The organism is Microbacterium sp. Nx66 (assembly GCF_904066215.1).
GTDB classification, from domain to species: Bacteria; Actinomycetota; Actinomycetes; order Actinomycetales; family Microbacteriaceae; genus Microbacterium; species Microbacterium meiriae.
The window spans coordinates 736,607-792,156 of record NZ_LR880474.1 but is presented as its reverse complement, the minus strand read 5'-3'; the positions used below and the strand labels follow the sequence as shown (position 1 = coordinate 792,156).

56 protein-coding genes (2 of these 56 running past the window's edge) are annotated in these 55,550 nt (G+C 70.8%); 20 read left to right on the top strand and 36 right to left on the bottom strand.

Features of this window, described 5'->3' with window-relative positions:
• From MICNX66_RS03715 to MICNX66_RS03680, 8 genes are all read right to left on the bottom strand, one after another.
• Positions 1-337, bottom strand: partial view of a response regulator gene (locus tag MICNX66_RS03715; RefSeq protein WP_060922342.1) — the 5' portion only. It extends 299 nt beyond the left edge of the window; only the first 337 of its 636 coding nucleotides appear in the window; its start codon is at positions 335-337; its stop codon lies off the left edge, out of view.
• Positions 334-1,515 (bottom strand): sensor histidine kinase, encoded by a 1,182-nt coding sequence (locus MICNX66_RS03710; protein ID WP_187663344.1) that lies wholly within the window; start codon positions 1,513-1,515, stop codon positions 334-336. Before MICNX66_RS03710 ends, MICNX66_RS03715 begins: the two co-directional genes overlap by 4 nt.
• 54 nt (positions 1,516-1,569) lie before the next feature.
• On the bottom strand, positions 1,570-2,361 hold the full coding sequence (locus MICNX66_RS03705) for a class I SAM-dependent methyltransferase (RefSeq protein WP_187663343.1): 792 nt from the start codon (positions 2,359-2,361) through the stop codon (positions 1,570-1,572).
• A 105-nt stretch (positions 2,362-2,466) separates the two neighbouring features.
• A complete protein-coding gene (locus tag MICNX66_RS03700; RefSeq protein WP_187663342.1) occupies positions 2,467-3,618 on the bottom strand; it encodes an AMP-binding protein in 1,152 nt (383 codons plus the stop codon).
• A gap of 25 nt (positions 3,619-3,643) precedes the next feature.
• Positions 3,644-4,585 (bottom strand): 1,4-dihydroxy-2-naphthoyl-CoA synthase, encoded by a 942-nt coding sequence (locus MICNX66_RS03695; protein WP_187663341.1) that lies wholly within the window; start codon positions 4,583-4,585, stop codon positions 3,644-3,646.
• A 5-nt stretch (positions 4,586-4,590) separates the two neighbouring features.
• Entirely contained in the window at positions 4,591-5,550 is a 960-nt protein-coding gene (locus MICNX66_RS03690; RefSeq protein ID WP_187663340.1) for a permease prefix domain 1-containing protein, read from the bottom strand.
• Position 5,551: 1 nt separating this feature from the next.
• A complete protein-coding gene (locus MICNX66_RS03685; protein ID WP_187663339.1) occupies positions 5,552-5,884 on the bottom strand; it encodes a PadR family transcriptional regulator in 333 nt (110 codons plus the stop codon).
• Positions 5,885-6,022: 138 nt separating this feature from the next.
• The gene (locus MICNX66_RS03680) at positions 6,023-7,261 is read right to left on the bottom strand and encodes a Fic family protein (protein ID WP_187663338.1); all 1,239 of its coding nucleotides are present in this window, start codon (positions 7,259-7,261) and stop codon (positions 6,023-6,025) included.
• A 274-nt stretch (positions 7,262-7,535) separates the two neighbouring features.
• Here MICNX66_RS03680 and MICNX66_RS03675 point away from each other — a divergent pair, with 274 nt between their 5' ends.
• A complete protein-coding gene (locus MICNX66_RS03675; protein ID WP_187663337.1) occupies positions 7,536-8,522 on the top strand; it encodes an o-succinylbenzoate synthase in 987 nt (328 codons plus the stop codon).
• Here the strand turns inward: MICNX66_RS03675 and MICNX66_RS03670 are convergent.
• Positions 8,519-9,145 carry a TetR/AcrR family transcriptional regulator gene (locus MICNX66_RS03670; protein WP_187663336.1) on the bottom strand — a complete coding sequence of 209 codons (627 nt, stop codon included), beginning with the start codon at positions 9,143-9,145 and terminating at the stop codon, positions 8,519-8,521. The genes MICNX66_RS03675 and MICNX66_RS03670 overlap by 4 nt on opposite strands.
• A 129-nt stretch (positions 9,146-9,274) precedes the next feature.
• Here MICNX66_RS03670 and MICNX66_RS03665 point away from each other — a divergent pair, with 129 nt between their 5' ends.
• From MICNX66_RS03665 to MICNX66_RS03655, 3 genes are all read left to right on the top strand, one after another.
• Positions 9,275-12,061, top strand: a complete 2,787-nt coding sequence (locus MICNX66_RS03665) for an MMPL family transporter (protein ID WP_187663335.1) — start codon at positions 9,275-9,277, stop codon at positions 12,059-12,061.
• On the top strand, positions 12,058-14,025 hold the full coding sequence (locus MICNX66_RS03660; protein ID WP_187663334.1) for a YhgE/Pip family protein: 1,968 nt from the start codon (positions 12,058-12,060) through the stop codon (positions 14,023-14,025). The genes MICNX66_RS03665 and MICNX66_RS03660 overlap by 4 nt, the downstream gene beginning before the upstream one ends.
• Before the next feature lie 124 nt (positions 14,026-14,149).
• Entirely contained in the window at positions 14,150-14,740 is a 591-nt protein-coding gene (locus MICNX66_RS03655) for a 2'-5' RNA ligase family protein (protein ID WP_232089181.1), read from the top strand.
• A 106-nt stretch (positions 14,741-14,846) separates the two neighbouring features.
• Here the strand turns inward: MICNX66_RS03655 and ccsB are convergent, their stop codons facing one another.
• Genes ccsB through MICNX66_RS03630 form a run of 5 tightly spaced genes read right to left on the bottom strand, consistent with a single transcriptional unit; the run spans position 14,847 to position 19,526 of the window.
• On the bottom strand, positions 14,847-15,827 hold the full coding sequence (gene ccsB, locus MICNX66_RS03650) for a c-type cytochrome biogenesis protein CcsB (protein WP_187663333.1): 981 nt from the start codon (positions 15,825-15,827) through the stop codon (positions 14,847-14,849).
• 9 nt (positions 15,828-15,836) lie between these two features.
• Positions 15,837-17,618, bottom strand: a complete 1,782-nt coding sequence (gene resB / locus MICNX66_RS03645) for a cytochrome c biogenesis protein ResB (RefSeq protein WP_187663332.1) — start codon at positions 17,616-17,618, stop codon at positions 15,837-15,839.
• A 16-nt stretch (positions 17,619-17,634) separates the two neighbouring features.
• Entirely contained in the window at positions 17,635-18,399 is a 765-nt protein-coding gene (locus tag MICNX66_RS03640) for a cytochrome c biogenesis CcdA family protein (RefSeq protein ID WP_187663331.1), read from the bottom strand.
• A gap of 16 nt (positions 18,400-18,415) precedes the next feature.
• Positions 18,416-19,066, bottom strand: coding sequence for a TlpA family protein disulfide reductase (locus MICNX66_RS03635; RefSeq protein ID WP_187663330.1), 651 nt, complete (start codon positions 19,064-19,066; stop codon positions 18,416-18,418).
• Between the two features lie 55 nt (positions 19,067-19,121).
• Positions 19,122-19,526, bottom strand: a complete 405-nt coding sequence (locus tag MICNX66_RS03630) for a MerR family transcriptional regulator (protein WP_187663329.1) — start codon at positions 19,524-19,526, stop codon at positions 19,122-19,124.
• A 55-nt stretch (positions 19,527-19,581) separates the two neighbouring features.
• Here MICNX66_RS03630 and MICNX66_RS03625 point away from each other — a divergent pair, with 55 nt between their 5' ends.
• Positions 19,582-20,475 (top strand): NAD(P)/FAD-dependent oxidoreductase, encoded by an 894-nt coding sequence (locus tag MICNX66_RS03625; protein ID WP_187663328.1) that lies wholly within the window; start codon positions 19,582-19,584, stop codon positions 20,473-20,475.
• A 66-nt stretch (positions 20,476-20,541) separates the two neighbouring features.
• Here MICNX66_RS03625 and MICNX66_RS03620 read toward each other — a convergent pair whose 3' ends face one another.
• Both MICNX66_RS03620 and MICNX66_RS03615 read right to left on the bottom strand, forming a co-directional pair.
• Positions 20,542-21,183, bottom strand: a complete 642-nt coding sequence (locus MICNX66_RS03620) for a histidine phosphatase family protein (protein ID WP_187663327.1) — start codon at positions 21,181-21,183, stop codon at positions 20,542-20,544.
• A gap of 1 nt (position 21,184) precedes the next feature.
• Complete coding sequence (locus MICNX66_RS03615) at positions 21,185-21,574, bottom strand: DUF5684 domain-containing protein (RefSeq protein WP_187663326.1); 390 nt, start codon at positions 21,572-21,574, stop codon at positions 21,185-21,187.
• Between the two features lie 131 nt (positions 21,575-21,705).
• Here MICNX66_RS03615 and aspS point away from each other — a divergent pair, with 131 nt between their 5' ends.
• Positions 21,706-23,484: an aspartate--tRNA ligase gene (gene aspS, locus MICNX66_RS03610; RefSeq protein ID WP_187663325.1), complete on the top strand. Its 1,779-nt coding sequence runs from the start codon at positions 21,706-21,708 to the stop codon at positions 23,482-23,484.
• 107 nt (positions 23,485-23,591) lie between these two features.
• Here aspS and MICNX66_RS03605 read toward each other — a convergent pair whose 3' ends face one another.
• Complete coding sequence (locus MICNX66_RS03605) at positions 23,592-24,365, bottom strand: sulfite exporter TauE/SafE family protein (protein ID WP_187664096.1); 774 nt, start codon at positions 24,363-24,365, stop codon at positions 23,592-23,594.
• Between the two features lie 107 nt (positions 24,366-24,472).
• Here MICNX66_RS03605 and MICNX66_RS03600 point away from each other — a divergent pair, with 107 nt between their 5' ends.
• The 5 genes from MICNX66_RS03600 to MICNX66_RS03580 all read left to right on the top strand — a co-directional run bounded on the left by MICNX66_RS03600 (position 24,473) and on the right by MICNX66_RS03580 (position 29,074).
• A complete protein-coding gene (locus tag MICNX66_RS03600; RefSeq protein ID WP_187663324.1) occupies positions 24,473-24,988 on the top strand; it encodes a GNAT family N-acetyltransferase in 516 nt (171 codons plus the stop codon).
• A 135-nt stretch (positions 24,989-25,123) separates the two neighbouring features.
• On the top strand, positions 25,124-26,263 hold the full coding sequence (locus MICNX66_RS03595; RefSeq protein ID WP_187663323.1) for an ABC transporter substrate-binding protein: 1,140 nt from the start codon (positions 25,124-25,126) through the stop codon (positions 26,261-26,263).
• Complete coding sequence (locus MICNX66_RS03590; RefSeq protein ID WP_232089180.1) at positions 26,260-27,198, top strand: ABC transporter permease; 939 nt, start codon at positions 26,260-26,262, stop codon at positions 27,196-27,198. Before MICNX66_RS03595 ends, MICNX66_RS03590 begins: the two co-directional genes overlap by 4 nt.
• Positions 27,195-27,986 carry an ABC transporter permease gene (locus MICNX66_RS03585; protein WP_187663321.1) on the top strand — a complete coding sequence of 264 codons (792 nt, stop codon included), beginning with the start codon at positions 27,195-27,197 and terminating at the stop codon, positions 27,984-27,986. The genes MICNX66_RS03590 and MICNX66_RS03585 overlap by 4 nt, the downstream gene beginning before the upstream one ends.
• Positions 27,983-29,074, top strand: coding sequence for an ABC transporter ATP-binding protein (locus MICNX66_RS03580; RefSeq protein WP_187663320.1), 1,092 nt, complete (start codon positions 27,983-27,985; stop codon positions 29,072-29,074). Before MICNX66_RS03585 ends, MICNX66_RS03580 begins: the two co-directional genes overlap by 4 nt.
• A gap of 23 nt (positions 29,075-29,097) precedes the next feature.
• Here the strand turns inward: MICNX66_RS03580 and MICNX66_RS03575 are convergent, their stop codons facing one another.
• From MICNX66_RS03575 to MICNX66_RS03530, 10 genes are all read right to left on the bottom strand, one after another.
• Positions 29,098-29,853, bottom strand: a complete 756-nt coding sequence (locus tag MICNX66_RS03575) for an amino acid ABC transporter ATP-binding protein (RefSeq protein WP_187663319.1) — start codon at positions 29,851-29,853, stop codon at positions 29,098-29,100.
• Complete coding sequence (locus MICNX66_RS03570; RefSeq protein ID WP_187663318.1) at positions 29,850-30,647, bottom strand: amino acid ABC transporter permease; 798 nt, start codon at positions 30,645-30,647, stop codon at positions 29,850-29,852. Before MICNX66_RS03570 ends, MICNX66_RS03575 begins: the two co-directional genes overlap by 4 nt.
• Positions 30,648-30,681: 34 nt before the next feature.
• Positions 30,682-31,494, bottom strand: a complete 813-nt coding sequence (locus tag MICNX66_RS03565; protein ID WP_187663317.1) for a basic amino acid ABC transporter substrate-binding protein — start codon at positions 31,492-31,494, stop codon at positions 30,682-30,684.
• A gap of 143 nt (positions 31,495-31,637) precedes the next feature.
• Complete coding sequence (locus MICNX66_RS03560) at positions 31,638-31,940, bottom strand: Dabb family protein (protein ID WP_187663316.1); 303 nt, start codon at positions 31,938-31,940, stop codon at positions 31,638-31,640.
• A complete protein-coding gene (locus tag MICNX66_RS03555) occupies positions 31,937-32,233 on the bottom strand; it encodes a glutaredoxin family protein (RefSeq protein WP_025104461.1) in 297 nt (98 codons plus the stop codon). Before MICNX66_RS03555 ends, MICNX66_RS03560 begins: the two co-directional genes overlap by 4 nt.
• Positions 32,230-32,532 carry a rhodanese-like domain-containing protein gene (locus MICNX66_RS03550; protein WP_187663315.1) on the bottom strand — a complete coding sequence of 101 codons (303 nt, stop codon included), beginning with the start codon at positions 32,530-32,532 and terminating at the stop codon, positions 32,230-32,232. Before MICNX66_RS03550 ends, MICNX66_RS03555 begins: the two co-directional genes overlap by 4 nt.
• A gap of 79 nt (positions 32,533-32,611) precedes the next feature.
• Complete coding sequence (locus MICNX66_RS03545) at positions 32,612-32,710, bottom strand: 30S ribosomal protein bS22 (protein ID WP_003792170.1); 99 nt, start codon at positions 32,708-32,710, stop codon at positions 32,612-32,614.
• A gap of 114 nt (positions 32,711-32,824) precedes the next feature.
• The gene (locus tag MICNX66_RS03540; RefSeq protein ID WP_025104463.1) at positions 32,825-33,016 is read right to left on the bottom strand and encodes a helix-turn-helix domain-containing protein; all 192 of its coding nucleotides are present in this window, start codon (positions 33,014-33,016) and stop codon (positions 32,825-32,827) included.
• Positions 33,017-33,091: 75 nt separating this feature from the next.
• Positions 33,092-34,018, bottom strand: a complete 927-nt coding sequence (locus MICNX66_RS03535; protein ID WP_187663314.1) for a cyclase family protein — start codon at positions 34,016-34,018, stop codon at positions 33,092-33,094.
• A gap of 244 nt (positions 34,019-34,262) precedes the next feature.
• Positions 34,263-34,679 carry an ArsR/SmtB family transcription factor gene (locus tag MICNX66_RS03530; protein WP_187663313.1) on the bottom strand — a complete coding sequence of 139 codons (417 nt, stop codon included), beginning with the start codon at positions 34,677-34,679 and terminating at the stop codon, positions 34,263-34,265.
• A gap of 104 nt (positions 34,680-34,783) precedes the next feature.
• Here MICNX66_RS03530 and MICNX66_RS03525 point away from each other — a divergent pair, with 104 nt between their 5' ends.
• From MICNX66_RS03525 to MICNX66_RS03510, 4 genes are read left to right on the top strand one after another with little or no spacing between them, the layout of a single operon-like run.
• Positions 34,784-36,214, top strand: coding sequence for a TrkH family potassium uptake protein (locus tag MICNX66_RS03525; RefSeq protein WP_187663312.1), 1,431 nt, complete (start codon positions 34,784-34,786; stop codon positions 36,212-36,214).
• Positions 36,207-36,878 carry a potassium channel family protein gene (locus MICNX66_RS03520; protein WP_025104470.1) on the top strand — a complete coding sequence of 224 codons (672 nt, stop codon included), beginning with the start codon at positions 36,207-36,209 and terminating at the stop codon, positions 36,876-36,878. Before MICNX66_RS03525 ends, MICNX66_RS03520 begins: the two co-directional genes overlap by 8 nt.
• A gap of 57 nt (positions 36,879-36,935) precedes the next feature.
• A complete protein-coding gene (locus MICNX66_RS03515) occupies positions 36,936-37,712 on the top strand; it encodes an ABC transporter ATP-binding protein (RefSeq protein ID WP_187663311.1) in 777 nt (258 codons plus the stop codon).
• Positions 37,694-39,286 (top strand): hypothetical protein, encoded by a 1,593-nt coding sequence (locus MICNX66_RS03510; RefSeq protein WP_187663310.1) that lies wholly within the window; start codon positions 37,694-37,696, stop codon positions 39,284-39,286. Before MICNX66_RS03515 ends, MICNX66_RS03510 begins: the two co-directional genes overlap by 19 nt.
• A gap of 205 nt (positions 39,287-39,491) precedes the next feature.
• Here MICNX66_RS03510 and proC read toward each other — a convergent pair whose 3' ends face one another.
• On the bottom strand, positions 39,492-40,331 hold the full coding sequence (gene proC, locus MICNX66_RS03505; protein WP_187663309.1) for a pyrroline-5-carboxylate reductase: 840 nt from the start codon (positions 40,329-40,331) through the stop codon (positions 39,492-39,494).
• A gap of 59 nt (positions 40,332-40,390) precedes the next feature.
• Here proC and MICNX66_RS03500 point away from each other — a divergent pair, with 59 nt between their 5' ends.
• Positions 40,391-41,362, top strand: coding sequence for a cation diffusion facilitator family transporter (locus MICNX66_RS03500; RefSeq protein ID WP_187663308.1), 972 nt, complete (start codon positions 40,391-40,393; stop codon positions 41,360-41,362).
• A 4-nt stretch (positions 41,363-41,366) separates the two neighbouring features.
• On the opposite strand, the gene MICNX66_RS03495 is transcribed toward MICNX66_RS03500, so the two are convergent.
• Entirely contained in the window at positions 41,367-41,822 is a 456-nt protein-coding gene (locus tag MICNX66_RS03495) for a nucleoside deaminase (RefSeq protein ID WP_187663307.1), read from the bottom strand.
• 81 nt (positions 41,823-41,903) lie between these two features.
• Between MICNX66_RS03495 and upp the strand changes: the two genes are divergently transcribed.
• Entirely contained in the window at positions 41,904-42,536 is a 633-nt protein-coding gene (gene upp / locus MICNX66_RS03490) for a uracil phosphoribosyltransferase (protein WP_025104476.1), read from the top strand.
• Between the two features lie 22 nt (positions 42,537-42,558).
• Here the strand turns inward: upp and MICNX66_RS03485 are convergent, their stop codons facing one another.
• The 3 genes from MICNX66_RS03485 to nadE all read right to left on the bottom strand — a co-directional run bounded on the left by MICNX66_RS03485 (position 42,559) and on the right by nadE (position 47,747).
• The gene (locus tag MICNX66_RS03485; RefSeq protein WP_187663306.1) at positions 42,559-43,362 is read right to left on the bottom strand and encodes a GNAT family N-acetyltransferase; all 804 of its coding nucleotides are present in this window, start codon (positions 43,360-43,362) and stop codon (positions 42,559-42,561) included.
• Positions 43,359-46,841: a TM0106 family RecB-like putative nuclease gene (locus tag MICNX66_RS03480; protein WP_187663305.1), complete on the bottom strand. Its 3,483-nt coding sequence runs from the start codon at positions 46,839-46,841 to the stop codon at positions 43,359-43,361. Before MICNX66_RS03480 ends, MICNX66_RS03485 begins: the two co-directional genes overlap by 4 nt.
• 87 nt (positions 46,842-46,928) lie before the next feature.
• Complete coding sequence (nadE, locus tag MICNX66_RS03475; RefSeq protein WP_187663304.1) at positions 46,929-47,747, bottom strand: ammonia-dependent NAD(+) synthetase; 819 nt, start codon at positions 47,745-47,747, stop codon at positions 46,929-46,931.
• A gap of 109 nt (positions 47,748-47,856) precedes the next feature.
• Between nadE and MICNX66_RS03470 the strand changes: the two genes are divergently transcribed.
• Entirely contained in the window at positions 47,857-48,414 is a 558-nt protein-coding gene (locus MICNX66_RS03470) for a phosphorylase family protein (protein ID WP_187663303.1), read from the top strand.
• Between the two features lie 2 nt (positions 48,415-48,416).
• Here MICNX66_RS03470 and MICNX66_RS03465 read toward each other — a convergent pair whose 3' ends face one another.
• The 4 genes from MICNX66_RS03465 to MICNX66_RS03450 all read right to left on the bottom strand — a co-directional run bounded on the left by MICNX66_RS03465 (position 48,417) and on the right by MICNX66_RS03450 (position 53,677).
• Positions 48,417-51,410: an AAA family ATPase gene (locus MICNX66_RS03465; RefSeq protein WP_187663302.1), complete on the bottom strand. Its 2,994-nt coding sequence runs from the start codon at positions 51,408-51,410 to the stop codon at positions 48,417-48,419.
• The gene (locus MICNX66_RS03460; RefSeq protein ID WP_187663301.1) at positions 51,410-52,579 is read right to left on the bottom strand and encodes an exonuclease SbcCD subunit D; all 1,170 of its coding nucleotides are present in this window, start codon (positions 52,577-52,579) and stop codon (positions 51,410-51,412) included. Before MICNX66_RS03460 ends, MICNX66_RS03465 begins: the two co-directional genes overlap by 1 nt.
• Before the next feature lie 254 nt (positions 52,580-52,833).
• Positions 52,834-53,316 (bottom strand): DIP1984 family protein, encoded by a 483-nt coding sequence (locus MICNX66_RS03455; RefSeq protein WP_187663300.1) that lies wholly within the window; start codon positions 53,314-53,316, stop codon positions 52,834-52,836.
• 52 nt (positions 53,317-53,368) lie between these two features.
• Positions 53,369-53,677 carry a GNAT family N-acetyltransferase gene (locus tag MICNX66_RS03450; RefSeq protein WP_187663299.1) on the bottom strand — a complete coding sequence of 103 codons (309 nt, stop codon included), beginning with the start codon at positions 53,675-53,677 and terminating at the stop codon, positions 53,369-53,371.
• Between the two features lie 330 nt (positions 53,678-54,007).
• Between MICNX66_RS03450 and MICNX66_RS03445 the strand changes: the two genes are divergently transcribed.
• Positions 54,008-54,721: a winged helix-turn-helix domain-containing protein gene (locus tag MICNX66_RS03445; protein ID WP_187663298.1), complete on the top strand. Its 714-nt coding sequence runs from the start codon at positions 54,008-54,010 to the stop codon at positions 54,719-54,721.
• A gap of 55 nt (positions 54,722-54,776) precedes the next feature.
• Positions 54,777-55,550, top strand: partial view of a DNA-3-methyladenine glycosylase family protein gene (locus tag MICNX66_RS03440; protein ID WP_187663297.1) — the 5' portion only. Its footprint extends 186 nt past the window's final position; the window shows 774 of its 960 coding nt (coding positions 1-774); its start codon is at positions 54,777-54,779; the stop codon falls past the right edge of the window.

The following is a 55,550-nucleotide window of genomic DNA, read 5'->3' as shown; positions in this document are numbered from 1 at the left end:
CGAGCAGGAATTCCGGATCGGCGTCTTTGAGGAGGAAGCCGCTCGCCCCCTGCCGGATCGCCCGCGCCGCCGCCTCGTCGAGGTCGAACGTGGTGAGCATGACGATGCGCGGGGGCTCCGGACGGGACAGGATCTCGGCGGTCGCGGTCAGCCCGTCCATCACCGGCATCCGGATGTCCATGAGGACCACGTCGGGCCGGGTCGCGGCGACCACGGCGAGCGCCTCCTGCCCGTTCCCCGCCTCCCCCACGACCTCGAGGTCCGGCTGGGAGGCCACGAGCATGCGGATACCTGCACGGAACAGCGCCTGGTCGTCGACGAGCACGACTCTGATCACTGCGGGGCTCCGATCGGAAGGCTGCTCTGGACGACGAACTGCGCACCACGGCGCTCGGCTTGCAGACTACCGCCCACGAGCTGCGCCCGCTCGCGCATGCCGATCAGACCGTGTCCCCCGGGCGCGCCCGGCGTCGACTCCGGCGAGATGGCGTTGCGCACCTCGATGTCCACGCGATCGGGGAGCCACGCGAGATGCACGTCCACCGCGCCGTCGCCGTGGCGGATCGCGTTCGTCAACGCCTCCTGGAGGATCCGGTAGACGGCGAGTTGGATCGCCCCCGGTGGCTCCCCCGGAGGCATCGGGTCGACCGTGACCCGCGGCTCGATGCCGGCTTGGCGTACCTGGGCGAACAGCGTCTCGAGGTCGGCGAGGGTCGGCTGCGGACCGTCCCCCTGCCGATGGCGGAGCTGGGTGAGGAGCATCCGCACGTCGCTCAGGGCTCCGCGGGCGGTCTGCGCGATCGTGCCGAGGGCCTCCGTCGCGATCTCCGGCTTCACCGCCGCGGCGTAGCGCGCGCCGTCGGCCTGAGCGATGACGACCGCGAGCGAGTGGGCGACCACATCATGCATGTCCCGCGCGATGCGCACCCGCTCCTGCTCCTCGGCGGCCAGGGCCTCGGCCTGCAGCTGCGCCGAGCGCGTGCGCCGGTTGCGCAGCACGACCCGCCAGAGGAGGCCGCACACCCACGCGAACCCGAGCGCCATGATCGAGGCCGCCACGAGCAGAGTGCCGCCGGTCACGAGCTCCCACCCGCTGCCGGAGCCGAACGCGACGCCCCCGACGAAGACCAGGTACAGCGAAGCGACGATGCCGCCCACGATGACGGAGCCGAACCCCCACCAGAGCACGCGGCGCGACCCCCACGCGGACGTCGCGTACAGCACGAGGAGGATCGCGAAGTCGGTCGGCAGCGGTCCGAAGCCGGCGAGCATCTGCACGATGGCTCCGGCCCAGGCGGCGGCGAGCGCGAGACCGGGAGCGAGGCGTCCGATCGCCACCCCGCCGAACAGGAACACCGACGACGAGATCAGCCCGATGACGTTCACCGCGGACGAGCCGGCCAGCTCGGGCTGCGGGGCGTAGAACACGACCCCGAGCGGCGTCAGGAGCGCGAACAGCAGCACCGCCCCGACGATGTCGAGGACGAGGCCGGTACGGGACAGCGGACGGATCACTCCCCCACGCTACGCGAGCGCCCGGGTACTGGCATCCGTCGCGGGATGTATCCGTCAGGCGCGGGCGAGGATCTCCCCGTGCGGCACCAGGAACCAGCCGTCGCCGTCGTCGGCCCAGCGCTTCCAGGCGTCGCTGATCTCTTGCAGATCGGCGCGCGTGGCCATGCCCTGGTCCACGAGCTGCCGCGCGAGCGCCGACTCCAGGATGCGGTCGGCCCACATCCCGCCCCACCAGGCGCGCTCGGACGAGGTCGCGTAGCACCAGGTCGACGCGGTTGCCGAGACGTCCTCGAAGCCCGCCGCCCGCGCCCAGGACAGCAGGCGGCGCCCGGCGTCCGGCTCTCCGCCGTTCGCCCGGGCGGCGGCGCGGTACAGCGCGAGCCAGCGGTCGAGCTCCGGCAGGACAGGGAACCACAGGAAGCCCGCGTAGTCGGCGTCGCGAGCGGCGACCAGTCCCCCGGGCTTCGCGACCCGACGCATCTCCCGCAGCGCCTGCACCGGATCGGCGACGTGCTGCAACACCTGGTGCGCGTGCACGACGTCGAAGGAGTCGTCGGCGAAGCTCAGCGCGTGCACGTCCTCGATGGAGAAGGCGATGTTCGCAACTCCCTGCGCCGCGGCGAGGTCACGCGAGAGGGACAGTGCGGCGTCGTCGATCTCGGTCGCGGTGACGTGCGCGACCACTCCCGCGAAGTCCACCGTGATGGATCCGGGCCCCGCCCCCACGTCGAGGAGCCGGGTCTCGGCCGTGAGGTGCGGTCGCAGATACGCCGCCGAGTTCGCGATGTCCCGCACACTGTGCGAGCGGAGGACGGATTCGTGGTGTCCATGCGTGTACGAGGCCATGCGCTCAGTCTGGCACTCCTGTCGACCCACCCCTCTGCGTGTGTCCCGGCCCCTTCCGGACGCCCGTATGGGGCCGGGGCGGCGCGAAAGGGGTAGGTCGACGGGTCAGAGGGAGGCGACCATGCGGCGGATCGCCTCGCGGTCGGGCTTGCCTGAGGAGAGGACGTCGAGCTCGTCCACGAGGATCAAACGGGACGGACGCGCGTGGGCGCCGATCTCGCGGGCCACCGCCTCCCTGGCCTGGGCGAGCTGCTCGGACTCGCTGCGCCGCAGGGCCTCCCCGCGCGCCGCGACGATGACCGAGGCCTCCCCCCAGCGCTCGTCGTCGACGCCCACGACCACGGCCTGATGCAGCCCGGGCACCGAGCGCACGATCCGCTCCACCCGGTCCAGCGAGATGTTGATGCCGCCGGACACGATCACGTTGTCGGCGCGGCCGTGCACGCGGACCACACCGTTCTCGACGAGACCGAGGTCTCCCGTCCGGTACCAGCGGATGCCGTGCTCGTCCCTGGCGAACGTGCGCGCGGTCAGCGCCGGGTCCCCGAGATACCCCTCCGCGAGCAGGGGGCCGGCGATCCGCAGCTCCCCGTCGACGGCGCGGACGTGCACGGTGTCGAGCGGGACGCCGTCGTACACGCAGCCGCCACTGGTCTCCGTCGAGCCGTAGGTCCGCACGAGACGGACCCCGAGGTCGGCCGCCCGCTCCCGCAGCGGATCCGGGAGTGCCTGCCCGCCGACGAGGATCGCCTCATAGGCCCGCAGTGCCGCGAGCACCCCCGGCTCCCCTGTCGCGTCCAGCAACGTCGCGATCTGCGCCGGGACGAGGGAGGTGTAGAGCGCGGGGACGACACCGGCGGTCGTGGCGTGCAGCATGCCCCGCGTGGCCTCGGCGAACGCGTGCGGCGTGAACCGCCCCTCGATCCGGGTCGGCTCCGTGCCCGCGAGGATCGACCGCACCATCACCTGCAGCCCCGCGACGTAACCGGCCGGCAGGGCGAGCAGCCAGCGCCCGCTGCCGATCCGGGCGGCGGTGGCCTCCGCGCTCGCCCGCAAAGCCTCGCCGCTCAGCGCCACCTGCTTCGGGACGCCGCTGGATCCGGAGGTCGCGATCACTGCGGCGATGCCGTCGTCCACCTCCGCCGGAGCATCGGCGAGCATGCCGAACCCGAGAGCCGGTCCCTCGTCGAGCGCCCGGAGCAGCGCCTCCCGCAGCAGCGTGGTGTCCTCGGCGTCGGTCGGGATCAGCGCGGTCACGGTCGGCTCCGTCTCTCGTGCGGACTCAGTAGTGCCAGGGGAAGGACGACCAGTCCGGGGCGCGCTTCTCGAGGAACGAATCCCGCCCCTCCACCGCCTCGTCGGTGCCGTAGGCGAGACGGGTGGCCTCTCCCGCGAACACCTGCTGGCCGACGAGGCCGTCGTCGACCGCGTTGAAGGCGAACTTGAGCATCCGGATCGCCGTCGGCGACTTCGTCAGCACGGTGCGCGCCATCTTCAGCGCCTCACGCTCGAGCTCGGCGTGCGGCACCACGCGGTTCACGGCGCCCGCCTCGTAGGCCCGCTGCGCCGAGTACTCCTCGGCGAGGAAGAACACCTCCCGCGCGAACTTCTGCCCGGTCTGCCGGGCCATGTAGGCGGAGCCGTACCCGGCATCGAAGCTGCCGACGTCGGCGTCCGTCTGCTTGAAGCGCGCGTGCTCGGCCGATGCGATGGTCAGGTCGCACACCACGTGCAGCGAGTGGCCGCCGCCGGCCGCCCACCCGGGGACCACGGCGATGACGACCTTGGGCATGAACCGGATGAGCCGCTGCACCTCGAGGATGTGCAGCCGCCCGACAGCCGGGGCGGCCCCTTCCCCCTCGGTTGCTGAGTCTCCCCCTTGGGTTGCTGAGCCTGTCGAAGCATACTTGTACCCGTCGCGGCCGCGGATGCGCTGATCGCCGCCGGAGCAGAACGCCCAGCCGCCGTCCTTCGGGCTCGGTCCGTTGCCGGTCAGCAGCACCGCCCCGATGCGCGCGTCCTGCCGCGCGATGTCCAGGGCGCGGTAGAGCTCGTCGACCGTGTGCGGGCGGAAGGCGTTGCGCACCTCGGGCCGGTGGAAGGCGATGCGGGCGACCCCGCCGTCGCGGCTCACGTGCGCGGTGATGTCGGTGTAGTGCTCGGCGCCGGGCGCGAGTTCCCACTCGGCGGGATCGAACAGGTCGGAGACGAAGGCATCGGTCACGGTCTTCAGCCTATTCCCCGGGCACGCGCCGTCTTCATCCACCCGTCGACGATGTCCCAGGCCGGGAAAGCCACGAGGCAGACACCCGTGATCACCGTGAGGACGCGCATCGTGTCGGCATCCACCCCGTTGTCCGTGAACACGAACTCCAGGAAGGCCGGGTTCAGCAGTTCGCCCTGCAGGAGCAGGGTGAGCGCCCACACCGCGAAGGCGACCGCGAGGACGGTGTTCACGACGGCGGCGGCGACGGTCCACCGGCGGCGCGCGTACACGGCGACGGCCAGTCCGGCCTCGGCGATCATGAGCGCGAGGAGGATGCCGATGCCCACCGGCCAGAGCGCGGGCGCCAGGATCGGGATCGGGTCGCCGCCGGTCGGGAAGAACCCGAGCGTGGCGTCCCACACGATCGCACCGATGCCGGCGAGGAGGAACACGAGCGAGGCGATCACGTCGGCGCGGGCGGCCCCGTGCTCCGTGGGCTCGGGGAGCTGATCGACGTCCCATCGCACCCCGGTGTCCGCACCGGTGCGCTCCAGCACGACGAAGACGAGCGTGACCCAGAAGCACAGGTGCACGATCACCGACAGCGTGACGGAGACGACCGCGCCGATGACCTCTCCGGGGCCGGCACCGTTGATCAGCTGTCCGATCGCGACCCCGACGGCCGCGAACGGCGGCACGATGAACAGGAGCAGCTTCAGCAGCCGCCACCAGGTGAGGTAGTACCGGGGGCCGATGAGGTGCAGCGGCCGGTCGGCGTATCCGGCGGCGAGGATGCCCGGGTCGCCGAGGTCGGTGAGGACGGCCCGTTCCGCTTCCTCCGGGCTCTCGCCCTGTTCCCGCCTCGCGTCGACGGCGTCGGCGATGGCGGCTTCGAGCTCGGCGCGGACCTCGTCCTGCGCCTTCGGTGCGAGGCTGCGGATCGTGGCGCTGATGTAACGCTCGGTGAGCGTGCTCGTGGTCATGTCAGTTCTCCTCGGGGGTGAGGGAGGCGATCGCGCCGGTGAGCGCGCGCCATTCGTCGGTGAGGGTGTCGGCCAGCCGGATGCCGGCCTCCGAGGTGCGGTAGAACTTGCGAGGACGGGCCTCGTCGGTGTTCCACTCGCTCGTCAGGTATTCCTGCTTCTCCAGACGACGGAGCAGCGGATAGAGCGTGTTCGCATCGGTGGCGAAGCCCCGGCTCTCGAGCTGCTCGAGCAGCGCGTACCCGTACTCCGGCGTCCGCAGCAGCTGCAGGCAGGCGAGCACCACGGTGCCGCGGCGCAGTTCCTGCAGATGCGTGTCGAGCGTCTCGTTCATGCCGATCACATTAGTGTGCGTCACACACCATTGTCAACGGCACACCCTCGTGCGACATGTCCTTCACCCACCCACTCCGCTGCAGAAGGTCATGGGCCCACCGGCAAAGGGCGGTTCCGCGCCGAGCTGCCTCTCAATTCAGCGGATCGTCATGCGGCGGATCTCCGCGGCATAGGCGTCAAGCACGCCGAAGATGCCGCGATGCTGCCAGACGCGGTTGCGACTCTTTCCCGAGGTCTCGGTCAGGACTCCTCGCTCCGTCAGCGCGTCGAGCGCGCGCAGCGCCGCCATCTCCCCGAGACCGAGCTCCGCCATGAGGTACTTCGTGTTCACGGCGGGCTGGCCGACGAGGTAGGGGAGCACCTTCCACGCCGCGGCATCCGCACGGATGCCCTCCATCTTCTGACGTGACTCGTCGAGCTGCTCCACCAGGTCGTCGACGAGCCCGGTGCCCGTCTTCGCAGCGATGCGGCTGGCCATCGCGAACTCGCGGACGATCGGGCCGGCGTCCCCGTCGCGGAACGCTCCGAGGGCTGCGAAGTAGCGCTCGGTATCCACGAGAAGTCCCGCGGAGATCGGCACCGCGGTGGACCCGACGAGCTTCTTGTTGCGCAGGATCGACTGCGCCAGGGCGCGCCCGGTGCGACCGTTGCCGTCAACGAAGGGATGGATGGTCTCGAACTGGGCGTGCGCGACGGCCACCTGCACCAGAACCGACACATCTTGACGGTCGATGAAGGAAACCAGATCCGCGATCGCACCGGGGATGCGGTCATGATGTGGGGCGACGAACTTTGCGAAGCGGGGGCCGGCGTTCCCGGTCCCAATCCAGACCTGCTCCCGGCGGTAGCGGCCGGCTTCGTGCTCGAGACCGCGCTGATGCGTCAGCAGCGCGCGGTGCATGGCGAGGATGGAGTCCTCGTTGATGTCGTCGGCCATCCGGAGCGCGGCTTCCATGGCGCGGACGTTGCCTATGACCGTCAGCGCGTTCGCCTTGTCGCCCTCTTCGATCTCGGCCAGAGCGAGTTGCTTCGCCGAGGTCGTCAGCTGCTCGATCTGCGAGCTCGACGCCGACTCTGTGCGTAGCAGGATCGCCGTCATCGGGCCGAGGGCGGGGTTGTCCATGCCGAGCTTCTTCTGCGCGTGCTGATCGAACTCGACCAGTTGGCGCGTGGCATCCTCGACGTCGGCCGAGTCTTCACCGGAAAGTAGGGGATGCCACTGAGCGATCGGCGACGTGACGGTGGCGTCGTACGGACCCGTCTGGCGCGACACCTCGGCGCGGGAGAACATCGCAGGGGCGCGCGGCACCCACTCGAAGGTCTCGTGGGAGACGGCTTCGATCGTAATGGGTGCGGGTGCAGCTCCTGTTGCCATTCCCTCAGTTTACCAACATTTATCGCACTATCTGTTGGTTACCCGTCGTCGAACCATCGGAACAAGAGGACGTCGTGGCGAAGCGGGACCGGACCTGCAGGCACCCGGCGGGGGAGACGGCGTGCCCACCGCTTCGGCGCGGCGGGCGCCCCTGAGAATCCGAGCGTCGGCGCGGCCTTTCCCTGGGGTCACGCGGTGCTCTGCGTGCCGTTCAGCGTCGTGGAAGATACTCGCGTGCGACATCATCGCGGCGGAGGTGGCGCACAATGAAGTCATGATCCCCGCCGTCACGGAGCTCCTCGATTCCGCCCGCGTCGTCGCCCTGCCGATGCAGACCCGCTTCCGCGGCGTCGACACACGGGAGGCCCTGTTGTTCGAAGGGCCGGAGGGCTGGGCCGAGTTCTCCCCCTTCGTCGAATACGACGACGCCGAGGCGGCGACCTGGCTGGCCGCCGCGATCGACTACGCCTACGCCCCGCAACCCGCGCCGCTGCGGGATCGGGTGGGCGTCAACGCCACGGTGCCGGCCGTCGACGCCGCTCGCGTGCCCGAGGTCCTGGCGCGCTTCTCCGGATGCCGGACCGCGAAGGTCAAGGTCGCCGAGCCCGGGCAGGTGCTGGCGGACGACGTCGACCGGGTCCGCGCCGTCCGGGAGACTCTCGGGCCGGAGGGCCGCATCCGGATCGACGCCAACGGCCTGTGGAACGTCGACGAGGCCGAGCACGCCGTCCACGCGCTCGCCGCGTTCGACCTGGAGTACGTCGAGCAGCCGTGCGCCTCGGTGCCCGAGCTCGTCGAGCTGCGCCGGCGGATCGCCTACATGGGGATCCCGGTCGCGGCGGACGAGAGCATCCGGAAGTCCGGAGACCCCCTCGCCGTGGCGCGCGCGGGGGCCGCGGACATCGTCGTCATCAAAGCGCAGCCGCTGGGCGGGCTCACCCACGCGCTGCAGATCGTCACCGCGGCCGGCCTGCCCGCGGTCGTCTCCAGCGCGCTGGACACCGCTATCGGCCTGACGCAGGGAGCCGCCCTGGCCGCCGCCCTCCCGACCCTCGACTACGACTGCGGCCTGGGCACGGCCTCGCTGTTCCAGGACGACGTCGCCGACCTCCGCCCCGCCGACGGGGCGATCCCGGTCGGACGCCTGTCTCCCGACCCGTCAGCCCTCACGCGCCTCGCCGCCGCGGACGAACGCCGGGAATGGTGGCTGGCCCGCCTCGCCCGCTGCCACCACGAACTGCTCGCAGCCCGCAGCGCCTAGGACTCGACGAGGAGTTCCACGAGCCGCCCGAGCTCCTGCCCGCCGGAGTGTCGCAGCGCCGCGTCGTCGCGGCCGGCCATGGCACCGCGGACGGTCATGCCCTCCCAGAGGATCATCAGCATGCGCGCCGCGTCGGTCGCGGGCAGCCGGAGGCGCAGCGTACCCGCCGCCTCCACGATGTCCTCCACGATGCGTGCGATGCTCGCCACCATCTCGCGCTCCTGGGCGAGGTAGGCCTCGCCGAACTGCGGGTCGCGCAGGGCGCGGATCCGGATCTCGCTCATCAGCATCACGCCCAGGCGGTCGTCGCTGCCGAGCTCCATGATCTGCTGGACGAGATCTGTCGGGTCGCAGTCGTCGGCGAGCTCGCCGTCCGCCCGCATCTGCTCCACGCGAGTCCGCACGGCCGCCACCCTCGCGTCGGCGACACCGGCAGCGAGCGTCAGGAACAGCTCGTCCTTCGAGTCGAAGTTCGAGTAGAACGCCCCGCGCGTGAAGCCGGCGCGCTCGCAGACCGCCTCGACCGAGGCGCCGTCCAGACCGACCTCGGCGAACACCTGCGCGGCGGCCTCCAGCAGACGCGCCTTCGTGTTCTCCCGGCTGCGGGTGGCGGGTGACGACATCGGAACCTCCTGGCCTTCCCTCTCGGCGATTCACACCCGGTGCACAGACTCCGGATGGCGGATGACCTTACGATACATCCATGTATCGGATACACCTGTGTATCCACCCGGCACCCCACGGAGATTCGCGTGTCCACACTGCTCTCGTCCCTCGGAAGCTGGTCCTTCCGCCACCCGTGGCGCGTCCTCGTCTCCTGGCTCCTCGCCCTCGGCATCGCCGGAGCCGGAGCCGTGGTCCTCGGCGCCGGCACCGACAACACGTTCTCCATCCCCGGAACCGAGTCCCAGGCCGGCCTCGAGCAGCTCTCCCGCTCCTTCCCCCAGGTGAGCGGCACGAACGCCCAGTTCATCGTCGTGGCCGCGGACGGCGACGAGATCACCGATGACGAGTACCGCGAGCCGATCGAGGACGCCGTGTCGGAGCTCGGCGACCTCGACGAGGTCCTCGCCGCCACCTCGCCGTACGACGAGATGGTCAACGGCATGATCAACGACGACGACACGGCGGCGATCGTGCGCCTGCAGTTCGACGGCGAGTCCACCGACGTCTCCGAGGAGACGAAGGACGCCCTGCGCTCCACCGTCGACGAGCTCGCGGCAGAGCTCCCCGACGGTGCGCAGGCCTCGCTCGGCGGTGACCTCTTCGCGATCTCGATCCCCGGCGTCACGCTCACCGAGGCCGTGGGCCTGCTCATCGCGCTCCTCGTGCTCATCGTCACGTTCCGGTCGTTCGTCGTCGCCGGACTCCCCCTGCTCACCGCCATCCTCGGTGTCGGCATCTCCATGGCCGGGATCTTCACGGCGACCGCCTTCGCGACCGTCTCCTCCACCACGCCGCTGCTCGCCCTGATGCTCGGACTCGCGGTCGGGATCGACTACGCGCTCTTCATCGTCGCGCGCCACCAGGACCAGGTCCGGGACGGCGTTGAACCTGAGGAGTCGGCCGCCCGCGCGGTCGGCACGGCCGGATCGGCGGTCGTCTTCGCCGGCGTCACCGTGCTCATCGCGCTGATCGGCCTCGGCTTCGCGGGCATCCCGTTCCTCACCACCATGGGCGTCGCGGCGTCCGTGGCCGTCGCGGTCGCCGTGGCGATCGCGGTGACCCTGACCCCCGCCCTGCTCGGATTCCTCAAGGGCCGCGTGGCCGGACGACCGAAGCGCGCGAAGACCCCGAAGAAGGCGGCCGCGAAGAACGCCGCGACGAAGCCCCGCGGCAGCCGTCGGTGGGTGGAGGGCGTGACGAAGCACCCCGTCCTCGTCTCCCTCGCGGTCGTCCTCGGCCTCGGCATCGTCGCCGTCCCCGCCCTCAGCCTCGACCTCGCCCTGCCGAACGCCGGCGTCCTGCCGAAGGACTCCGAGGCGCGACAGAACTACGATCTCGTCGGCGAGCAGTTCGGTCCCGGCTTCAACGGCCCCCTCATCCTCACCGGCACCATCGTCACCTCCACCGATCCGCTGGGCCTCATGGAAGACCTCGGAGACGCGGTGGCCGAGGTGCCCGGTGTGAAGGAGGTCGCCCTCGCGACGCCGAACGAGACCGCCGACACCGGCATCGTGCAGATCATCCCGGAGACGGCTCCTGACGACCCTGCCACAGCCGACCTCGTGCGCGAGCTCCGCAGCCACCACGACGAGTGGCTGGACGAGTTCGGCATCGACCTCAAGGTCACCGGCTTCACCGCCGTCGGCATCGACATCTCGGATCAGCTCGGGGCGGCGCTGCTGCCGTTCGGGATCTTCGTGATCGGCCTCTCGCTGATCCTCCTCACCATCGTGTTCCGTTCCCTCTGGGTGCCGATCACCGCCGCGGCGGGCTACCTGCTGTCGATCGTCGCCGCCTTCGGCGTCGTCGGGGCGGTCTTCGAGTGGGGCTGGTTCGCCGACCTCCTGCACGTCGCGAAGGTCGGCCCGATCATCAGCTTCATGCCGATCATCCTCATGGGCGTGCTCTTCGGCCTCGCGATGGACTACCAGGTGTTCCTCGTGTCGCGGATGCGCGAGGACTTCGTGCACGATCCCGACCTCCGCCAGGGTACGGGGTCGGTGGACCGCGCCACCCGGCGTGCGGCGGCCCTGCGCGCCGTGCGGAGCGGGTTCACCGGGTCGGCGAAGGTCGTCACGGCAGCCGGGCTCATCATGTTCGCAGTGTTCGTGGCCTTCGTACCCGAGGGCGACTCCTCCCTCAAACCCATCGCCCTCGGACTCGCCGCCGGCATCGCCTTCGACGCCTTCCTCGTGCGGATGACGCTGATCCCGGCGCTGATGGCGATCCTCGGCGAGCGCGCCTGGGAGATCCCGTCGTGGCTGGAGCGGATCCTCCCCCGCGTGGACATCGAGGGCGAGGCGGTGGAACGCGAACGGCACCTCGAAGCCTGGCCGGGAGACGGGTCGCTCGTCGCCGCGGACGACCTGGAGCTCGGCGCCGGTATCTCCGCGGCGGAGGGGCTGACGTTGCGACTCGCGCCCGGCGCGGCCCTCGTCGTGAGCGGCACGGACGCCGGGACGCTGCGCGCCCTCGCGCTCACGATCGGCGCCCGGATCGCTCCGGCCGACGGGCGCCTCCGCGTCGTCGGTCACCTGCTGCCCGGACGTGCGGCCTGGGTCCGCTCGCACGTGGGCTGCGTGCTCGCGGCGGACGACGGATCCGTCCTCGCCGATCTCCGCGAAGCCCTCCGCGGTCGTTCCGAGCTCGTGGTGATCGACGGTGCGGACCGGCTCAGCGGCGGCGAGCGCCACCAGGCCGCAGCGATGCTGCGCGATGCGAAGTCCCGTCGTGATCTCGCCGTGTTCGCCACAGCCGCCGACCCCGACGCGGCCCGTTCCCTTCTCGCGGAGGCCGGATGGCCGTCCGCCGACGTTCTCGACACGCGCGCGCCCCGCCCGAGCGCCGCAGAAACGACCGAGGTGCCCGCATGACCCTCCCCCTCGAGCGTGCCCGCTCGCGCAAACCCATCACCTGGCTGACGATCCTCGGCGTCCTGCTGCTGCCGGCAGCGGTCGGCGGCATCCTCATGGCGGCGCTCTACAACCCGACCGAACGCCTCGACTCCATGACCGCGGCCATCGTGAACCTCGACGAGCCCGTCGAGATCGACGGCCAGACCACTCCCCTGGGGCGCCAGCTCGCCTCCGGGCTCGTCGAGGGGTCGGACGACCTCGACTCGAACCTCACGTGGGTCATCTCCAACGAGGAGGACGCCGCCGACGGACTCGCCGACGGCTCGTACCAGGCCGTCATCACGATCCCCGAGGACTTCTCGGCCGCGGCGACCTCCGCGGGCCAGGCGGTCGCCGACGGCGGCGGGGACGCGGAGCAGGCGACGATCCAGGTGACGACGCCCGACGACGGCCTCGTGGCCGACGACCTCATCACCGGACAGATCGCCGACGTGGCGGCCTCGACGCTCGGCACCATGCTGTCCGAGGCGACGACCGAGAACATCCTCGTCGGCTTCACCACCATCGGCGACCAGATCGGCGATGCGGCGGACGGGGCCCTGGAGCTGGCGAAGGGCGCCCGCGACGCGGCCACCGGCGCCGCCGCCCTCCCGGAGGGAGCGACGCAGCTCGCCGCCGGTGCCGGAGAGCTGGGCACGGGGGCCTCCACCCTCGCGTCCGGCCTCGACACGATCGCGGGGCAGACCCGGCAGGCCGCGACCGGCGCCGGCACCATCGGTGCGGGACTCACCTCCGCGGCGACCGAGCTGCAGGGCCGGGTCGCCGGCGTCCAGAAGCTCACCGGTAGCATCCAGTCGGCGGGCGCGTCGGCGAAGTCGGCCGCGACGGACTCGGCCACGGTCGCACAGGGTCTCGGGACGATGGCGGCCACGGCGTGCGCCGCCGATCCGGAATCGCCGGAGTGCGGACAGCTCTCCGGCCTCGCCTCGAAGGCGGCGGCAGCGGCCACGTCGGCCGGAACCGCCTCCGGCATCCTCAACAACGAAGAGGTTGCCACGGGTGTGGCCGCGCTTCCCGGGTCCTTCTCCACCCTGGGCACTCAGCTCGGCGAGGCGGGCGCCGGGGCGACAGAGCTCGCCGACGGGCTCAACCGCCTCGCGAGCGAGGGCGTGGATCAGTCCGCGGCGGGAGCGCGAGCCCTGTCGTCCGGCGCGACGCAGCTCGCCGACGGCGCGTCCCAGCTCGCCGACGGCAGCACGGAGCTCGCCACCGGCCTCGACACCCTCGCGACCGGCACCGGCGACCTCGCGGGCGGACTGCGCACCGCGGCGGACTCCCTCCCGTCCTTCAGCGACGAGGAGTCCACGTCGCTGGCCTCGGTGATCGCCGATCCCGTGGCGACCGACTCCTCGATGGGCTCGCTCTTCGGTCCCACCGCGATCCCGCTGCTCACCGCGGTGGTGCTGTGGTTCGGCGGTCTCGCGTCGTTCCTCGTCCTCCGCGCCCACACGGCGCGCACGCTCACGTCGCGACGCTCGTCCGCCTCCCTCACCCTCCGCGCGTTCTGGCCGGCCGCGGCGATCGGCGTCGCGCAGGGTCTGGTCGTCTCCCTCATCGTGCAGACCGTGGCGGACTATGACGTTGCGGCATGGTGGGCGTTCGCGGGCACCGCCGTCCTCGCCGGGGTGGTGTTCGCCGCGGTGAACCAGGCCCTCGTGGCGGTGTTCGGCGGCGTCGGACGCTGGATCGCCGCACTGATCGGCGTCATCGCCGTGGCGACGGGACTGATCTCGACCGTGCCCGACTGGCTCGCGAGCATCGGGGCCGCCCTCCCGACCGCACCGGCCTTCGCGGGTCTCGTGGAGGCGAGCGGGGCCGCCGTCGCCGCCCTCGTCGTCTGGGGCGTGCTGTCGCTCGTCGCCACGACGGTGGTCGTCGCGGTCCGTCGCACGACCACCGCCCGCGCCGTCGTCACCGCCTGACCCCCGGGCACAACTTCGGAGATCACGGACGACACGCCGCCGGACACCCCCTGCCGACGGCATGTCGCGTCCGTTCTCCGAAACAGTGCACGGACTCGACGACGACACCCCGTACCCTCGTGCCATGCGCCGACCGTTCATGGACACTCCGGACCAGCTCGCGAGCCTCGAAGGACAGCAGTATCTCGTCCTCCGGCCGACGGAGGCCGTCGCTTCTGAATATCGGGCCATCCAGGAAGGCGCGCTCGATCGCCTGGGGACGCCCCTGCGGCATCCGCACACGGAGCACGTGACGCTTCGCGGCTTCTTCGAGCCGGAGCGCCGGGAGGAGCTGCGGGCCCTGATCCGCGCCTGGGCCGCGGAACAGAGTCCTCTCGAACTCACCGCCGACGCCGTGGACGTCTTCCCCGCGCCGTGGCAGATCGTGATCCTACGCCTCGCCCGCACCCCCGCGCTCGTGCACGCATACGCCTCGCTGACGGAGGTGCTCCGGCCGACGGACTTCCGTCGCCTCGACGAGCTCTCCGTCGAGGACTGGACCTTCCACCTCTCGGTGCTCTACGGCAAGACGCTGGACCCTGAGACATGGCAGCAGCTCGCCGCCACCGAGGTCCGTCCTCTCACACCCTCGCCGACGGAGGTCGTCACCGAGGCCGAGTTCGTCTGGTACGAGGGCGGCGTCGAGCACGCCGAGGTCATCCCCCTCGGCGGCTGAGCCCTGCTCCGGCGGGCACGACTTCGGAGATGCCGGACGACACACCGCGACCGAGGTCAGCCCGTCGGTGTGTCCCTCGCGATCTCCGAAGCTGTGCTCGGCCGGTTCAGCTCAGGCCGGAGTAGGCGTGCAGACCCTTGAAGAAGACGTTGACGATGGTGAAGTTGAAGATCACGGCGGTGAAGCCGACGATCGACAGCCAGGCCGAAGGGTTGCCGCGCCAGCCGCGGGTCGCCCTGGCGTGGATGTACCCGGCGTAGAGCACCCAGATCACGAAGGTCCAGGTCTCCTTCACGTCGAAGCCCCAGAAGCGGCTCCACGCGTAGTACGCCCAGATGGACCCGGCGATGAGGGTGAAGGTCCAGAGGATGAAGCCGATGATCGTGAACAGGTACGCCAGGCTCTCCAGGCGCTCCGCCGGCGGGAACGTGCGCAGGAAGCCGGGGCCGGTCTTGGCCGCCCCCTCACCGAGCAGCCGCTCGCGCCGGGCCTGCATGAGCTGGATCACCGAGAGCGCGAAGGCGAGGGCGAAGAACGCGGTCGCGAGCGAGGCGACGAACACGTGGATGATCAGCCACACGCTCTTCAGCGGGTCCATCAGCGGGGAGACCTCGACGTAGAAGTTCGTCGCGCCGAGGCCCAGGAGGACCACGACGAGGCCCGTGATGAACGTGCCGAGGAAGCGCAGGTCGAGGCGGGTGAGCACCGCCAGGTAGACGGCGATGATGAGCAGCGTTCCGACCATGCCGAACTCGTACAGGTTCGCCCACGGCACCCGACCGGCCGCGATGCCGCGCGTCACGGCGGCGGCGAGGTGGAACACGAAGCCGAGCACGGTGAGCGAGGTGCCGATTCGCGCCATGACGAAGCGCTGCGGCTTCGGAGCTCCGGGCGCATCGACGGGTGCGGAAGCGGAGACGCTCCCGGAACGACCGGCGGCCACGAGCTCGCCCTCGCGGACGGTGTGGGCGTCGGCCGTCGCCTGCGAGCGGCGCGCGAGATCGAAGGCGTAGGCCACGAAGGCCGCCGCGTAGATCGCGATCGCCGTCCACAGCAGGACGGGCGAGATCACGGTGAGCTCGAGCATGGTGTCAGTCTACTTTCCGGGTGCCGGGGCCGCAGGGTCCGCGGCGGCGTCCGCGGCATCCTCGTCGGCGTCTTCAGGGGTACGGGCGGCCGTGCTGCCCGCGGCGTCGAGCAGCCGGGCGTGCCCGGCACGGAGGTCGTCCACGGCGCGGGCGAGCGTGGGGTCTTCCCCTCGGGCCAGGGCCGCGTACTCGAGGTCGACCGCGCCGTCCGCCGCGGTGGCCTTCACCCACACGCGCCGACGCGGCACGAACAGGGCGAGCATGAGGCCGCCGAGGGCGAGCAGCGCGAACCCGAGCACGAACACCCCGGACTCGTCGCGATGGATCTGCAGGGAGGCGAAGCGCTTGACGGACTCCGAGGTGTCGGTGGCGCCCTCCGGCGACTCGTCGTCGAAGGTCACCGAGCCGAGGCCGTTCGGCAGCTGCGCGGTCTCACCCGGGGACAGCTCGATCGACTCGACGTCGGTGCTGCGTCCGGTGAGCTTGGTCATGTCGGAGGTGTCGAGCACGTAGACCGAGCGCGGCACGCCGTCGTTGATCCCGAGGTCACCCGTGTACACGTCGAGCGTGAGCGTCGGGTTCGTGAGGTCGGGGTACGCCGAGAAGAAGGCGCCCGTGTCGAGCACGCCCGTGGTCGGGTAGAAGAAGCCGACGAGGCCCACCTGCTCGGCCAGGCCGTCCGGGACCTTGAGCACGCCGAGCGAGGTCATGTTGTTGTCCTGCGGGAGGAAGGGCGTGCTGTTGTGGAACACCACGTTGCCCTCGGGGTCGCGCACCGTCACCGTCGGGGCGTACCCGTTGCCGAGCAGGAACACGTCGTCGTCGGCCACGCCCAGGGGCTCGTTGACCTTGACGGCGCCCTCGCGCTCCTCGCCGTTCTCCTGGATGGTCATGTTCGCGGAGAAGTTCCCGGCCTGGCCGGAGCCGGGCTCGCCGAACGGCTGATACGTGACGTCGAAGGAGTCGAGCCGCATCGAGTACGGCGCGAAGGAGTCGTCGGCCACGAAGCGCCCACGGTTCATGGAGTCGTAGTCGAGCAGCGTGTTGGCGAAGGTCTCCCCCTCGACGAGCACGCGCTGCCCCGTGTAGGCGAAGCCGCCGCCGACGCCGATCGTCACGAGCACGCCAACGAGGGCGAGGTGGAAGAGCAGATTACCCGTCTCCCGCCAGTAGCCGCGCTCGGCCGACACCGAGTACGTGCGCCCCCGGTCATAGCGCTCCACGCGGTAGCCGAGCGCCTTGAGCTGCTTCGTGGCGACGTCGATCGAGGCGGCGGCCTCCGCGGCGGCGTCTCCGGTGCGGGTGCCGGAGTCGGCGACCGTGTCGCGGGTGACGGCGCGGTAGTCCTCCAGGCGTCGCAGTCGCGCGGGCGTGCGCGGCGGGCGGGCCTGCAGCGCCTTGGCGTGGTGCTTGATGCGCGGGATGACGCAGCCGACGAGCGAGGTGAACAGCAGCAGGTAGATCGCCGAGAACCAGGGCGACAGGTACACGTCGAAGAGCTTGAGCCCGTCGAGCACCGGGAACAGATCGGGGTTGTCGCGCTCCCACTGCGTCACGCCGTTCGGGTCGGCCATCCGCTGCGGGAAGATCGACCCGGGGATGGCCGCGATCGCCAGCACGAGCAGCAGGACGAGCGCCGTGCGCATGGAGGTGAGCTGACGCCACCCCCACCGCAGCCAGCCGACGAATCCGAGGCGCGGCTGGGTGATCGTGTCGTCGCCGTCGACGTGATCGGACGGGCGGAGCGGATCGCTGGAGTCGTTGGTCACGGCACTCTTGTTCTTCGTCATGGTCGTCTCGGAGCGGTCAGAGCGGGAGGTCGACACTGCCGATCACCGCCGTCAGCCGGGACATGATGTCGGTCCACAGGCCGGTGACCATCAGGACGCCGAGCAGGATCAGCAGCACGCCGCCGAGGATGTTCACGACCCGGATGTGGCGGCGCAGGAACCCGATGGCCTTGGTCGCCCAGCCGAAGCCGAGCGCCACGAGCAGGAACGGGATGCCGAGGCCGAGGGAGTACGCGAGGCCGAGGAAGCCCGCGCGCACGGGGTCGCCCGCGTTGAAGGAGAGCGCGAGGATGGCGGCGAGCGTGGGGCCCATGCAGGGCGCCCAGCCGATGCCGAGCGCGATGCCGAGGAGCGGGGCACCGACCATCCCGGCCTTCGAGTCGACGTGGAAGCGGAGCTCCTTCTGCGCGAACCCGAAGAGCCCGAGGAAGACCAGGCCCATCGCGATGATGACGACGCCGAGGATGCGGGTGATGAGGTCGCCCCACTGGAGCAGGAACACGCCAGCAGTGCCGCCGAGCACCGTGTAGAGGATGAACACCACGGTGAAGCCGAGGATGAACAGCAGCACACCGAGCACGAGGCGGCTTCGGGTGGCGGTCTGGGTGGTGCTGCCGGTGGTCGACGATCCCCGCGGCGCCACGGCTCCACCGAGGAAGCCGAGGTAGCCCGGCACGAGCGGGAGCACGCACGGTGAGAGGAAGGAGACGAGGCCCGCGACCATGGCCACCGGGATCGCCAGCCAGAGGGCCCCGGAGTCGATGATCGTCCCCGGATTCACGACGACCTCGTGGACATCAGGAGTCCTCCGCGAGCGCGTCCTTGACGAGCGTGGAGAGGACGGAGGTGCCGTCGATCGGACCGATGATCTTCGCGGCGACGCGCCCCTGCTTGTCGAGCACGAGCGTGGTGGGGGTCGCCGAGATCGGCACGACCTTCGCGAAGGCGAGCTTGGCTTCGGCGGTGTCGACGTCGATGAGGCTCGGGTACGTGATCCCGAACTCGTCGGCGAACGCGGCCGCGGTGTCGGCCTGATCCCGCGTGTTGATGCCGATGAACTGCACGTCCGCGTCGCTGTGCTCCTGCCAGACCGCCTCCAGGTCGGGGGCCTCCACGCGGCACGGGGCGCAGCCGGCGTACCAGAAGTTGACGACCGCGACCTGTCCTGCGATGTCGGCACTGTCGAAGTCCTCGCCGTGCTCCGTGACTCCGGCGAACTCGACCGGCTCGCCACGCTCGGCGACGGGGATCTCGACGATCGCGCCGTCGGCGGCGACGTACCCGGTGTTCTCGCCGCTCAGGAACGACTCGCTCACAGCGTCGGGGGCGCAGGCGCTCAGACCGACGGCGAGCACCGCAGCGAGCGCGGCTCCGCCCAGGCGGCCGAGGGGCCGAAGACGGGAGGGGCGGCCGTTGCGGATCGGGTGAATCCTGGAAGCGCGGGACACGTCTCCGAGTTTACGCAGAGCTTCCTATGCATCGGCCGGGTACCCCCGGGGGGAGTCAGAAGCGCGCGAGCACGTCGTCCACCCCGGCGCGGAACCGCGGACAGGTCGCGATGTCGTGCGCTCGGCACCCCATGGCGTGCTCCGTCATTTCCCGGGATCGCCGCATCTCCTCCATCCGCCTGTCGAGGTCGTCGAGATGCTGCTGCAGCACCTGATGTCGGCCCGCGCTGCCGTCGTCGAGGAGCACGGCGATCTGGTCGAGGCTCATGCCGGCGGCCTTGCTGCGCTGGATGACGGCGATGCGCACGACCTCGTCCTCGCCGTAGCGACGCCGGCCCGCCGCGTCCCGGGGTGGCCGCAGCAGGCCGACCGTCTCCCAGTGCCGCAGGACGTTCGTCGGCAAGTCGAAACGCGCGGCGACCTCGCCGACGGACCAGGGATGCAGGTCGCTTGACTTCATGTTGACATGAAGTCACAGACTGGTGCCGAACGCAAGACGCGAGAAGGGAACCCCCATGTACGACGCGATCGTGATCGGTGCCGGCCCCGCCGGACTCCAGGCGGCGCTCACCCTCGGACGGATGCATCGACCGGTGCTCCTGCTGGACTCCGGCGAGTACCGCAATGGCACCGTGCAGCACATGCACAACATGATCGGTGCCGATGGGAGGGCCCCGGCGGACCTCCGCGCCCAGGCCCGGGCCGAGCTCGCGGCCTATGCGGACGTCGAGGTGCGGGACGTCGCGGCGCAACGGATCTCCGGCGACGCGGAGACGGGGTTCTCGGTGAGCCTCGCCGACGGGTCGATGACCGACGCACGACGGGTGATCCTGGCGACCGGCGTCGCGGACGATCTCCCGCCGGTGCGGGGTCTCGCCGAGCTGTGGGGCGTCCGGGTCTTCAGCTGCCCGTTCTGCGACGGACACGAGCACGCCGGGAAGCCGATCGCGATCCTCGGCGCGGCACCCCGGGCAGCCCATCTGATCGGGTTGCTCGGCCGGATCGTCGGCGAGATCACGGTGGTCCCGGTGGGAGAGCCGTTCGCCGCGGAGGACCGTACCGCGCTGGAGGAGCTCGGGGTGCGGGTGGCCTCCGCTCCGGTCGAGGCTGTCGCCGCGCACGGAGACGGGGTGCGGGTGCGCAGCGCCGAGGGCGACCTCGACGTCGCGGGCGTGTTCGTGGCCTCCGGCACGATGCGACACCGGGCGCCCTTCGCCGCCGACCTCGGGCTGCGGATGCTGGAGTCGGGGTCCATCGAGATCGATGAGTTCGGGAGGACGTCGCGTCCTGGGGTCTTCGCGGCGGGCGACCTCGCCCATCGCGCGACCCTCCCCGGCCCGATGGCCTCGGTCCTGCTCGCCGCCGCCGCGGGACAGCTCGCCGCGGTGGGGGTGCTCCAGTCCCTCTGACGTCGAATCGCCCGATCGGTCCCATCTCCGGGCCGGATGGGGCCATTCAGGCGATTCGAACGGGGGTCAGACGGCCCCTACGTCGACAGCACCGCCGGTCGCGGCGGGCTCGGCATACGAGACCTCGCGCCAGACGTCGCCGACGCGCGCGAACGAGGTCACACTCGACAGGGCGCAACGGCGAGTCCGCGGGTCATGCTGCAGCGGGAGGCCGGCCACGCGGAGGTGCGTGATCCAGATCGGCGCCTGATGCGACACCATGACGATGTCCCCCGCGGTCGGGATCTCGGCCGCGGCCGTCCATGCCTCGTCCATCACGCCGAGCATGCGCTCCGCGATCGAGGCGTACGGCTCCCCCCAGCTCGGCAGCGACGGCTGGCGCAGGTGCCACCAGTTCACCGGATTCATCAGCGACCGCCGCATCCGGGTGCCCTCGAACACGTTCGTCGGCTCGATCAGGCGGATGTCCGTCTCGGGTTCGAGGTCGAACACCTCCGCGAAGGGGGCGGCCGACTCCTGCGCGCGCTCCAGAGGCGACGCGAACAGCGCGGTCACCGGATCGCCGAGCCCGACCACATGCTCCGCCGCCGCCTGCGCCATCTCCTCCCCCGCGGTGCTGAGGTGATAATCGGGCAACCGTCCGTAGAGCACGCGGGACGGGTTGTGCACCTCACCGTGGCGAACGAGGTGCAGAAGTGATGCCGCCACGTCAGACCTCGCGGTAGCGGGACTCGCCGAAGCCGAGGACCAGATAGCCGATGTAGGGGAAGAGGAACAACAGGAAGAAGGAGAACACCCCGCCCTTGCCGAAGCGCGCGCCGAGCTTGAATGCGACGATGACCCCGAGGATGAAGTTCGCGATCGGCACGAGGTAGAGCAGGGCGAACCAGCCCGACATCCCGGCGATCTTCACGAGGAACACGACATTCACGATCGGGATGATCGCGAGGATTCCGGGGTACCCCGCCTTCGTGAAGACCTTCCACAGCCCGACCACGACGAGGATGTAGAAGATGAGGGCGATGAGCCCTGTCGTGCCGGAGAAGATCGCGCCGAACAGGTCGGGAAGGCCGTTGCCGTCCGAGATGGAGAGGTTCATGGGGTGCGCCTTTCGTCGTGGCGATCCTACTGAGGTGCCGCTGCTCCGCGCAGGCGACCCGGCCGGGAAGGGCCGGGACGCCCGCGTAGACTGGGCGGGTTCATCTTTCCCCGGATCAGGAGGAATCCTCCGTGCTGCGCACCCACTCCGCAGGCTCCCTGCGCGCCGAGAACATCGGTCAGACCGTCACCCTCACCGGGTGGGTCGATCGTCGTCGTGACCACGGAGGCGTCGCTTTCATCGATCTGCGGGACGCGTCGGGCATCGCCCAGGTCGTCATCCGCGACGAGGAGATCGCCCACCCGCTGCGCAACGAGTTCGTCCTCAAGGTCACCGGGGAGGTGTCGCGTCGCCCCGAGGGGAACGCGAACCCGAACCTGCCGTCCGGCGAGATCGAGGTCATCGCGGCCGAGGTCGAGGTGCTGAACGAGTCGGCGCCGCTGCCGTTCCAGGTCTCGACCGCTCTGGCCGACACCGAGACCGTCGGCGAGGAGGCACGCCTCAAATATCGCTACCTCGACCTCCGCCGCCCGGCCGCCGCCTCCGCGCTGCGCCTGCGGTCCGACGTCTACAAGGCGATCCGCGACGTCCTGCACGCCGAGGACTTCACCGAGGTCGAGACCCCGACCCTCACCCGTTCCACGCCGGAGGGCGCCCGCGACTTCGTCGTCCCGGCCCGTCTGCACCCGGGCAGCTGGTACGCCCTGCCGCAGTCCCCGCAGCTCTTCAAGCAGCTGCTCATGGTCGGCGGTGTGGAGAAGTACTTCCAGATCGCCCGCTGCTACCGCGACGAGGACTTCCGCGCCGACCGTCAGCCCGAGTTCACGCAGCTCGACATCGAGATGAGCTTCGTCGACCAGGAGGACGTGATCGCCCTCATGGAGTCGCTCATCGTGGCGATGTGGAAGACGATCGGCGTCGAGGTGCAGACCCCGCTGCCGCGTATGACGTACGCCGATGCCATGGCGAAGTACGGCTCCGACAAGCCCGACCTCCGCTTCGGGCTCGAGCTCGTCGAGGCGACCGAGTACTTCACGGACACCCCGTTCCGCGTGTTCCAGGCGGAGTACGTCGGCGCGGTGCGCATGCCCGGCGGTGCGAGCCAGCCGCGCAAGCAGCTCGACGCGTGGCAGGACTGGGCCAAGCAGCGCGGCGCGCGCGGTCTCGCCTACGTGCTGTTCAACGAGGACGGCACCCTGGGCGGCCCTGCCGCGAAGAACCTGTCCGAGGCCGAGCAGGCGGGACTGGCGGAGTTCGTCGGCGCCGAGCCGGGCGACTGCGTGTTCTTCGCCGCCGGTGCCACCAAGGAGAGCCGGGCGCTGCTCGGCGCCGCACGGGTCGAGATCGGCCGTCGCCTCGGGTACCTGAACCCGGACGAGTTCGCCTTCACGTGGGTCGTCGACGCCCCGATGTTCGAGCCGGCCGCGGATGCGGTCGCCTCCGGAGACGTGGCCGTGGGTGCGGGCGCCTGGACGGCCGTGCACCACGCGTTCACGGGCCCGAAGCCCGAGTTCGAGGACACGTTCGACAGCGACCCCGGATCGGCCCTCGCCTACGCGTACGACATCGTGTGCAACGGCTCGGAGCTCGGCGGCGGGTCCATCCGCATCCACCGCGAGGACATCCAGAAGCGGGTCTTCGAGGTCATGGGCATCAGCGACGAGGTGGCGCAGGAGCAGTTCGGCTTCCTCCTCGACGCGTTCAAGTTCGGCGCTCCCCCGCACGGCGGCATCGCGCTCGGCATGGACCGCGTGCTCCAGCACCTGACCAAGACCGAGTCGATCCGCGACGTCATCGCCTTCCCGAAGTCCGGCAACGGCTTCGATCCCCTCACCTCCGCTCCCGCTCCGATCACCCCGGAGCAGCGCGCCGAGGCCGGCGTCGACTTCACCCCCGAGGACGAGGCCTGACCCGCCGACACCCCGTCTTATCGCCGAGACCCCGGGACACTGCCGCTGGCAGCCCGGGGTCTCGTCGCGTACCCGGGGTCTCGGCGAACAAGAAGAAGAAGGGGGGGCTAGGCGAAGAGGGGGGCGAGGTTCTCGTTCCACACGTCGACACCGAGCTTCGCGATGAGAGCCACCACCACGACGAGGAACACCACGCGGATGAAGGTCGTGCCGCGGGAGATGGCCATCCGCGAGCCCAGGTAGCTGCCGGCGACGTTCGCGACCGCGAGGATGCCCCCGAGCAGCCACAGCACCGAGCCGTGCGGGATGAAGAGGAGCAGCGCCCCCGCGTTCGTCGCGAGATTCACGATCTTGGCCTTCGCGCTCGCCTGCAGGAAGTCGTACCCCAGCAGCGCGACGAGGGTGATCACGAGGAAGGTGCCCGTCCCCGGACCGATCATCCCGTCGTAGAACCCGATGCCGAGCCCGGCCAGCCCGGCCATGATGTGGTGCTTGTGCCCGTGGAAGCGCAGCTGCGTCGCCGCCCCGAGCTGGGGACGGAGCGCCGTGAACAGGGCGACCGCCAGCAGCGCGATCACGATGATGGGCTTGAAGGCGGCCGGGGGCAGCACCGTCGCGACCGCCGCGCCGCCGAACGAGCCGATCAACGCGATCACCGCCATCGGCAGGGCCGTGCGGAGGTCGGGCTTGGCACGGCGGTAGTAGGTGATGCTGCTGGTCGCGGTCCCGAACACGGAGGCGAGCTTGTTCGTCGCGAGCGCCTGGACCGGGGCGATGCCGGGGATGAGGAGCAGTGCCGGAAGCTGCAGCAGTCCTCCGCCGCCGACGACCGCGTCGATCCACCCGGCACTGAACGCCGCCACGATGATGAGGATCAGCATCCCCCAGGTGAGCTGCTCGAGTCCGAGGAGGCTGCCGATATCCACCCCGCCATGATTCCAGACCCGCGGGCACCGTCACGCAACCGCGCCGCTGGCAGACTGGGGTCATGCTTCCCGCTCTCCCGCTGCCGCACCCGTTCGCGTCGAGGAGCGGGGACGCTGTGCTCCGGAGAGCGAGCGAGGCCGACGCCGACGCCGTCATCGCGCTGCTCGCCGACGACCCGATCAGCGCCGCCCGCGGCGACGTGGCCTCCGACGAGGACCGCCCGGCGTACGAGCGCGGCCTCCGCGAGATCCTGGCCGATCCCTCCAACGACCTCCTCGTGGTCGAGCTCGACGGCGCGGTGGTCGGCACCCTCCAGCTCACGTCGATCCCGGGCATGGCACGCCGCGGCGCCCGGCGGCTGCTCGTCGAGGCGGTCCGGGTGCGCAGCGACCTCCGCTCGTCCGGCATCGGCTCCGCGGTCATGCGGTGGGTCGGCGATGCCGCGGCGCCCGCCCTCGGCGCGGCCATGGTGCAGCTCACCTCTGACGCCGCCCGCACCGACGCACACCGGTTCTACGAGCGCCTCGGCTACGTGGGCTCGCACCGCGGCTTCAAGTACACGGTCCGGCACGACTGATCCCCCGGCGCATCCCTGCGCCACCCGCCCGACACCGACCGTTCACCCGCGCCGCTCCCCGCGGCTACCTCGGGCTCATAGTGTCCTCTCGCAACCCGACACCGGCGTGCAACGCCGGACACCGAGAGGACACTCATGGCACGCTCCATCCGCCGCGCACGCATCGGCGCCGGCATCGCCCTGGCCACCACGGCCGTCATCGCACTGACCTCCTGCGCCTCGGCGACCGACGCCCCGGCCGCCGGCGACGACGCCGTGGACGCGGCGAGCGCGACGTCGGTCGAGGACTTCGGCTCGTTCGCCGACCTCGAGGCCGCCGCGAAGGAGGAGGGTCAGCTCAACGTCATCGCCCTCCCGCGCGACTGGGCGAACTACGGCGAGATCCTCGACCTCTTCGCCGAGAAGTACCCCGAGATCACCATCAACGAGGCGTCGCCCGACGTCTCCAGCGCCGAGGAGATCCAGGCCGCCGAGACGAACAAGGGCCTCGACACCGCCCCCGACGTCTTCGACCTCGGCCTCACCGTCGCTCTGCAGAACACCGATGCCTTCGCTCCTTACAAGGTCCAGACCTGGGACGACATCCCCGACGAGCTGAAGGAGCCCACCGGCCTCTTCGTCGGCGACTACGGCGGGTACATGTCGATCGGCTACGACTCCTCGAAGTTCGAGGCGCCGGCCGAGCTGTCCGACCTGCTCTCCGCCGACTACAAGGGTGCCGTGGCCATCAACGGCGACCCGACGCAGGCCGGCGCCGCCTTCGCCGCCGTGGGCCTGGCGACGGTGCAGTCGGACGGCACGCTCGACGACTTCCAGCCGGGCATCGACTTCTTCGCCGACCTGCAGAAGGCCGGGAACCTGCTCAAGGTCGACGTCACGACCGCGACCGTCGCCAGCGGCGAGACCCCGGTCGTCTTCGACTGGGACTACCTGAACGCCGCGCACACGGCCGACAACCCGAACTGGAAGGTCGAGGTCTTCGACGGCACCGGCTACGCGGGCTACTACAACCAGGCCATCAACGTCGACGCGCCGAACCCGGCGGCCGCGCGTCTGTGGCAGGAGTTCCTCTACAGCGACGAGGTGCAGAACCTGTGGCTGAAGGGCGGCGCCCGTCCGGTGCGCATGGAGGCGATGACCGAGGCGGGCACGATCGACGAGAAGCTCGCGGCGGCTCTCCCGGAGGCTCCGGAGGAGACCGTCGTGCCGACCGAGGAGCAGTCCGAGAACGCCGGCACGCTGCTCGGCGAGAAGTGGGCAGCGGCGGTCCAGTGACCTCTCTCGTCGCACCGGGGGTGGATGCCGCGGCGCCCGCCCCCGTCACCGCCGCCGGACCCGCGTCGCACGCGCGGGCCCGGCGGTCTGCGCCGTCCCCGGCGTGGCTGGGGCTCGTGCCCTTCGCCGCCTACGTGCTGCTGTTCCTCGCCCTGCCCACCGTGCTCGCGATCGGCTCCGGGTTCTTCGACGGCGACGGCGCTTTCACCTGGACGAACGTCGCCGCCCTCGGCGACCCCGTCGTGCTCACGACCTTCGCGAACTCGGCGGGGCTCTCCCTGCTCACCGCGGCGGTCGGCGCCACCGTCGGCGCCCTGGTCTCCTATGCGTTGCTCGGCATGAACCCGGACGGCGTCGTGCGGCGATCCGTGGACGCGGCCGCCGGGGTCCTCGCGCAGTTCGGCGGCGTCATGCTCGCCTTCGCCTTCATCGCCATGATCGGCATCCAGGGCGTGGTCACCGTCTTCCTCCGCGACACGTTCGGCATCGATATCTTCGCCGAGGGCACCTGGCTGTACGAGCTGCCCGGCCTCATCCTCCCGTACATCTACTTCCAGGTGCCGCTCATGGTCATCACCTTCCTCCCCGCCCTCGCCGCCTTGAAGCCGCAGTGGGTCGAGGCGAACCTCACCCTCGGGGGCAGCAGGGCGAGCTTCTGGCTGCGGATCGGCCTCCCGGTGCTGGCGCCGTCGTTCCTCGCGAGCCTGCTGCTGCTCTTCGCGAACGCGTTCTCCTCCTACGCCACGGCCGCGGCGCTCGCGAGTCAGGGCTCGCAGATCGTCCCGCTGCAGATCCGCACGGCGCTCACGAGCGAGACCCTGCTCGGCCGGGAGAATCTCGCGGGCGCTCTCGCCCTCGGCATGATCGTCGTGGTCGGCATCGTGATGGCGCTGTACTCGGTCATCCAGCGACGTGCCGCGCGGTGGCAGGCATGAACGGCCTCGCCCCCTCCCGCGCGACCCGTGCGGTGATCGGCATCGTGGTCGGCGCGTTCTTCGCTGTGCCTCTCGTGTCGACGTTCCTCTTCACGCTGCGCGGCACGGACGGCCTCTCCTTCGCGCACTGGGCCGCCCTCGTCGACCCCGCGGCGTCGGCGAGTCTGAAGCCCATCTGGACGGGGCTCGGCAACTCGCTGGTCCTCGCGGTGGTGACCGTGGCGATCGTGCTGTTCCTCCTGGCCCCCACGATGATCCTCGTGAACCTGCGCTTCCCCAGACTGAAGGCGGCCTTCGAGTTCGTCGCGCTCCTCCCGATCTCGATCCCCGCGATCGTCCTCGTGGTGGGCCTCGCGCCGATCTACCTGCAGATCGGTCGGACCCTCGGCACCGGCACCTGGACCCTCGCCTTCGCCTACGGCGTCACAGTCCTCCCCTTCGCGTTCCGCTCGATCCAGGCGTCCATCGATGCCGCCGATCTGCGCACGCTGTCCGAGGCAGCACGCTCGCTCGGGGCGGGGTGGCCGACGGTCGTGCTCCGCGTCCTCGCGCCGAACCTCCGACAGGGACTGCTCGCCGCCGCGCTGATCTCCATCGCGGTGGTTCTCGGGGAGTTCACGATCGCGTCCCTGCTCAACCGACAGGTCTTCCAGACGGCGATGGTCGTGGTGCAGAAGCAGGACCCGTTCGCGCCCGCGATCTTCACGCTGCTCGCCCTGCTGTTCGTCTTCCTCCTGCTCCTGCTCATCGGCCGCGTCGCCCGCGGTCCGCGAAAGGCCCGCTCATGACCCTCGATCACGCGCTCCCGCGCACCAAGGACAACCTGCTGCTCGCCCAGGCCGGCGAGGGTACGCGGGTCGAGCTGCAGGGCATCGTGAAGAGCTACGGCGGCACGAGGGTGCTGCACGGCGTCGACCTCGACATCGCTCCCGGGGAGTTCGTCTCGCTGCTCGGTCCGTCCGGCTGCGGGAAGACCACCCTGCTCCGCGTGCTCGCCGGACTCGAGGGCGCCGACGAGGGCACCGTCCTCCTCGGCGGCGGAGATGTCTCGCGTGTGCCGACCAACCGGCGCGACATCGGGATGGTGTTCCAGTCGTACTCGCTGTTCCCGCACCTCCGCGTCGTCGACAACACGGCCTTCGGGCTCCGTCGTCGGGGTGTCGGCAAGGGTGAGGCGGCGCGACGGGCCCTCGACGCGCTCGCCCTCGTGGGTCTGGCCGACCTGGCCGACCGGTTCCCGCATCAGCTCTCCGGCGGGCAGCAGCAGCGGGTGGCCCTGGCTCGCGCCCTCGTCACGGAGCCTCGGGTGCTGCTGCTCGACGAGCCGCTGTCGGCACTCGACGCGAAGGTGCGCGTGCAGCTCCGTGACGAGATCCGGCGCATTCAGCTGCGGCTCGGCATCACGACCGTGTTCGTCACGCACGATCAGGAGGAGGCCCTCGCGGTGTCCGACCGGATCGCGGTCATGAACGCGGGTCGCATCGAGCAGATCGGCTCCCCGGAGGAGCTGTACACCACCCCCGCGAGCGCCGAGGTCGCCGCGTTCGTGGGCCTCTCCAGCGTCGTGTCCGGGGTCGCCGAGGGCGATCACGTCGTCGTGTGGGGGCAGCGTCTTCCCTTGCAGACCCCCGCCGATGGCCCCGTCGACGTGTACCTCCGCCCGGAGAACGTGCGCTTCACCTCCGCGGAGGACGCCGCCACCGATGCGCTCGTGGAGGAGAGCACGTTCCTCGGCAGCATGCGGCGGACCCTCGTGCGCACCGAGTCGGGCGAGCTCGTCCGCGTGCAGCACGCACCCACCGTGCACCCGTCGTTCGGCGACCGCGTCCGGATCGCGGTGACTCCTGTCCCGGTGGTCGCGCGTCCCCGCGGCTGACCCGAGACCCCGGCGGAGAGAAGTTACAGGACGCGGGAGAGGAAGTCCTTCGTGCGCTGGTGCTGCGGATTCGCCAGCACCTCGCGGGGGTCGCCCTCCTCGACGATCTGTCCGCCGTCCATGAAGATCAGCCGCGAACCGACCTCGCGCGCGAAGCCCATCTCATGCGTGACGACGAGCATCGTCATGCCCTCGTCGGCCAGCGACCGCATCACCTGCAGCACCTCGCCGACGAGCTCCGGGTCGAGGGCCGACGTGGGCTCGTCGAACAGCATCATGTCGGGGTTCATGCACAGCGCCCGCGCGATGGCCACCCGCTGCTGCTGTCCGCCGGACAGGTGCCCGGGGTACGCGTCGGCCTTCTCCGCGAGCCCGACGCGCTCGAGCATGGCGCGGGCCACCTTCTCCGCTTCGGCCTTCGAGCGTTTCTTCACCCGCTGCTGCGCGATCGTGAGGTTGCCGAGCACGCTGAGGTGCGGGAACAGGTTGAAGCTCTGGAACACCATCCCGATGCGGGTGCGCACGCGGTCGATGTCGATGTCGGGATCGGTGATGTCGATGCCCTCGATGAGCACCTTGCCGCCTGTGGGCTCCTCCAGGAGGTTCACGGAGCGGAGCAACGTCGACTTGCCCGACCCGGACGGGCCGATCACGCAGACGACCTCGCCGGCGAGCACCGTCAGGTCGATGCCCTTGAGCACCTCGTTGTCGCCGAAGCTCTTGTGCAGGTCCTGGATCGCGATCGCGGGGGCCTGCACGTCGATCAGGTCGGTGCTCATCGTGTCCTCGCCATCCGACGCTCCAGCCACGCGCTGAAACGCGTGAGCGGGATCGTCACGATCAGGTAGAGGATCGCCGCCATGATCAGCGGCGTTCCGTTGGCGTTCTGCGTGCTGGCGTCACGGGCGAAGGTCGTGAGTTCCTTCGACCAGATGAACGTGCCGACGACGAACAGCAGCGACGTGTCCTTCAGCAGCAGCACGAACTCGTTCGTCAGCGGCGGGATGATGATGCGGAAGCCCTGCGGCACGACGATCCAGAACGTCGTCTTCATGGGCGACATGCCGAGCGATCGCGCGGCCTCGGTCTGCCCCTTCGGCACCGCCTGGAGTCCCGCGCGGATGGTCTCGGCCATGTACGCCGACGCCACGAGCACGAGACCGATCAGGCCGAGCACCACGGGACCGCCGAGCTCCTGCGCCCGCACGCCGAGCGCGATCGGCACGATGAACCCGATGGCGAAGATCGTGAGCAGGGCGGGGAGCCCGCGGAACAGTTCGATCCAGACGGTCGCGATCCACCGGAACGGACCGATCTCGGACAGCTTCATCAGCGCGAGGATCACGCCGAGGAGAAGGCCGCCGGCGAACGCCACCGCAGTGAACCACAGCGTGTTGACGAGCGCGGTCGTGATGATCCCCGGCAGCATCTTGGCTGCGACCTCGGGGTTGAAGAAGAGCTGCCCGAGCCGGGACCAGTCGGTGCTGAACGCGACCCAGACGGCGATCGCGATCAGCACCGCATAGACGGTGTACCGGTAGAGCTTCTGTTTGGTGGTGCGCCTCAACGCCATTGTAAAGGTCCTCCCGACCTCCGTGTTCCCCGGCTCAGTTCGCCGTGAAGTACTGGTCGTAGATCTTCTGGTACTCGCCGTTGTCCCTCAGGTCCTTGAGCGCACCGTTCACGGCGTCGAGGAGCTCGTCCTTCTCACCCTTCGCGAACGCGAAGCCGTAGGACTCGTCGGTCTCGTAGGTCTCGACGATCTCGTACGCGGAGTCGGCCTTCTCGTGCTCGAGGTTGACGGGCTGGTCCTGCAGGATCGCGTCGATCTGCCCCGCCTGGATGGCCGGCCACAGCTCGCCGTCCGACGGGTACTGGACGAGCTGCGCGCCCTTCGCGTTCTCGGTCGCGTAGGCCTCACCCGTCGTACCCTGCTGCACGCCGACGTTCTTGCCGTCGAGGTCGTCGATGGACGTGATGCCGGAATCGGTGCGCACGAGGAGCGACTGCAGCGAGTCGTAGTACGGGTCCGAGAAGTCGATGTTGGCCTTGCGCTCGTCGGTGATCGTCATGGCCGAGGCGCCGACGTCGCAGGTACCGGCGGCGAGGGTCGTGCCGGACTGCAACGCGTCGAAGCCCACATCCTGCACCGAGAGCTCGAGGTCGAGCTGCTCGGCGATCGCGCCGAGGAGGTCGATGTCGAAGCCGGTGTACTCGCCGTCGTCACCCTCGAACTCGAACGGCGGGTAGGGGATGTCGGAGCAGACGGTGAGCGTGCCCGCCTCGACGAGGCCGTACTCGTCGCCCGCGGCGGGCTCGCCACTGCTGCCCGCATCGGAGGAGCCGGTGGCGCATCCGGCGAGCGCGAGGGTGGCGGTGGCCGCGATCGCGAGGCCGGCGAAGAGGTTACGACGGGACATGTCGGCTCCTGAGAGTCGGGGGGCGGGTGCGCCCACGGACGGGTAGGAGTTCATCTAAACATGCGGCTCGTCGCGTGACCAATGACATCCCCTCGCGCCGCATCACGTTTGTGTTTCGGTGCCGCGGGGACGAGCCTCGACGCTCAGACCTCGGCGTCGACCGCCACGCGACCGGCGACGACCGAGCGGATGTACCCGGCGACCTCCTCGTGCGCGGGGTGCACCTGATACTGCTCCAGGTCCGCGACGGAGTCGAAGTCGGCGACCAGGGTGACGTCCCAGTTGGCGTCGGGGTACACGTCGTTCGCGCCGGCCCAGATGCTGCGCAACTGCGGTACGACGCCGTCGAGGGCGTTCAGACGCCGGGCGATCTCAGCCGCCCGGGCCTGCCGCTCCCCCGCGTCCTCCGCGGCCAGCTTCCAGGTCACGACATGGCGGATGGTCATCGCAGCTCCTTCTGGTCGGCGCGGGCCTCGGCGTCGACGGCCTCTTCCAGCGCCTCACGCAGGCGGTCGGGGGACACGCGCCAGTGCGCGTGCAGTCGCCCGTCGATGAGGACGACCGGGATCTTCTCCCACCACTGCTCGTACAGGGCGGGGTCGTCCTGGATCGACGCCTCGACGATCTGGATGCGCTCCGCGGCGGCATCCGGCAGCTCGGCGACGACCGCGTCGACGACCTCGGAGGCCACCGCGCACAGATGGCAGTCGGGCTTGCCGATGAGGGTCAGCGTCGTCACGACGACGGGACCTCGACCTCGCGTCCCTGCGCGATCCACTCGCCGGTGCCGCCCTCGACGTTGGTGGCGTCGTAGCCGCGGGCCTCGAGCGCTTCGACCACACGGGCCGAGCGGCCGCCGGCCTGGCAGATCACGTCGAACGACTCCGCGGGAAGCTCTTCCAGGCGGTTGCCGATCTCGGACATCGGGATGTTCACGGCGCCGGGGACGTGTCCTGCCTGGAACTCGTTCACCTCCCGGACATCGATGAGGGGCGTGCCGGAGCGCTCGGCGAGTTCGGCGACGGTGATCGACTTCATGACATCCTCTCGGCGGTGCGGAACGGCGCGCAGAGACACAAAGCGCCCGTCCGAAGACAGGCGCTCGGTGTCTGGCCGCTTACTTCTTGTTGCGGCGCTGGTGGCGAGTCTTGCGAAGCAGCTTGCGGTGCTTCTTCTTCGCCATGCGCTTGCGGCGCTTCTTGATGACAGAACCCACGGAAACCTCACTAAGTCAGGGGCTGGGTGTCGCCGGAATCGGACACCCGGGTACGAGCACGAAAAATGCCTCGGATCATCCTAGCAAACTCAGGAGGGTGCCCCGCGCCCTCCGTCAGCCGGCGTCGGCGATGGGCCGCTGCAGAGCCTCCGCGACGGCGGACTCCGGCACGCGGTAGCTCCGTCCGAACCGGATGGCGGGAAGGTCACCGGCGTGCACGAGCCGGTACACGGTCATCTTGGACACGCGCATGAGCTCGGCGACTTCGGCCACCGTCAGGAATCGGACGTCTGGAACCTCGGGCATCCCACGTACCCCTTTCTCGATGAGCACACTCTATGGGGTCGTTGGGACGCGTGTAAACCCGCGTGACTGCTGTGATCAGTGAGATATCGGCACGGTCGCGAACGCCCGGACCGGGAACGTTCCGAACCCGCGGATCGCCGGAGGGGCCGCGGTGAACCGCGCCCCGCGTGCGGGGAGGCGATCGAGAGCCGTGAGGTGCTCGACGACGTGCACGCCCGCTGCGAGGAGGATGCTGTGCGCGGGCCGCTCCCCTCCGCTCTCCGTGTCGTCGATGTTGAGCGCGTCGATGCCGACGAGGCGCACCCCGGCGTCGACGAGGAATCGCGCGGCGTCCTCGGTGAGGAAGGGCGCGCCGGTGCCGTAATCGGGCGTGCCGAACAGCCGGCTCCAGCCGGTGTCCAGGAGCACCGCGCTGCCGCGGAGCTCGCGATCGGCGAGCGTCGCCGCCCTGATGCCCCGCCGCTCCGGCGTCCAGGCGTCGCGGAGGTGGAAGACCTCGGCGGGGAGATCCACGAGGGTGTCGAGGTCGAGCGCCGCCAGGTCCGCGCCGTCCGCATAGCGGTGGAACGGGGAGTCGAGGTAGGTCCCCGTGTTGCCGATCATCGTGATCACGTCCATCGCGAACTCCGTCCCCGGCGCGTAGCGCTCGCGAGAGGCCGCGCGGGTGAGGTGCGGGGTGATGCTCGGCGCGGGCAGCCCGGGATACGTGACCATGCCCTCGGCGATCGGGTGGCTCAGGTCGACGACTCGGTCGGCGCGATCTGCAGGAGCCGGTGCCACGACGCCACGACTGCCTCGGTGCGGCTCGGAGACGATCTGCAGGTCGCGGAGCTCGACCCCGCCCACGAGCGTCAGGCCGAGGTGTGACACGAGCAGGCTCGAAACCTCCTCGGCCGTCATGTCCTTCCGCGGCAGATCGAGTCGGAACCCCTGTCCCTGCAGCCCGCCGCCGTTGGCGAAGGTGATCGCGAAGTCGAAGTGCGCGCGGTACTCGTCCGTCATGTGCCCATCCTGCCCGACGGGCTCCTCCGGAACGATGCGTGGCCCCGCCCTGCCCCACCGGCACGCCGACGTCCAGCCCGCGCATAGCCCGCATTGCCCGATCGCTCAGACAGCCCTGCCAATGTCGAGTGCAGGACCCGTGCCGGCACCTGCCGAGTCCGCGCGGATCTGGGGTCCGCACACCGCCCCCGACGGCATCCCCCCTGCCGTCGGGGGCGGTTCTCCGTCCGGGCGGGGCGTCGGGTCAGGCGCCGAGGCGCTTCAGCGCATTGGCGACCACGTGCTTGGCGGATGCCGCTGCACGCCCGACGACCTCGGCCGCGTGTGCAGCACCGTCGGGGATCGGAGCGCCCGGGTATGCGATGTCCGGCGCGGTGTCGCCGAACGCGTCGACGAGGAACGGGACCAGCCAGTCGTCGACGGCCTCGAGCGGCGCGACGGACAGGCTGTAGAAACGGCGCTGGCCGTCTTCGCGGACGGTCACCAGCTCGGCGTCCCGGAGCACCTTGAGGTGCTTGGAGACCGTGGGCTGGCTGATGCCGAGGTCGGCGACGATCTGGCTCACGCTCGTGCCGGACTCGCCTTCGGACGTGCGGCGGAGCAGGAGCTGGAGGATGTCGCGCCTCGTACCGTCTGCGATCACGTCGAAGATGTCCGTCATGTGATCAGGGTAGTGCGCCCCGGCACGGAGTACCATGACGAAGGCTCGGCGAGAGGCGCCGTGCTGCCGCCGGGGAACGGACGGCGCAGAAGAAGGGGGCAGCGATGTCGGGCATCGTTTCGGCGTCGTCTCCTCGCACCGGTCTCCCCGGAGCCGCCGGCCGGGTGAAGCACCTCATCACCTCGTCGCCCTCCCGGTTCGCGATCGCCGTCTTCGCGCTGCTGATCCTCGTGTTCACGGTGCTGTTCTCGCTGCCGATCGCCTCCGCCAGCGGCACGGTGACACCGCTCAGCGACGCGTTGTTCACCGCCGTCTCCACGATCTGCGTGACGGGCCTCGCGACCGTCGACATGGCCAACCACTGGTCGCCCTTCGGCCACGTCGTCGTGTTCATCGGCGTCAACATCGGCGCCCTCGGCGTGCTGACCCTCGCCTCCCTCATGGGGATGCTCATCTCGAAGCGCCTCGGCCTGCGGGCCAAGCTCATGGCGGCCGGCGACACGAATCCGCTCCGCGCGCACGGCGGCGTGGTCAACGAGAGCCAGACGGTGCGCCTGGGCGAGGTGGGCCAGCTGCTCACCACGGTCGCCCTCTCGGCCCTCTTCATCGAAGCGGCCCTCGCCGCCCTCCTCTACCCGGCGCTGGTGATGGCGGGGGTGGACCCGATCGCCGCGCTCTGGGAGGCCCCGTACTTCTCGGCGATGGCCTTCACCAACACCGGCTTCGCGCCGAACGACGGCGGGGTGGCCGTCTTCGCCGACGACTACCTCGTGCTGTCACTCCTCATGGTCGGCGTGTTCCTCGGGAGCATCGGCTTCCCGGTGATCTACACGCTCGCGAAGCACGTCTGGCACGTCAAGCGCTGGTCGCTGCACTCGAAGCTGACCATCGTCACCACCGTGCTGCTGTTCATCCTGGGCGCCGCCGCCTTCCTGATCCTCGAGTACAACAACCCGAAGACCTTCGGCTCGATGGACGCCGCTGACACGACCTTCCAGGCGTTCTTCCTCTCCGCGATGACCCGCTCCGGCGGCTTCAACGTCATCGAGATGGACGACCTCAACGGCTCGTCGCTGCTCGCTGCCAGCATGCTCATGTTCGTCGGCGGCGGGTCCGCGTCGACGGCGGGCGGCATCAAGGTGACCACGCTCGCGGTCCTCGCGATCGCCGTCTGGTCCGAAGCGAAGGGCCGCCAGTCCGTCGAGGCGTTCGGCCGCCGCATCCCCAGCGACGTGCAGCGCGTCGCCCTCAGCGTCGTCGCCTGGGGTGCCACGATCGTCGCCCTGTCGACCATCGTGATCGCGCAGATCACCAAGGCCGACATCAGCCACGTGCTCTTCGACGTCATCTCCGCGTTCGGCACCGTCGGGCTCTCCACCGGCCTCACCGGGGAGCTGCCGGATTCCGCCTCGTACGTCATGGCCGCGACGATCTTCATGGGCCGCGTTGGTACAGTGACTCTCGCTGCGGCAGTCGCCGCGACATCGCGCACGCAGTACTACTCACTGCCCGTGGAAAGGCCGATCGTTGGTTGAAGTCCTTCGGGGGGACGCTCCCGTCCTCGTCATCGGTCTCGGCCGGTTCGGCGCCGCCTGCGCCGGCGAACTCGACCGCCTCGACCGCGAGGTGCTCGCGATCGACGACAACCTCGAGCTCGTGCAGAAGTGGTCGGACCGCGTCACGCACACCGTGCAGGCCGATGCCCGCAACATCGACGCGCTCCGTCAGATCGGCGCCCAGGACTTCCAGGTCGCGGTCGTCGCCGTCGGCTCCTCGATCGAGGCGTCGGTGCTCATCACGGCCAACCTCGTCGACCTCAAGGTGCCGCAGATCTGGGCCAAGGCGGTCTCCCAGTCGCACGGCAAGATCCTCGCCCGGGTGGGTGCCAACCACGTCATCTACCCCGAGCGCGAGGCCGGCGAGCGCGTGGCCCACCTCGTGAGCGGGCGCATGCTCGACTTCATCCGCTTCGACGACGACTTCGTCCTGGCCAAGATGTACCCGCCGAAGTTCATCCGCGGCGTCGGCCTGAACGAATCCGGTGTGCGCTCGAAGTACAAGGTCACGGTCGTCGGCGTGAAGAGCCCTGGCAAGCCGTTCCGGTACGCCGAGGCCAACACGATCGTGACCAACCACGACCTCATCATCGTCTCCGGGACGAACAGCGACATCGAGCGCTTCGCCGCCCTCGACCGCTGAACCGGGTCCTCCCCACGGCGGATGCGCCCGCCACGGCCGCCGTGGTGGGATGGGGGCATGAGCGATCACGCCCCCGCACCGCCCGTCCTCGCCCTCCGCGGGCTCCGCAAGCAGTTCGGGCAGAAGGTCGCCGTCGACGCGCTGTCCCTGGACGTCCCCGCAGGCTCGATGCTCGGGCTGCTCGGCCCGAACGGTGCGGGCAAGACGACGACGCTCGCCATGACCACGGGGCTCCTGCGCCCGGACGCCGGGACCGCCTGGGTGCTCGGCGCCGACGTCTGGCAGGACCCTGCCGCCGCGAAGGCGCGGATGGGGGTGCTCCCTGACGGCATCCGGATGCTCGACCGCCTCACCGGCGCCGAGCTGCTGCGGTACACCGGCCTGCTGCGCGGGATGCCGGAGGCGCAGGTCGTCTCCCGCTCCGGTGAGCTGCTCGACGCGCTCGGCCTGACGGAGGCCCGCGACACGCTCGTCGTCGACTACTCGGCCGGCATGAAGAAGAAGATCGGCCTGGCCTGCGCGCTCATCCACGCGCCGCGGCTGCTGATCCTCGACGAACCGCTCGAGGCGGTCGACCCGGTCTCCGGACAGACGATCCGGCAGATCCTCCGCTCCTTCGTGGACGGCGGCGGCACGGTCGTCCTCTCCAGCCACGTCATGGAGCTCGTCGAGTCGCTGTGCGACCGCGTCGCCATCGTCGCCGAGGGCCGCCTGCTGGCACACGGTGCGCTCGACGAGGTGCGCGCCGGGCTCACGCTGCAGGAGCGCTTCCTCACCCTCGTGGGCGCGCACGACCTCGGAACGGAGACGCTCGCGTGGTTGCGCTCCTCGTAGGCCTGCGGCTGCGACAGCTCGGACATCAGCTCAGGCGCAACCCCTGGATGATCGTGACCCTCGCGATCGTGGGTCTCATCGCGCTGAGCATGCTCGGGCTGCTCACCGTCGGGCTGATCGCCCTGCGGGTGGGAGCTCCCGACGCCGCCGTGACCGCGATGGTGCTCACCGGCGCCGTCATCGTGCTCGGGTGGTGGATCGGGTCGATCCTGGTCAGTGCGGACGACTCGCTGGCACCTGAGCGCTTCGCCCTGCTCCCGGTGACCGCCCGTTCTCTCCTCCCCGGACTGGTCGTGGCGGGGATGACGACGATCGGCGGCATCGGCACCGCCCTGGCCCTGCTGCTGATGCTCGTGGGATGGTCGGTCAGCGTTCCGGCCCTCCTCGTCGCGGTGCTCATGGTCCCGGTGGCCCTCGCGACCTGCGTCCTCGGCGCCCGCGTCGTCAGCGGTCTGCTCGCGGGGTGGCTCGCCCGTCGGCGGACGCGAGACCTCGTCCTCACCCTCGGCGTCGTGCTGCTGGCCTCCTCCGGCCTCCTCCTGAACATCGGGCTGCAGGCACTGTCGACCGTGCGCGACGTCGGCGGCGCCTTCACGACGGTCGCCGAGATCGCCGCGTGGACGCCGGTGGCGGCCGTGTTCGGGGTCCCGGCCGCGGTGGCACAGGGCGACGTGCTCACCGCCCTCCTGCGACTGCTCGTCGCCGCCGGCACCCTCGTCGTCTTCTGGGTCGCCGCGCGCCGGATGCTCGATGCGCGCCTGGTCGCGCCGCTGCAGTCGAGCGGCGGCGGACGCGTGCGCTCGGGCGGCCTGCTCGACCGCCTGCTCCCCGCGGGCCCCGTCGGTGCCATCGCGGGACGGACGCTCCGTTACTTCCGCCGCGATCCGCGTCAGGTCGTCAACATCGTGATGCTCCTGCTGCTCCCGGCGATCTTCCTCGGACTCGCGCTCATGAACGGAATGCAGCAGGACAGTGCCGGCTTCGCGCCCGCGATCACCCTCATTCCGGCGATCAACGCCCTCCTCGCCGGGAGCATCGTGCAGATGGCGATCGCCTACGACAACGACGCCGTCGCGCTGCACATCCTCACCGGGGTGAGCGGCGCGGCCGACCGCGTCGGACGGCTGCTCGGGTTCGCGCTGATCGCGGTGCCGATCACGGTCCTCCTCTGCGTCGCGAGCTGCCTGCTGGCCGGGCGTGCGGATCTGCTTCCGGGCAGCCTGGGCGCCGCTCTCGGGCTCATGGCAGTGTCGGCGGGAGCGGGGTCCTGGGTGGGGGCGTTCCTGCCAGGACGGGCTCCGGCACCCGAGGCCAACCCGTTCGGACGCGGGTCCTCCGGCGGCGCGCAGTCCTTCCTGGCGATGCTCATCATGTCGCCGATCACGTTGCTGCTCGGCGGCCCCGCCCTCGGCTTCACGATCGCGTCGATCTGGATCCCGCCCCTGGGCTGGGCGAGCCTCGCGGCCGCCGTCGTCCTCGGGGGCGCGGCCCTCTGGGGCGGCACGGTGCTCGGCGGTCGCGTCCTGCAACGGCGCTGGCCCGAGGTGCTCACCGAGGTCGCCAGCGACGCGTAGCCGCACGACACCTCGCCCGCAACAGGCACTCGCGCGAGCTCAGGCTCCAGGAACACTGGCCGCCTGAACTCCCGTGGTCGCCTGCTCCCCGCCGCCCTCGCCACAACAGGCCCTCGCGCGGGTTCAGGCTCCAGGAGTGCTGGCTGCCTGAACTCGCGTGATCGCCTGCTCCCGCGGGATGGAAGCGCGCGAGAACAGGCGGGGATCAGACGCCGGCGGCGAGCTCCTTCGCGCGAGCGAGGGCGGCGGCGGCAGCAGCGGCGAAGGTGTCGGACAGGTGCGCGTCCTGGAGCACGGCGACCGCGCGCTCCGTCGTCCCCTTCGGGCTCGTCACCCGGCGGCGGAGCTCCGCGGGGTCCTCCCCCGTCGAATCCAGCAGCGCGGTCGCGCCGATGAAGGTCTGCTCGGCCAGCAGACGGGCGTCCGCGTCGGCGAAGCCCATCTCCCGCGCGGCTGCGGTGAACTGTTCGATGAGGAGGAAGACGTACGCGGGACCGGAGCCGGAGATCGTCGAGAGCGCATCGATCTGCGACTCGGGGACTTCCACCACCGCGCCCACCGTCTCGAACAGACGACGCACGAGGGCGAGGTCGTCGGGGGTCGCCGCGGCGCCGGCCGCGAGCCCGGTGACCCCCTTGCGGATCGTCGACGGGGTGTTCGGCATCGAGCGGATGACGCGGGCCTCCGTCCCGAGGACGTCGGCGAAGGTCTGCAGCGTGACTCCCGCGGCGAGGCTCACCACGACGGTCTCGGGGCTGAGGTGCGGCGCGATCTCGCGGAGCAGGTCCGGGACCATCGCCGGCTTCACCCCGACCAGGACCACTCGTGCGCCGGCCACGGCGTCGGCATTGCCCTCCGGCCGCTCGGACAGCGCGATGCTGGTGACGCCGTCCAGGCCCGCGAACGCCTCCGCCTTCTCCGGCGTGCGGTTCGTCGCGGTGATCCCTCCGTCCACAGGGACCCCCGAGGCGAGCACGCCGCGGAGGATCGCTCCTCCCATCGATCCGGCACCGAGGAACGCGAGAGACGGGAGCGCATCAGCCATGTCGTCATCCTACGGCGGGCGCTCCTGTGGCGGCCGGGTTGCCGTCCTAGACTCGTCGCATGAGTGCATCCGGAGGCAGCAAGGCCATCGTCGCGGCGTTCCTGGCGAACCTGGGCATCGCCCTCGCGAAGTTCCTCGCGTGGGCCCTCTCCGGCTCGGCATCGATGCTCGCGGAGGCGATCCACTCCGTCGCCGACTCCGGCAACCAGCTGCTGCTGATGCTCGGCGGGCGCAAGGCGAAACGCCATGCGGACCGTTCGCACCCGTTCGGCTACGGCCGCGAGCGCTACGTCTACGCCTTCGTCGTGTCGATCATCCTCTTCTCCGTCGGCGGGCTCTTCGCGATCTACGAGGGTGTGGACAAGCTGACCCATCCGCATGAGATCGATCAGACCTGGTGGTGGCTCCCCCTCGTCGTGCTGTTCATCGCGATCGGCCTGGAGTCGTTCTCGCTGCGCACCGCCGTGCGCGAGAGCAACGTCGTGCGCGAGAAGGGGCAGTCGTGGTTCTCCTTCGTACGACGGTCCAAGGCGCCGGAGCTCCCCGTCGTCCTTCTCGAAGACGTGGGGGCCCTCACCGGACTCACCTTCGCCCTGCTCGGCGTCGGTCTCACGCTCCTCACCGGCAACCCCGTCTTCGATGCCCTCGGCACCGTGATGATCGGCGTCCTGCTCGTGCTCATCGCGATCGTGCTGGGTGTGGAGACCAAGAGTCTGCTCGTCGGCGAGGGAGCGACCCCCGCCGACTACGACCGGATCGTGGACGCGATCAACGACGGCCCGGAGATCGAGAAGATCATCCACATGAAGACCCTCTACCTGGGGCCTGACGAGCTGATGGTCGCCGCGAAGATCGCGCTCAGCGCCGACAAGCCGCTGCGCGAGGTCGCCGATGACATCGACGAGATCGAGGCCCGCATCCGCGCCGCCGTGCCGGTCGCCCGGGTCGTCTACATCGAGCCGGACGTCTACCGTCCCGCGATCGATCCGGAACCCTCGACCGACGTCTTCGTCCTCAAGTCGTCGGACTGAACCGTCAGCGACGGTCCTCGAAGAACGCGCGCAGCAGAGCGACCGAGGCCCCCTCGTCCACGCCGCCGATCACCTCGGCGCGGTAGGGCAGGCGCCGGTCGCGCAGCACGTCGTACATCGAGCCGGCCGCTCCCGCCTTGTCATCCCACGCGCCGAAGACCACGCGGCCGATGCGTGCCTGGAGGATCGCGCCGGCACACATCACGCAGGGCTCGAGGGTGACGACGAGCGTGCAGCCGTCGAGATTCCACGATCCCTGGAGCGCCGCCGCAGCCCGGATGGCTTCGATCTCGGCGTGCCCGGTCGGATCGTGCGTGGTCTCGCGGGTGTTCCGTCCTTCCGCCAGGAAATTCCCGTCGGCATCGAGGACGACGGCGCCGACCGGGATCTCCGCGGCGTCCGCGGCCTCGGCAGCGAGCTCGAGGGCACGCTGCATCGCACGGCGGTCGGCGGCGGTCATGCCCCGAGCCTACGACAGCGCGCGGTGTCCGCCACGGCACCCGATGTCGTGCGCGGACGCGGGGCGCATTAGCCTGTATCCATGCGTGTTCACGTCGCCGACCACCCTCTCATCACCCACAAGCTCTCGGTGCTGCGCGACGCGCGCACCCCGTCGCCGGTCTTCCGCCAGCTGACCGAAGAGCTCGTGACGCTCCTCGCGTACGAGGCGACCCGGAATGTGAAGGTCACTCCCATCGAGATCACGACGCCGGTCACCACGACCACAGGCGTGAAGATCTCCGAGCCGCGACCCATCGTCGTACCGATCCTGCGGGCGGGTCTCGGCATGCTCGAAGGCCTCGTCAAGCTCCTCCCCACCGCGGAGGTCGGCTTCCTCGGCATGGTCCGCGACGAGGAGACCTTCGAGCCCACCACCTATGCCGAGCGCCTTCCGGACGACCTCTCCGACCGCCAGTGCTTCGCGATCGACCCGATGCTGGCGACGGGCGGCTCGCTCGCCGCCGCGATCCAGTTCCTGTTCGATCGCGGTGCGAAGGACGTCACCGCGATCTGCCTGCTCGGCACCCCGGAGGGTGTGGCGGCGATCGAGGCGATGGCCGGCGACCGTGACGTGACCCTCGTCCTCGGAGCGCTCGACGAGCGCCTCGACGAGAAGGGGTACATCGTGCCCGGTCTCGGCGACGCGGGAGACCGGCTGTACGGCACCGTCTGAGGCCGTCGCCGCCGCTCCCACGTCAGAGGGCCAGGCGGTAGCCGCGTTCGTCGCCGTAGCGCGTGAAGCCGGCTCTCGCGAGGATCGGCGCCGATGTCGAGACACGGCCCTTGACGAGCGCAGTCCTCGCACCGCGCGCGGCGCTCTGCCGCAGGCGTTCCGCGAGGACCGCTCGATAGACGCCGCGACCACGATCGGCCTCGAGCGTCGCCGCTCCCCAGAGTCGAGTGAACCCGTCGACGATGGTGCATCCGCCCGTGCTCACCGCGCGTCCGTCGATGCGCCCGAGCACCCGGAAACCGGTACCGGCATCGAGAGCCTCGGTCAGCTCGGCGAACTCGGCACGCAGACCGTCGTCGTCGAGGGGCTGCTGCTCCCAGACCGGGACGTTGATCGCATCGACCTCGCGGAGCTGATCCACGGCCCGCACGACCTCGGCGGAGACCCCGGGCGTCACGTCGACCGCGGCTCCACTGGTCGGACGCGCGAACACGGTGACGGTGTCGAAGTGCACGGCACCGCGGCGTCGGAGCTCCTCTTCGAGGTCGGGGTCGTCGGCGGGATTCGTCCAGAACGTGAACACGCTCTCGCCCCAGGCTCTGGTGCGCTCCAGCGCCCCGTCCAGCACCTCGGCGGCGGGGCGCGCGGACGTCACCTGCGAGCCGCGGACGCCGCCCCCGAACCGCTCCGGGTACCGCACGAGGAGCAGGTCGCCGCGGACATGCTCGCTGCCGCGCGGAAACCAGGCCCACGCGGCGGCGGCACGGAGGATGTCCGCCTCGGTCGGCGTGCCGTCGGCGGCCGGTGCAGGAACCGTCGTCGTCATGAACCCTCCTCCTCCGCGGCCCCCACCAGGCGGGCGAAGGCACTGAGCCGGGCGACGCCCTCGGGCGTGTACGGCAGGTCGTCGAGCAGCGCCGGCGAGTGGATGAGGTAGGCCACGACCTGCGCCCGGGAGATCGCCACGTTGAGCCGGTTCTGCAGCAGCAGGAACTCCGGGCCCCGGGGAGCGTCTCGGCCACTCGACGCCGCGAGCGTCGTGATCGAGACGACGGCCTCCTTGCCCTGGAAGTTGTCGACCGTGCCCACCGGGACGCCGCCGAAACCCGCCGCGGCGAGCGCGTCGTGCACGAGCTGCCGCTGCGCGTTGTACGGCGCCACGACGATGATGTCCTCCGGCGTCAGTGGCCGCACGGTGCCCGCCGCATCGTTGTCGTGGAAGGCGCGGCCCACGAGGTCGCGGACGATGCGCACGACCTCCTCTGCTTCCTCCGGCGACTGGGTCGCGTTGCCGCGGTGGCGCAGCGGCACCACGTGGAGGCCCGGGTCGATGCCCTCGACCGCGCGCCGCTCGGTACCGGGGGCGGAGGCGAGCTTCCCGGCATAGGCGAGCTTCGACACCGGAGCCGCGACGTGCGGGTGCATCCGCCAGGAGCGCGCGAGGAAGTAGCCGTACTCCGGGCGCACGACGGGGTCGCCGTCCATCACCCAGCCGAGCGCGGACGTGTCCACCGGCTCCGGGTGGGCGCCCTGGCTGACCTGAGGCAGCTGCTGCGGGTCGCCGAGGAGGAGAAGCCTCTGCGCGCCCGTGGCGACCGCGATCGTCGAGGCGAGCGAGAACTGCCCGGCCTCGTCGATCACGAGCAGGTCGAGCTCTCCCCTGGCCACCCGCTGCGTGTTGCTGAAGTCCCAGGCGGTACCGCCCACGACGGCGCCCCCGTCTGCGTGCTCCGCGAGGAAGGCGGCCATGCCGGTCTTCGGGATCACCGTGTACCCGGGGTCGGCGTTCGCGTCCTTGGGGCACTTCGCCACGTGACCCGGGGCGACACCGTCGGCGACGACGCGCTCCAGCAGCGTCTCGATGATCGCGTGGGACTGCGCGACGACGCCGATCCGGAAGCCGTGCTCTGTGACGAGCCGGGCGATCACCTGGGAGCCCGTGTAGGTCTTCCCCGTGCCTGGAGGCCCCTGTACGGCGAGATAGCTGCGGTCGAGGTCCAGGATCCCGCGGACGATCGCGTCGATCGGGTCGTCGCCGGCGGCCGGGAGCGCGTTCCCCGACACGGTGCGCGGAGGGAGGCGGCGGAGGATGTCGGTCGCCGCGTCCTGGGGGAAGTCCGGAGCGGCCGCGTGCACCGCATCGGCCCATTCGTCGATCGCCTGCTGCAGCGACACCACCCGTGGCGGCGCGGCGGGGGTGAGGGCGACGGGGAGGTCATCCCAGGTCTGCCCCTGGACCGCGGACTCCGCCACGAGATAGCCGTCGTCCAGCACCTCGACGACCGTGACCCCGTGCGGCACGTGCACCGCGCGCGACGGGACGTCGGTGTCGAACGGCGCCGGGACGTCGTAGAGCGCGAACGGCTGGGCACCCGGACCGAGCGTCGTTCCAGGGGACACCTCGCCGCGGATCTCCAGCTCGCGCGACAGGACTCTGCGGCCCTCGCCGATGCTCCAGTCCCGGCGGACCCGCGAGCGGGTCGCATCGACCTTCACCACATCGCGGGTGCCGTCCCACATCGTGACCGGCTCCCGCAGCCGCTGGAAGTGCGCGACCCAGAAGCTCTTCGCCTCGCGTGGGAAGTAGTCGATGGCGGCCGCCGCGAGCCGGTGCACGAGCCCATCGCCACCGACCTCCACCGCACGCTCCGCGTCGCCGAGCAGCGCGAGCGAACGCGGCGACGGCTCGTAGATGACCTCGTCCGCGTCGTCCGGCGGGGCCGGCGTGACCCCCTCCGCGCGGGCGATGTTGATGAGCCAGTTGCGCAGCCGCCGGGTGGAGACGCAGTCGTAGCGGTTGTAGTCGGCGAGGTCGGCGAGCACCGCGTCGGCCTCGGCCTGCGCCCCCGCTGCCGCGAGCTCCCGCGCCGCGACGTACTGCACGATGGAGTCGTCGCCCTTCTGGACGTCGCTCGTGCGCACGTCCTCCCCCATGTAGAGGGGCTCGAGCTTCTTGATCGAGTAGGACCGCGAACCCACGCGGACGGTGCGCAGCACCAGTGGGTACAGGTCGACGAAGACGCCCTCGCGGAGCAGGCGGTCCACCTCACCCTCGCGCACCCCATGGCGGGCGGCCATCGCGACCAGGTGGGAGGTCTCGTAGGGGGCGTAGTGATAGATGTGCATGCCGGGGTGGGCGGCGCGACGCACCTTCACGAAATCGAGGAAGGTCTCCAGTGCCCGACGCTCCTCCGCGAACGAGTGCGCCCAGAGCGCGGTGTACTGGTCGGCGTTGTCGACCCAGCCGAACAGATAGTCGATGCCCCACTCGGCCTCGCCGTCGGGAGCGGGCTCGGTGTACAGCGGATCGCCCTCGAAGTCGAAGAAGATGTCCCCGCGGCTGGGCACAGGGAGGGTGTGGATCGCCGCGGCATAGTGCACGTCGTACGTCGCCGCGCCCTCGGCATCCGCCCGCAGCTGCACGCGGGCCTGGGCGCGGAGGTTCTCGAACGTGTCGACGTTCATGCCCTCCGGTGCCTGGGTCGCCGCGGCCAGGTCGTCGATGGTGAGGATCCCGGCGGCGCGCAGACGGGCCCGCTGCACCGGCCGCATGCGGGCCACCATGAGGAGGTCGCGATGGGCCAGCACCTGCTCCTCGCACGTGGCGCAACGTCCGCAGGCGACCACGCGCAGATCGCCGCGGTCGTCGCCCCACGCGAGCGGCGCCCCGGCCGCGCCGTCGGCCACGGCGCGGTCCGCGATCAGAGCGCGCAGCCGCGCCCGGCGCACGCGGAACAGTGGGAGGAGGTCGTCGACCGCATGCGTGCTGACGCTGTTGTCGCCGTGGATGAGGTCGACCTCGTCCGCACGCGGGATGCCGAGCCGGTCGAGCTGGTCGACATATGCCGCGAGCTGCATGAGCGCGGTCACCCGGGCCTTGCGGGCCAGCTTCGAGTCCTGCACGCGCCAACGCCCGTCCGCATCGCGGCGGAGGAAGTCGGCGAACCCGACGAACTCGTCGGTGGCGAAGGCCGCCTGGAAGACGACCAGGGCGTCGGACCGCAGAGCGCTCAACGTCTCGTCGACGGCGGCAGCCAGCGCGTCAGGATCGCTCGACGAGACCTTGGCGACCCGATGCACCCGCTCGTCGCCGAGCTCCCGGATGAAGCGCTCGAGCACGTTCTGCTCGTGCACGTCTCCGAGCTGGGCCGCGCGGAGGAGCGTCGCGTCCTCCGGCTCCTCCACCGCGGGGACCCGACCGAGCTTCGCATCGATCGCGCGGGACCAGGCGAACTCGCACTCGGCGGCCGCCTTGAGGTCGCTCGCGCTCCAGATGACCCGCTGCGCCTCTGTGTCGATCCGCACGATTCTCCCGTTCTGTCGGCTGCTTCGACACTATCCGCGGCATCCGACACGGCGAAAAGCGGGCGGTCCCGCGTGAGGCGCCCCGGGTCAGCGCCACCAGGTGTCGTCGGGCGTCACGGGCAGATGACGCTTGTGCTGAGTCACGAGATACCGCGCCTCGATGCGCCCGGCGACCTCGGGGTCGACCTCCCGGCCCTCGAGGAAGTCGTCGATCTGCTCGTACGTCAGCCCGAGCTCGTCCTCGTCGGTGCGCCCCGGCTGGTCGTCGAGGAGGTCGGCCGTCGGCACCTTGAAGGCCAGGCGCTCCGGGGCGTCGAGGAACTGGAGCAGGGCGCGACCCTGTCGCTTCGTGAGCCCGGCGAGCGGGAGGACGTCGGCCGCGCCGTCGCCGAACTTCGTGTAGAAGCCCGTGATGGCTTCGGCGGCATGGTCGGTGCCGATCACGATCAGACCCTCGTGCCCGGCGAGCGCGTACTGGGTGACCATGCGGAGGCGGGCCTTGATGTTCCCGCGGTTGAAGTCGGAGATGTCGCTGGAAACGGCGGACTCGATGTCCTTCTCGACACCCTCGACCCCGTTCTGGATGTTCACCTCGATCGACGAGTCCGGCGCGATGAAGTCCAGCGCGGCCTGCGCGTCGTCGGCGTCGTGCTGCACGCGATAGGGCAGGCGCACCGCGAGGAAGGTCGCCTCCCCGCCCTCGGCACGCACGCGCTCCACCGCGAGCTGGGCGAGGCGCCCCGCGAGCGTCGAGTCCTGTCCGCCGGAGATGCCGAGGACGAAGCCCTTCGCGCCCGTCGTGCGCAGGTAGTCCGCGAGGAAGCCGACGCGACGCTCCACCTCCGCTTCGGGGTCGATGTCGGGCCGGGCGCCCAGGTCTTCCGCGATCTGCTTCTGCAACGACACGTTGTCCTCCGCTCATCGGTTCACTCCAGTATCGCCCTTCCGTGTTTCCTGCGGGTCACGCCACTGCGCCAGGACGCGGTATCCAGCCGCGACCTGAGAGACTGAAGCGGTGAAGCTCCTCGTCGCCGCCCTCGAGTCCGAACTGTCCGCCTTCCCCGAGGAGCTCGACGGCTTCGACCGTCTGGTCACCGGCCCGGGCAAGCTGCCGGCGACGTACGCGCTGACCCGGGCCCTCGACGCGAAGACCTACGACGAGGTCGTCGTCGTCGGCACCGCGGGCTCCATCGAGAAGGGGCGTCCGTACGCGGTGCACGAGATCGCGACGGCGGTGCAGCACGACGTGATCGATCTCGACGGCGTCGTCGGACGGCACGTCTCGCTTCCGCCGCAGGTGACCACGGGCCGCGAGGGCGTCGTGATCGCCACGGGTGACCACTTCGTGAACGACGCCGAGGTCACGGCGGTGATCCGGCCGATGGGCGCCGCACTGGTGGACATGGAGACCTACGCGTACATCTGGGTCGCGGGGCAGTTCGGCGTGCCCATCCGCGCCTTCCGCGCCGTCTCCGACCAAGCCGAGGACGGCGCCCTGGCCGACTTCCGCGAGGCCATCGCCCGATGCAGCATCGAGCTGCGCGAAGTCATCCGCGCCGAATACGGGGTCTGAGCTCAGCGCATCTCGATGACGCTCGGCCCGTTCGGCAGCGCGCGGACGGTGAGCTGAGCCGGGATCTGTTCCTGCATGGCCTCGACGTGGCTGATGACCCCGACCGTGCGCCCGCCCTGCCGGAGTTCGTCGAGCGTGCGCATCGCGACGTCGAGTGTGTCGCCGTCGAGCGAGCCGAATCCCTCATCGATGAAGAGCGTGTCCAGGCGGATGCCGCCGGCGCGGGCCGTCACGACCTCGGCCAGCCCGAGGGCGAGCGCCAGGGACGTGAGGAACGTCTCGCCGCCGGACAGCGACTGTGGCGGGCGGGTCTGCCCGGTGAACGCGTCGGCGACCACGATGCCCAGTCCGGACGCGGCACCGCGTGCCGCCAGGGCATCGGAGTGCTGCAGCCGGTAGCGTCCTTCCGACATGTCGTGGAGGCGGCGGTTCGCGGCGTCGACGATCTCTTCGAGCTCTGCCGCCAGCACGAAGGTCTCCAGCGTCATCTTGCGTGTGTTCGCTCCGCGTCCGGCGATGGTGTCGGCGAGGGCCTGGAGCACCTCGAACGCCGCCGCGTCCTCTGCCGTGCGGGCGTGCTCGTCCTTCGCGGCGTCGATGAGGCCGGTCAGCCGCGCAGCGTCGCCCGCCGTCCTCGTGGCCTCGTCGACGGCGGCGGTCCACGCCGCCCTCGCATCGAGCGCCGCCTGCTCGATCGGCGCGAGGTCGATCGGCTCCTCCGGCAGGGTCCGCAGTTCGAGGTCGAAGAGAAGTGCACGCTCCTTCTCCCGCTGCACCGCGTGCGTCGTCACCCGCTCATCGAGCTCCGCCTGCACCGCCGGCGGGCGCAACGCCTCCACGACGGCCGTGACGTCGGAGAACTCGGAGGCATCGAGTGCCGCGTCCCTCTCGGCGGCCGCCTCCGTCGCCGCCTGCTGTCTCCGCGCACGTTCGGCCTCGGCGTCCCGGAGGCGTCGGGCCACGGCGAGGTGGGCGGTCGTCTCCGCCGTCCGCTCGGCGACCGACGCGTAGCTCCCTCGCGCCTCGTCGATCGCCCTGCGGGCGTCATCGTCTCGCTGGACCACCAGAGCCAGCTGCTCGCGGGCTGCGGCCAGGGCCGCCTCATCCTGGACACGGCGGAGCTCCAGGGCGTCCTGCTGCTCACGGAGCTCGGCGAGGACGACATCGCGTCGCCGCGCGGTCTCGGCGGCGGCGAGGGCTTCCTTCTCCGCGGCAAGGGCGGCATCGAGCTCGGCTCCCGCCGTCTCGACGTCCCGTCCGTCCGCGCGCGCCGTGGCGGCGGCGAGTCGGACCTGCAACGTCGTGCAGGTCGACGCCGCCTGCTGCTCGCGCCGCGCCGCCTCGTCCCTCCGGACCTCCGCAGCCGCGATGTCCTCCGCGGAGACCGTCGCGCCGTGGTCTGCCGGGGCCGGGTGCTCTCGCGCACCGCACACCGGGCAGGGGTGATCGTCGACGAGGGCGGAGGCCAGCTCCCCCGCCATGCCGTCGATCCGGCGCTGCCGCAGGTCAGCGAGAGCCGACTGTGCGGCGGCCTGTGCAGACGTCGCCTCGGCGAGGACCCGCTCGGCGGAGGTGCACTCCTGTTGCAGGGTCTCCGCCTCTACCGCGGCTTCGCGGCGAACGGCCGCGGCGATGCGCACGCTCTCCCATTCCGCGATGCGGTCGGCGAGTCGACGGGCGTCGTCCCGTTCCAGGGTTGCGGCCGCGATCCGCCCGGGGAGGGCAGCGCGCTCCGCCTGCCCGTCCTCGCACCGGCGCTCGGCGGCGACGACAGCCGCTTCCGCCGTCCCGCGCTCGGTGGCGCGGGACGACGCCTGTGCCTCCAGCGTGACGGCGCGCTCCCAGATCCCGGACTCACGCGTCCGTTCCGCGATCCACGCGTCGAGGTCGTCGGTCTCGACGCCGAGCCGGGCCCAGGCCGCGCGTGCTCGTTCCTCCGTGGCGGCCGCCTCGTCCGCTGCCGCCGCCGCGCGTGTGGCCGCGGCGATCGAGGAACGGAGCACCTCGGCTGCCCGCGCCCTGGCGAGCTCCGCCTTCGCCGCGGCGACCGCCGCTTCCTCGGCATCCAGACGGGTCATCGCCGCGCGGGCACGGTCTCGCTCCTTCTGCGCGCGTTGATCCTCGCGCGCCGCAGCCAGAGCAGCATCGGCGACCTCGAACCGTTTCTCCGCCTCCAGGCGATCGGCGGCGCGCCGTTCCGCCCGATACGCAGCGCGCGCCTGCGCCCGTTCGAGCTCCGCCAGGCGATCGGCGGTCGTGGTGCCAGCGCCCTGCACCTCCGACGCGATGCCGCCCTCGTCGTCACCGCCGTCGCGCCCGAGGTCGGCATCCACCACCAGGCGCTCCGCTTCGTCCAGCCGCGCGGAGACGGTGGCCAGGCGCGCGCCGAGCCCCTGCTCAGCGTGGCGCCGCCGCTCGTCGAACCGCGCCTGCACGTCTTCGAAACGCTCGGTGCCGAAGAGCCGGCGCAGCAGCGCCTGCCGGTCCCGGCTGCCCGCCAGGAGGAACTCCGAGAAGCGGTTCTGCGCGAGGAGGATCACCTGCAGGAACTGCTCGCGGCTGAGCTGGAGGATGTCATCGAGCTCGTGCGCCACGTCGACCGCCCGCGCCGCGCGACCCACCCAGCCGTCGTCCGTGAGCTCCTCCAGGGAGACCGCAGCCGCCTGCTTGGTCAGGCCTCCGCCGCGCCGAGCCGGCCGGAGGTACTCGGGCGAACGCGTGACCCGGTAGCGACCGGAGGGCGTGCTGAACTCGACGACCACCTCGGAGGGATCGTCCGGTTCGCTGTGATCGCTGCGGAGCCTCTTCTCCCCGCCGTCGTACCGCGGCACCCCGCCGTACAGCCCGAAGCAGACCGCGTCCAGGATGCTCGACTTCCCCGCTCCGGTGCGGCCGGCGATGAGGAAGATCCCGTCGTCGGCGAAGGCGTCGAAGTCCACGGTCTGACGCGCGCGGAACGGCCCGAAACCCTCGACCTCCAGCCGATGCAGCCGCACTAGACGAGGGCTTCCGCGCGGACCCGGTCGTCGAGCACCTCGCGGATCAGCTCGCGTTCGACCTCGGTCGCTCCCTGGCCCGCCCGCACATGCTCGAGGAACGCCTCGATCCGGTCGGCGTCGGTCACCGCGGAGCGCAGCCGCTCGCCGTACGACCGCTCACGCTCCTCCCCGACCGTCGCGGGCTGATGCTGCACCATGGCGCAGTGCGGGTACGCCTCGCGCAGCCGTCGCATGGGTTCGGTCTGCGGTACGGCGTCGGTGTAGACGGCGCACACCCAGGCGTCGGCGTGCGCGGCGATGTTCTCTGCGGAGAGGATCTCCTCGAAGGCGCCGGTCAGGGTGACCAGGCGCCGCGGAACCGGCAGCTCCAGCCACTCGACGCCCGCGAGCCCGTCGGCATCGAGGTCGACGAGCCAGGAGCCGCGCGGCTTGTGCTGCTCGCCGAAGCTGTAGTGCAGCGGAGCGCCGGCGTATCGCACCCGCTCGCTGACCTGCTGACGACCGTGGATATGACCCAGTGCGACGTAGTCGGGGCCGTCGAACGCCCGGAGCGGCACGACGTCGAGGCCGCCCTGTCGCACCTCGCGCTCCAGACCCTCCGTCGGCTCCACCCCCGCGGCGAAGCAGTGGGCGATCGCGATCGACCGACCCGCGTGCTCCTGCATGCCCGCGCGGACGAGGGTCATCGCGTGCGTCATGGTCTGCGCCTGCGTGCGCAGCTGCCGTCCCTCGGCGTCGCCCTCCGGCCAGTGCTGGCGGACGATCGCGGGCTCCAGATACGGGATCCCGAAGAAATGCACCGGACCGTGAGCGTCGTCGATCGTGACGGGGGTACCGACCGCGAGGGGGTCGGTGAGCACGTGGATGCCGTCGCGCAGCAGCCGGGCCTGGAACCCCAGCCGCGCGGCGGAATCGTGGTTCCCGCTGGTGACGACCACCCGTGCACCCGTCTCATGCAGATCGACGAGGGCGTCTCCGAGCAGCGTATAGGCGGCGGCCGAGGGCGTGGCGGAGTCGAACACGTCGCCCGCGACGATCACGACGTCGACCTCGTGCTCCCTGACCTGCGCGGTCAGGGCGGCGAGCACCTCGGCGAGCGCGTCCATGGTCGAGTTGCCATGGAACGTCCGGCCGATGTGCCAGTCCGAGGTGTGCAGGATCCGCATACCCCCACGGTACGAAGCCCCTCGGACATTCCGTCCGAGGCGTGCCGGGACCGCCGTCTCCCGACGGCCGAGGAGAAGGCGGAAGGTCCCCTGACCCACCCTCGTCGCGACGACCGGCACGTGGTGATGCGAGATGCACCGTGCATCTTCACCTGTGCGACGTGCGGGGCTGCGCGATGCGAGATCAAGGCTGCCCTCCGCCCACAGGTGCCGGCTTGCCCCGCCGGCTGAGGGTTGTGCCCGCTCCGTCGCGACTACCGACTTCCGCTCTCCTCCTCGAGGTCGTGCGACCAGTTCGCCTGCTGGATCCGGTTGTCGAGCGCACGGAGCTCCTGGGCGACGGCGTCCGCCCGGGCCCGGAGCGCGGCGACCGGCAGCGCCGACACCTGCCTCAGCTCCGAGCGCATCTGACGCAGGTACTGCTCGCTCGCCCCCGACGCGGCGGCCGCCGCGTCGGCGAGCACCGAGTGGCGCAGGCGCAGCACGTCCCGCGCGGCGAGCGCGTCGGTCATCGTGCCGTCCGCGCCGAGGTCGAGGCGGGAGTTCGTGACGTTGATGCGGCGGATGAGGCTCTGCAGCCGAGTCAGTGCGTCATCGGCCTCCTCGATCAACGCCGCCGCGTCCTCCGCAGGCTCCTCACCCTCCTGGTACCGGGCGTTCGCGACGATGCGCGCCCGCAGCTGCTCGATGCGGCGCTGCAGGTCGGCGCGGGCGGCCAGGGCTTCGGCGAGTCTCATGCCCTCATCCTCGCAGGCGGCGGCCGTAACAGTTCGTCATACAGCCGGAGCGTCAGCGTGAGCGGAGGAGTCCGGACTGCTCGGGGTGGGCGGTGAACCACTCCGCCACGTACCAGCAGACCGCGTCGACCTTGCGGTCGCCGCGCTCCGCGATGTCGGCCACGGCCCCCTCGACCACCTTCCCGGCGTATCCGTTTCCGCGGAATGCCGGGACCGTGTAGGCCCGGGTGAGGGCGACGGTGTGGCCGTCGTCCCGGTAGTCGAGCACGCTGACGAGCTTCCCGTCGCGCGTGAGGGTGTACCGCGATGCGTCCTTCTCGTCGGTCAGGATGAAGCCGCCGACGGTGTGCGAGATCGTCATCCGTGTCACGTTACGCCTCTTGCGACGCGCCCGGGCGTTTTGACATGTCCCGTCACGATCGGACATAATCCCCCCATGACCATCAACGCACGCCCTTTGTCCGCCCAGGAGGCGAACGGGACTGCCGGGATGATGATGCCCGGTCGCGTTGACATGTGTTGCCGAATGTGTCGCTGAACGAACAGCCACCTCGTCTGACCTGACTCCTCGCCATCTGCGAGAGCAGTGTCCCGAGCACACACCCGTGCTCGCTTCCCCGGCTCCGCCGGTCATTCGTGCAACGCATCCGAGCCCCCTCCCGTCGGGCTCACGTCCTGAGGACCCATCATCATGTCGAACTCCGCCCTTCTCGAGCGTCCCGCCGTCACCGCCCCGAACCGCACCGTCCGACCCGCCGAGTCGTCGGCTCCGCTGGCCCCGACCGGCGCCGACCTCCCCGCCGTCCGCTCGCCCCGCGGCTTCGCCCTCTACGTCGGCCTGGACGAGATCAAGGCCGCCGAAGCCGGTGTGAGCCTTCCGCTGCTCGTCGACGCCCTCCGCCGCACGCTTGCCGAGCTCGCGCCCGGCGCCGAGACCCACGCCACCGTCGCCCTCGCCCCGCACGGCTCCGGCGGCCGCGACCTCGACGTCGTGCGTCTCGCCCTGCAGGAGCCCGGCGCGATCGCCCGCACCAAGGCCGCCGCCGAGGAGGAGACCACGCCGGAGGAGTCCGGCGTCACCGTCGACATCTCCCGCAAGCGCGTGCTCATCGACGGCGAGTCGGCCGCCTTCACCTACAAGGAGTTCGAGCTGCTGCAGTACCTCGTCCTCCGCGAGGGCCGCACGATCGAGCGCAGCGAGCTCGTCGCCGCCCTCTGGCAGGCCCAGGACGACGAGACCCCTGGCGAGCGCACGATCGACGTGCATGTGCGCCGGCTGCGGGCGAAGCTCGGGCGCTACGAGGACATCGTCCGTACCGTGCGCGGCATCGGCTACCGCTTCGACCGTCACGCCGACGTCGTCATCCGTTACGGCCACGGAACCCCGTCGCCCGACCGCTTCTGACCCGCTCCTGCTCAGCCCGGAGGCCGGTGTCAGGAGCCGCGCGTAGGGTGGGCGCATGACCCTCGCCGCCGCCCCCGCGACGGCGGGCGCCGTCCGCGCGGATGCTCCGCGGGAGACGACGTACCGCCCGCCGCACCCGCTCGATCTCCGGCGAACCGTCGGCATGCTGCGCCGCGGCGGCACCGATCCGACGACGGTCTTCGACGGCCCCGTCATCTGGCGCGCGGTCCGCACGCCACAGGGTCCGTCGACGTTGGCCCTGCGGATGTCGGGGAACGACGTCACGGCGACCGCCTGGGGTCCGGGCGCCGAGCACGCACTCGCCCTCGTGCCGGCACTGTGCGGTGCCGGCGACGACCCGACCGGCTTCGATCCCTCCCTGCACCCCCTCATCGCCGAGGCGGCCCGGCGACACCCCGGCATCCGGCTCGCGCGCACGGATGAGGTCTTCGATGCTCTCGCCTGCGGCATCCTGGAGCAGAAGGTCACCTCCATGCAGGCCTTCGGCGCCTGGCGATACCTCGTGTCGCGCTTCGGCGACCCGGCGCCGGGGCCGACGCCGCGACCGATGGCCGTCGCTCCCACGGCGGCGCAGTGGCGACGCATCCCCTCCTGGGCGTGGCACCGCGCCGGAGTGGAGCCGCCGCAGTCGAAGACCATCGTGCGGGCGGCGGAGCGCGGCGACCGCATCGCCGATGCCGTCCGAGCGGCCACGACCGGCCCTGAACGTGACCGCGTCCTCACGAGCCTGCCCGGAGTCGGCGTCTGGACCGCTGCGGAGACGCGCATCCGTGCGCTGGGCGACCCCGATGCCGTCAGCGTGGGCGAC

What these genes read in the sequence shown, in the direction of transcription:
- MICNX66_RS03655 (WP_232089181.1), top strand. Translation starts at nt 14,150, where the DNA reads ATGCGCCGACCGTTCATGGACACTCCGGACCAGCTCGCGAGCCTCGAA.
- MICNX66_RS03525 (WP_187663312.1), top strand. Translation starts at nt 34,784, where the DNA reads ATGTCGGGCATCGTTTCGGCGTCGTCTCCTCGCACCGGTCTCCCCGGA.
- MICNX66_RS03580 (WP_187663320.1), top strand. Translation starts at nt 27,983, where the DNA reads ATGACCCTCGATCACGCGCTCCCGCGCACCAAGGACAACCTGCTGCTC.
- MICNX66_RS03500 (WP_187663308.1), top strand. Translation starts at nt 40,391, where the DNA reads ATGAGTGCATCCGGAGGCAGCAAGGCCATCGTCGCGGCGTTCCTGGCG.
- MICNX66_RS03485 (WP_187663306.1), bottom strand. Translation starts at nt 43,362, where the DNA reads ATGACGACGACGGTTCCTGCACCGGCCGCCGACGGCACGCCGACCGAG.
- MICNX66_RS03605 (WP_187664096.1), bottom strand. Translation starts at nt 24,365, where the DNA reads ATGCTGATCCTCATCATCGTGGCGGCGTTCAGTGCCGGGTGGATCGAC.
- MICNX66_RS03530 (WP_187663313.1), bottom strand. Translation starts at nt 34,679, where the DNA reads ATGACGGACATCTTCGACGTGATCGCAGACGGTACGAGGCGCGACATC.
- MICNX66_RS03595 (WP_187663323.1), top strand. Translation starts at nt 25,124, where the DNA reads ATGGCACGCTCCATCCGCCGCGCACGCATCGGCGCCGGCATCGCCCTG.
- MICNX66_RS03575 (WP_187663319.1), bottom strand. Translation starts at nt 29,853, where the DNA reads ATGAGCACCGACCTGATCGACGTGCAGGCCCCCGCGATCGCGATCCAG.
- MICNX66_RS03535 (WP_187663314.1), bottom strand. Translation starts at nt 34,018, where the DNA reads ATGACGGACGAGTACCGCGCGCACTTCGACTTCGCGATCACCTTCGCC.
- MICNX66_RS03680 (WP_187663338.1), bottom strand. Translation starts at nt 7,261, where the DNA reads ATGGCAACAGGAGCTGCACCCGCACCCATTACGATCGAAGCCGTCTCC.
- MICNX66_RS03660 (WP_187663334.1), top strand. Translation starts at nt 12,058, where the DNA reads ATGACCCTCCCCCTCGAGCGTGCCCGCTCGCGCAAACCCATCACCTGG.
- MICNX66_RS03445 (WP_187663298.1), top strand. Translation starts at nt 54,008, where the DNA reads ATGTCGAACTCCGCCCTTCTCGAGCGTCCCGCCGTCACCGCCCCGAAC.
- MICNX66_RS03705 (WP_187663343.1), bottom strand. Translation starts at nt 2,361, where the DNA reads ATGGCCTCGTACACGCATGGACACCACGAATCCGTCCTCCGCTCGCAC.
- ccsB (WP_187663333.1), bottom strand. Translation starts at nt 15,827, where the DNA reads ATGCTCGAGCTCACCGTGATCTCGCCCGTCCTGCTGTGGACGGCGATC.
- MICNX66_RS03585 (WP_187663321.1), top strand. Translation starts at nt 27,195, where the DNA reads ATGAACGGCCTCGCCCCCTCCCGCGCGACCCGTGCGGTGATCGGCATC.
- MICNX66_RS03685 (WP_187663339.1), bottom strand. Translation starts at nt 5,884, where the DNA reads ATGAACGAGACGCTCGACACGCATCTGCAGGAACTGCGCCGCGGCACC.
- MICNX66_RS03460 (WP_187663301.1), bottom strand. Translation starts at nt 52,579, where the DNA reads ATGCGGATCCTGCACACCTCGGACTGGCACATCGGCCGGACGTTCCAT.
- MICNX66_RS03630 (WP_187663329.1), bottom strand. Translation starts at nt 19,526, where the DNA reads ATGAAGTCAAGCGACCTGCATCCCTGGTCCGTCGGCGAGGTCGCCGCG.
- MICNX66_RS03690 (WP_187663340.1), bottom strand. Translation starts at nt 5,550, where the DNA reads ATGACCACGAGCACGCTCACCGAGCGTTACATCAGCGCCACGATCCGC.
- proC (WP_187663309.1), bottom strand. Translation starts at nt 40,331, where the DNA reads ATGGCTGATGCGCTCCCGTCTCTCGCGTTCCTCGGTGCCGGATCGATG.
- resB (WP_187663332.1), bottom strand. Translation starts at nt 17,618, where the DNA reads ATGACGAAGAACAAGAGTGCCGTGACCAACGACTCCAGCGATCCGCTC.
- MICNX66_RS03675 (WP_187663337.1), top strand. Translation starts at nt 7,536, where the DNA reads ATGATCCCCGCCGTCACGGAGCTCCTCGATTCCGCCCGCGTCGTCGCC.
- upp (WP_025104476.1), top strand. Translation starts at nt 41,904, where the DNA reads ATGCGTGTTCACGTCGCCGACCACCCTCTCATCACCCACAAGCTCTCG.
- MICNX66_RS03450 (WP_187663299.1), bottom strand. Translation starts at nt 53,677, where the DNA reads ATGACGATCTCGCACACCGTCGGCGGCTTCATCCTGACCGACGAGAAG.
- MICNX66_RS03550 (WP_187663315.1), bottom strand. Translation starts at nt 32,532, where the DNA reads ATGAAGTCGATCACCGTCGCCGAACTCGCCGAGCGCTCCGGCACGCCC.
- MICNX66_RS03570 (WP_187663318.1), bottom strand. Translation starts at nt 30,647, where the DNA reads ATGGCGTTGAGGCGCACCACCAAACAGAAGCTCTACCGGTACACCGTC.
- MICNX66_RS03540 (WP_025104463.1), bottom strand. Translation starts at nt 33,016, where the DNA reads ATGCCCGAGGTTCCAGACGTCCGATTCCTGACGGTGGCCGAAGTCGCC.
- MICNX66_RS03670 (WP_187663336.1), bottom strand. Translation starts at nt 9,145, where the DNA reads ATGTCGTCACCCGCCACCCGCAGCCGGGAGAACACGAAGGCGCGTCTG.
- MICNX66_RS03515 (WP_187663311.1), top strand. Translation starts at nt 36,936, where the DNA reads ATGAGCGATCACGCCCCCGCACCGCCCGTCCTCGCCCTCCGCGGGCTC.
- MICNX66_RS03565 (WP_187663317.1), bottom strand. Translation starts at nt 31,494, where the DNA reads ATGTCCCGTCGTAACCTCTTCGCCGGCCTCGCGATCGCGGCCACCGCC.
- MICNX66_RS03615 (WP_187663326.1), bottom strand. Translation starts at nt 21,574, where the DNA reads ATGAACCTCTCCATCTCGGACGGCAACGGCCTTCCCGACCTGTTCGGC.
- MICNX66_RS03600 (WP_187663324.1), top strand. Translation starts at nt 24,473, where the DNA reads ATGCTTCCCGCTCTCCCGCTGCCGCACCCGTTCGCGTCGAGGAGCGGG.
- MICNX66_RS03625 (WP_187663328.1), top strand. Translation starts at nt 19,582, where the DNA reads ATGTACGACGCGATCGTGATCGGTGCCGGCCCCGCCGGACTCCAGGCG.
- MICNX66_RS03495 (WP_187663307.1), bottom strand. Translation starts at nt 41,822, where the DNA reads ATGACCGCCGCCGACCGCCGTGCGATGCAGCGTGCCCTCGAGCTCGCT.
- MICNX66_RS03455 (WP_187663300.1), bottom strand. Translation starts at nt 53,316, where the DNA reads ATGAGACTCGCCGAAGCCCTGGCCGCCCGCGCCGACCTGCAGCGCCGC.
- MICNX66_RS03560 (WP_187663316.1), bottom strand. Translation starts at nt 31,940, where the DNA reads ATGACCATCCGCCATGTCGTGACCTGGAAGCTGGCCGCGGAGGACGCG.